Here is a 56960-nt window from a genome sequence, read left to right on the forward strand (position 1 = left end):
CTGCTCAGGTCGGCGCGCCTGCGGCGCGACGACTGCCCTGCGATGCTCGCCGGCGACGGGCGGGTCGGAAACTCGCCCGCTGCGCGGGCTCAAACAGCCGACCCGCTGATCCGTCGCCGGCTGCGCGTCTCGGCTGAGCACAGGCACGAACAACCCCGTGATCCGGCGTGAGGTGAACTCGACCCCGTGTTACGTGGCTAATCGAAGAAAACCAGCTGCTTGCGAACACAGATCAGTCAGCGACCAGGGCACTCATCGGTCGCGAAGAATGCATCCACCACTATGGAGGAAAAACTCGCCGGAGACGTTTCACAAGGCCGGATCGATCGCTGGCCGGCTCACGCCAGTTGACCCCACTGACACCCCACCACTCCCACCCCGGATGTTGCAGTGCGACACCCGCAGGATTACCGTGACCGCCAATTTTCACGTGACTGGAGATCTCCATGTCTGAGCTTCCACGCAAGGTCGCCATTGTTGGCAGCGCGCGCATTCCGTTCTGCCGCTCCAATACGGCGTATTCGAAAGAATCCAACCACTCGATGCTGACCGCGACGCTCAATGCGCTGGTCAATAAGTACAACCTGGCTGGCGAGCGCTTGGGCGAAGTTGCATCCGGCACGGTGATGCACCTGCGTCCGACCACCTGCATGACCCGCGAAGCCGTGCTGGCGTCACAGCTGGCCAATGAAACCCCGGCCTACGATGTGCAGCAGTACTGCGGCACCAGCCTGGAAACCGTCCTGACGGTCGGCTCCAAGATCGCGCTGGGTCAGATCGACTGCGGCATCGCCGCAGGCACGGACACGACCTCTGACGCCGCTGTGGGTGTCAACGAGGGCCTCCGCAAGATTCTGATGGAGGTCAATCGCGCCAAGACCGGTGGCGATCGCCTCAAGGCGCTGATGAAGATCCGCCCGGGCCATGTGGTTCCGAACATCCCGTCCAACGCTGAAGCGGCCACCGGCAAGTCCATGGGTCAGCATTGCGAAGACATGGCCCAGGCCTGGGGCATCAAGCGCGAGGACCAGGATCTGCTGGCCTTCACCAGCCATAAGCAGGCGGCTCAGGCCTACGAGGATGGCTTCTACGACGATCTCGTCTACGAGTTCGCCGGCGTCAAGCGTGACAACAACATGCGCGCCAACAGCACGCTGGAGAAGCTTGCCTCGCTGAACCCCGTGTTCAGCAAGAGTGACGCGGCCACGCTGACGGCGGCCAACTCCACCCCGTTGACCGACGGCGCCGCCGGCGTTCTGCTGGCCAGCGAGGAATGGGCCAAGGCCAAGGGCCTGCCGATTCTGGCCTATCTGGTCACCGGCGAGACCGCAGCCGTGGATTTCATCAAGGCCGACAAGAGCGCCGACAACTTCGTCCGCGGTGCCGAAGGCCTGCTGATGGCACCGGCCCAGGCCGTACCGCGCATGCTCGGCCGCCTGGGCCTGGGCCTGGGTGATTTCGACTTCTACGAAATCCACGAAGCCTTTGCCGCCCAGGTGCTGTGCACCCTGGCCGCCTGGGAAGACGAGCGCTTTGCCAAGGAATACCTTGGCCTGGACAAGCCGTTTGGCTCCATCGACCGCAGCAAGCTCAACGTCAAGGGCAGCAGCCTGGCACTGGGCCATCCCTTCGCCGCCACGGGCGCGCGAATCGTCGGGACGCTCGCCAAGATCATCGAGGAGAACAAAGGCGGCCGCGGCCTGATCTCGATTTGTGCCGCCAGCGGCATGGGGGTCACGGCAGTGCTGGAAGGCTAAACCCCGTCCAACACGGCAAGACCAGACAAAGGCCCGGGCAACCGGGCCTTTGTCGTCTCTGCCCCCTGGCAGTCGCACGCACGCAGGTGATTGCCTAAGATGCAACGCTACCTGCCCAAACCCAGATCTCGCGTGCACTGCCGCTTTACTGCAATGAAGCCCGCCGTATCGAGCGGGCGCACCTGATGCCAGGTGCCGACGCCAGCACACGCGTACGCGCCGGACGCGGCGCGCTGCAGACGATCGACAATGCGCTGGGCTTTCTGGCGCAGCACCCACCCTACGATCAAATCGATCCGGGGCTGCTACGCGAAGCCCTGCAACACGCCGAGTTGGCCTACTACGCGGAAGGTCGCGCGATCATCGGGCCGGACGCCGGCGTCCCCGGTTTCTTCTGCATCGTCCAGCAAGGCCTGATCCGGGGCACCCGGCAGGATGACGTGCGCGGCGCAGCCCCGCTGTTTGAAGCCGGCCCCGGTGAAACCTTCCTCGCGGCCGCCCTGTATCAGCAACGCCCGACCCGCACCGTACATATCGCCGCGGAAGACAGCTTTGTCATCCAGCTCCCGCGCAGCGAGTTCCATACGCTGCTGGAGAGCAGCGAACGCTTTCGCCAGTATTGCGAGCGTCGCGCCAGCGTGCTGGTGGACCGGGCGCGCGAGCAGCTACGCACCGAAATTTCCGCCGAGATGCAGCGGGCCGCCACGCTCGACACCCCGTTGGGTCGCATGTCGCTGCGCGCACCGGTGAGCTGCGAAGGTGACACGACCGTCCGCGCGGCCGTACGGAAAATGCACGAAGCCGGTGTCGGCAGCATTGTGATCAGCGACGGCGGGCAGCCGCCATCGGGCATCTTCACGCTACGGGATCTACGAGCACTCATCGCCGACGAAGCCTGTGATCTCGATGCGCCCGTCCGGGCCGCCATGACCGCCAACCCGCGTGGTGCCCAGGCCAGCGATACGGTCTTTGACGCGGCGGCAATGATGCTCGAACACCGGATCGGGCATCTGCTCGTCACCGATCAGAACCGCTTGCTGGGGGTGGTCTCGCAGCGGGACCTGTTCGCACAGCAACACGTCGACATGGTGAGCCTGGCGAGGAGTCTGTCCGGCTGTGACTCGGTGGCGGCAATTGCGGAGGTTCGGCAACACACGCAGCGAGTGATCAATGCCATGCTTGCGCATGGAGCGTCGGGACGGCAGCTCACACGCCTGCTGTCGCAACTCAACGATGTGGCGGTGCGCCGCGTGCTCGAGCTTGTTGAAGCCGGCCATCCCGACGCCCTGCCCCGCTACACCTGGCTCGCATTCGGTAGCGAAGCCCGGGGCGAACAAGCGCTGCTCACGGATCAGGACAACGGCCTGCTCTTCGAGCCCGTGCCTGGCGAACCCGTGGACGCCACGCGGCAGCGCCTGCTCTCGTTCGCTCAATCCGCCAATGAACAGCTCGCGGCCATCGGGTTTCCGCTGTGTGCGGGCAACATCATGGCCAGCAACCCCGCGCTCTGTCTGAGCCGGCAGGAATGGACCCGGCATTACGAAACCCTGATCGATGTGCAATCCCCCGAGGCGCTGCTGCAAGGCTCCATCCACTTTGACGTCCGCCCCTTGCATGGACACCGCCCGGCCCTGGATCCGGTGCTAAGCCGCGCGCTCGCCGCCGTCGAAACCAACACCCAGTTCCAGCACGCGCTGGCCCAGATTGCCCTGGGGTTCCGGCCAGCGCTGGGCCTGATCCGCTCATTTGCGACCCGACGGGTCGGTTCGGGCCGTCGGCTGGACCTGAAGAAAAACGGCTTGCAGTCGTTTGTTGCGGCCACCCGCACCCTGGCGCTGGCACACGGCCTGGGCATGGCCAATACCGATGATCGGCTCGAAGCCCTCGCCGAGGCCGGTGCAATCGATGCTCGCGATGCGGCAGCCTGGTCGGAAGCCTTTTCGTTCATCCAGGTCCTGCGAATGCGCGCCCATCAACAGCAGTTGGAAGCCGGCGAAGCGCTGAGCAACGAGATCGATCCGGACAGCCTCAACCCGCTGGATCGGCGCATTCTGAAAGAGGCGCTGCGGCAGGCCCAGCGTCTGCATGATCGCCTGAAGCTCAACTATCCATGACCGGGCTAATCGACCGTGTCGGCCATGTCGCCGAACGTCTGCTCCATCCGACCACACACGATGTGCTGGATGCCGCTATGGATCAGCGCATGGTGATCGTGGATGTGGAAACAACAGGCCTGGATGTACGCCGCGATGACCTGCTGGCCATTGGCGCCGTATCGATACAGGCTGGGCGGTTGCAGCTGGGCGATGCATTCAGCGTGCTCATGGATGCAGACACCACGCCCAGCCCGCATAACATGTTGGTGCATCGGCTCACGCCGCGGCTGCTGCGCGGTGGGGCGCCCCCTCGCGAGGCACTGGATGCGTTTCTGGATTTTGCCGGGCATGCGCCGCTGCTGGCCTACCACGCCCCCTTCGACGCTGCGGTGCTACGTCGGGCCGTACTCAAGGCCGAACACCGACTAATCCGACCCGTGTGGTTGGACGTCGCGGAATGGGCCTTGATGCTCGCCCCCGAGTTGGGACCGCACATGCCCTCGCTGGATGACGCCCTCAACCACTTCGACATTCCCTTGAGCGATCGTCACGACGCCCTGGCTGATGCCACTGCCACGGCCTGGCTGGCACTCAAGCTGTTATCGCTCACGGAAGCCGAAGAGCCCCTGACGCTGCACGAACTGCGTCGCCGGCTGCGACGACATCGCGTCCTACGCCGCTGGCGTAGTTAGGCCGTTTGCTCCCGAACGCTGAGATCGATCCCCCAACCAGGAGCGCGGCCTTCAGGCCGAAACATCGTGGCGATCCGTTGTGTGCCTGCGATGTCCTGCAATCAGAGTCGTTCACGCCTGCCGTCAATACAACAGCGTCGGATCCTCATCGCGAGCAGTCGGGTTTCGCCCTGCCGGGCGAGCCGATTTTCTTTGTTCGCCCAAAGAAAACCGGCGAAAAGAAAAGGCGCCCGAACACGTGGCCCGCCACCTATTCGGCGGCGGGTGCCCTGTGCTTCTCGCAGTCGGTGGGCGTTGCAGACGGGCCATCGTGGCCCGACTGCAACGGCTTCGGCATCCTTGCCTCGCTCGGCGCTGCGCGCCGACTTATCCACCGCCTGCTGCGATGCTCGGCCACGTGACACGGGTTCAAACGCACATCACGCCGGATAACGAGCTTTTCCATGTCTGTGCTCAGCCGAGACGCGCAGCCGGCGACGGATTAAGCGGGCCGGCTGTTTGAGCCCGAAGGGCGAGTTTCCGGCCCGCCCGTCGACGGTGAGCATCGCAGGGGAGTCGCCCTTTTCCGCCCCTTATGGGCGCGCAAAAAAAAACGGGGCGGCCCCTTCCGGCCGCCCCGCTCGTCCAAGCACCCGCGTCAGACGCTAGAAGCCGGCCGGGTCGAGGTACATCAGCAAATTCGGCGAACCGCTGCCCGGGTTGGAAATCAGCCCCGAGCTGGCGGCACCCACCAGCGCTGCAGCGGCATCGGCCGGCGTGGCCGATGGCGAGTCGGACAAGAACCGCGCAACGCCGCCCGCAACATGCGGGCTGGCCATGGACGTTCCGCTGAGTGTCGCGGAGCCCGTGTCACTGCTGGAGCTGGCCGAGACGATATTCGAGCCCGGCGCGAACAAATCCACGCAACTGCCAAAGTTCGAGAACGAGGACCGCGCATCCGAGCTGGTGGTCGAACCCACCGTAATGGCTGCCGGCAGACGCGCTGGCGACTGGCTGCAGGCATCGGTGTTGTCGTTGCCCGCGGCGACTACGGCCGTCACACCGGCGTCGATCATCCCCTGAACCGCGTCATCCAAGGTCTGCGACGCGCCGCCACCCAGTGACAGGTTCGCGACCGCAGGTGCGATGGCATTGGCCGCTACCCAATCAACACCGGCAATAATGGTGGAGGTCGCGGTCGTCCCCGCACAGCTGAACACACGAACGGTGTGGATAATCGACGACTTGGCAATCCCGAACTCCGTTCCGGCAGCCGTGCCGGCCACATGGGTGCCATGGCCGTTGCAGTCTTCCACGTTATCGGGTTCAGGCGCAGGGCATCCGATGCCCAGCAGCGTGCAGAGCAATCCGCCCCCATTGGACGCGAAGTTACGACTCTCGCCCAGACGGCCGGCGAAATCCACGTGGCTGGAATTAATCCCGGTGTCGATGATGTACACATGGGCACCCGCACCGGCCGCATCGGGGTAGTCGTAATGGCCGTCCAGACCCGTGATCTGATCGACCCGGTCCAGACCGTAGGACGGCACGTTGAACTGGGTGGCATTGAGCTGCATGACCGTGTCCTGCTCAACACGGGCCACCAGCGGATGACGCGCTAGCGCACGAGCCGCAATGGCCGGCAGCTTCACGGCGAATCCATTCAGCGCGCTGTCGTAAACGTGCAGTCGTTCGCCGCCACCGACCGTCGCGATCAGCCCATCGGCGAGTTGCGCGATGGGACCTGTTGCGGCCTCATCCAGCACCACAATGTACTGGCCGCGAATCGGCTCGAATGCCTGGGCAGCGGGCGCCATCAGCACCGGCCATACCGCCAGTGCAATCCAGCGGACCAACTTATTCATGTCAACCTCCGGGGATAAGGTTCAATGCCACCGTTTCGGTGGCGTCCCGGAAGGTTGACCCAGCCACTCAAGCCGGCGCGATAGCGCCTGGCCGAGTTCGCTGTAGGAGAATTCCGACCCTTGGCGACAGCGCCGCAGATCGCCGTCGGGCGTTAGCCCAACTCAAGGAAACACTGGTCTATTGGCGGCGCGAATAGAGCTGCGTTTCCTTAATCGTCATTCGCAGACCCGTTGGCAATCACCATCTGCAGATTGGCCCAGCGATCGAGCTGCAGCGACGGCTGCTCGGTCTTTGCAGGTAGCGACGAGCGCGCGCTCTGCAGGCTAAGCAAACGCAGTAGCTGGGAGTGGCTGTGCGGGAGGTGTTCCATGGTCCTGACTCCAGACATACGGGGCTTCGAGTGGTGTATCGGCCGTGATTGGTGAGGCTTGAGGATTTTTTTCTGGGTTTTTGATGTGGTGTTGATCGGCGGGGATGTGGGGGACTTGATCGGTGGTCGTATCCGTCGCGCGACCTCTAAGTATCGGAACGTCCTGCCTATCGCGACCAAGCCTCAGGATGGACCCCAACCCGTGTCACGTGGCCGAGCATCGCAGCAGGCGGTGGATTAGTCGGCGCGCAGCGCCGAGCGAGGCAGGGATGCCGAAGCCGTTGCAGTCGGGCCAGGACGGCCCGTCTGCAACGCCCACCGGCTGCGAGAAGCGCAGGGCACCCGCCGCCGACAGGCGGCGGGCCACGTGATCGGGCGCCGTTTCTTTTCGCCGGTTTTCTTTGGGCGCGCAAAGAAAATCGGCTCGCCCGACAGGGCGAAATCTGCTTGCGATGAGGACCCGATGTTGGCGTGTTCCGTGGCGGACTGAACCGCTCTGGTTGCAGGTCTCCGCGTGCAGACAGCGAATCGCAATGTTGTTTCGGCCTGACGGCCGAGCCCCTTTTGCGCGCCCAAAAGGGGCGGAAAAGGGCGGGTGCCACTGCTCAGGTCGGCGCGCCTACGGCGCGACGACTGCCCTGCGATGCTCGCCGGCGACGGGCGGGTCGGAAACTCGCCCGCTGCGCGGGCTCAAACAGCCGACCCGCTGACCCGTCGCCGGCTGCGCGTCTCGGCTGAGCACAGGCACGGAACCCCCCGCAACCCAAACCCGCTTGAGCGCACACCTGCGTCCTGCAGGCGCGCGTCTGCGTCGCTCACATTCGCCACCCTCAAGCCCCCTGCCCCTCTGCCGATACCCGACCACGATGTCCCGAAACGTGGTGCGCTATGCCTAGCCCGACTCTACAAGTGGTGTGTGGTGACAGCCTGCAACTGCAGTTTGTCGCTGACCAGGATGCCGCGCGGCCGCGTCTGACAGTTTCTGTGATTGGCCAGATTCCGGGGCGCAGTCTGTTGGTGACGCATCCCAGCGTCGCAGGACGCCTGTTGCTGGTGCGTGATGGCGAGCCCGTGGCCTGCCGGATGTTCAGCGAAGGCCGGATGCTGGGATTCAAGACCGCGGTTCGCAAGGTCGCCACACATCCGGATGCCTATTTGCATCTGGATTACCCCAAAGAGTTGGAGCAGCGCATTCTGCGCAGCGCACCTCGCGTCGCGGTGGATCTGGCTGGCCGCATCCGGATGAAAGACTCAGATCGCAGCCATGCGGCCCACATTGAAGATGTCAGCCTGTCCGGCTGTCGCCTGACCGCGCTACGCGCCGCCATCGATATCGGAGAGGCCGTCGTCATCACGGCCGATATCAAGATCGATGACAGCACCCAGGTGCTGGAGGCCGGCGGCATCGTGCGCAACCACCTTGAGAATGCCGACGCCGCCGCCCACCCCGAAGCCCAGACCTACGGCATCGAGTTCAATGCGCCGTCAGCGGAAGCATCGACGCTGCTGCGTGCCTTTCTTTATGACCAGCTGCATGCGTCAACGCGGATGCCGGTCGCGCCGACACCGGCGCGACCAGCTGCCAACGTGGTGGCTAGAACGCGTATCCAAGCGTCAGCATGAGCGAATCGCGGTCGCGGAGCTGATTGTCCTCGCCCCCACCGGTGTACCAGGTGTAGCGCATCTCTCCGGTGTAGCGATTCAGGTAATCAAAGCGAATGCCTGAGAACAGTCGCTTGGACCCTTCGACGAACAATCCACCCGGCCCCGGCGAGTAGCCCTGCACGTCGTGGAACAGGCCGAACAACGGCGAGACGTTGGCGCCCAGAATGGCGTTGTTGTAGGTGAACAGGCTGACCAGGCGATAGCCCCAGGAAAACTCCGACGCGAAGCCGTTGCGCTGCTGAGTGGGGTTTTGACGACGCGCGTCGGGCACCCCGCCTGACCCCGTGCCATCCGCGCCCGCGGAGAAGTGCGTATCCGTGCCGGATCCATGGAACTGGATCTCGTTTTCATCCGGCATATCCACTACATGAACCATGCCGAGTTCGTAAACGCCCAGAATCTGGTCAGCGCCAAACCAGTTTGAACCACCGAAGGTCACGGTACCGCCCAGATTCAGCTGCCCGACCTTGAGCCGCTCATACCCACGGATGTAGTCGCCGGGTTGGATATTGGTATTGCCTCGGTACCGCGTCTCGACATAGTCGGGTACGGCGTTGCGGGCACCCGGCACCGTGGCCAGCCCCAACAAATCCACGTCGTTTTCGGGAAACGCCGGTTGCAGATGTGCGTACACCAAATCGACCTGATGCACCTGCACGGGCAGATTTTCGCGGAAGGCGTACTCGCCTTGCAGCGCGACATCGCCGATCAGGGTATTGAAGCTAAAGCCCCAGAGCTTGATGTCTTCCGGATATTCCAGGAACAGCGCACCGGTATCCACCGGCAAGGCATTGCCCGGGAAGGCGGCCTGACCGGCCAGCGCACCACCAATGGTCGATGCAATGGCCGCTGGGTCCGCGCCGAGCAGGCCCAGGCAGGCTAGCTGCTCCGGCCCCACGGTTCCGATTCCGGGTAGCGGTAAACCGGGTGCGGTGATGCCATCTGCCGCGCGGCAGGAAGAGGCATCCGCAGCGGTGAAGCTCGCGATGGGAAACCGGCTGTGGTAGTTCGCATGGTAGAACGCCAGTTCGGTACCAGGCCCGAGCCAGTCGGCAAAATAGCGCAGCGCGATGCCGTACTGGCCATCATCCGAGGCGCGGCGATCCTCGACCCGCAGGGTGGTCCGGCTGCTGTCCGACAGCAGCGCGGTCAGACCGGCCGGTGTCGAGATCTGCTCAGGGTCCTCCGGCGCCTTGCCGAAGGACAGCATGGCGTAGTCGCCTCCGCCGGCAATATCACTAGTGCTGAAGAATGACCCGGCCGGGTCGGCCACCACGGCCTGCCAGTCCAGGTGGTAGTTCAGTTCCATGGACAGGTTGTCGGTCAGGTTGGTCGACGCCACAACCAGCGCAATGGGATCGAAAATCTCAGCCGTATCCGAACCCGGCATGTTCAGCCGGGCCAGGTTCGGCGGGCTGATGTGGTTGAGGCTGTTCGGCACCAGGAAGGTGCTTTCGCCCCAGTTCAGCACCTGGCGTCCGACCCGCAGGGTCAGTTCGCGATCGCCAATCGGCAGGGGGAGGTAGGCCGTCAGATAGGCGTCGAGCAGTTCGAGATTGGTCCCGATGTCTTCCTGCGCTGCCGCGCTGCGAGGCGTGTGCCTAGGCTGAAAACCCTCGTAGCCGTTGGCTTGACCATCCTCGACGTTGTGCGGGTGGTACTCGTCGAAATCGACGTTGATCGGATCATAAAATGCACTGGTCCGAACAAAACCATAAAGCCAGTCGGTAAAGGAGAGGTTGAACTCGCTGCGCAGGCGCACCACCGCAGCCGTGAGGTCGTACTTGTCGTAGTTCAGGTTACCGTCGTCGCCATTCACCGAGTAAAAGCCCGGTGCATCGACAAAGCGCTGGTTGGGCGCCGGATCACCGCTGGACGACACGCAGTCATCGGCTTCGCAAAGCCCTTGCTGCCCTGGAATATTCGTCTTGCCGATGATGCTGTGGTCGCGATCCTGCATTCGCATGTTCGCGCCCAGCGTGAACTGATGCGTGCTATCCATGCTGATGCCAAGCAGGTCGAAATCCTGCGCATTGGCAGCCGTCGCCGCGAGCAGCACCAGCGATCCGATCAGCCAGCGCCCCTCTTGTATCGTTGTCATGATGATGTGTTCCTCCTGAACCCCAGTGCCGCCTTCGTCTTGCGCGATGGCGTGTTGTCGGTTGGTCACCATTCGTTTAATAGGCATTAAACGTCTAGTGTGATCAACGGACGCAACGATAAGCGGCATTGCCGCGTCAATGCGACTCGTGGGACGATACGAACACGGGAAGGAGGGTTTGCCCGTTTCACTGTCATGTGAGCCGGGTGCCCTGGGTGCACAACAACAAGAGGTTGGCCAATGGGCAATTCAATCCAAGATCCATTAGACCGTTTTGTCGAACAGTTTGGAATCACCGCCAAGCAGGAAGGATTACCTCGGATCGCCGGCCGCTTGATGGGGTGGTTTGTTGTCCATGGTGGCCCGGCATCGCTGTCGGAACTGGCGGAGACGCTGAATGTCAGCCGTGCCAGCATCAGCACCAACGCGCGCCTGTTGGAGCAGCTGGGCGTATTGGAGCGCGTGGCCATGCCCGGCGAACGGCAGGACTTTTACCGCTACGCGGAAAACCCCTACTCGCGCCTGCTGGAAACCCATGTCGAACGCCTGCAGACGCGGCTGGACCATCTCACCCAGCTCGTCCCGCATCTGGAACAGACCAGTCCGGATGCCGTGCCGCGGGTCGAGGCGATGCGTCGCTTCTACGATCAAGCCATCAGCTCGAACGAAGAGCTGATTGACGAATTCGAGCGCATGGCCGAAAGCATGCCGGCCGCCAACGAAGATTCCCGCGACGACTGAATGGACAAAGCCCGGCCGCCCGAGATCATTCGGGGCGGCCGCGGCTTACCAGATCAAATCGTCTGGCACCTTGTAATCGGCGTACGGGTCATCCGGATCCGGTTCATCGCTCTCGGGCTCAGCTCTCCAAACCCATTCCGGCACCTTTTCCGCAATGCGGTCACCAATCGGGTGCGGCACGACGTGATGGATGCCGGCCCGACTGACAATGGACAGGCGACCGGCCGCCAGATCCCGGCGCTGTTCACCGGTCACCTGCAATGAATGAATGCGGCCGTCGAGCATGAAATTGTAGGTTTCGCCCTCATCTGGCCGCTTCAGGCCATGACGTTCAACCAGCTGGCGCACCGTATTGTCCATGTCCAGCAGCTCTTCCCGCTGCTTGCGCTTGGCTTCCAGGGCCTTATCACGCGCGGCCTTTTTGCGGGCTGCCTCCTTGGCCGCCTGCTGCTCGGGCGTCAGTGTTTTCTGCGCCCGCGCTTTTTTGCTCGCCTTGTTGCCGGACTTTTTGCCCGATTTCTTGGAGGTTCGCCGGGCCTGCTCAGGCGTGGCCAAACCCGCCTTGAGTAGCTGATCGCGAAGTGAGTCGCTCATGGGATTCCGGTCACGGTGACCCGGGCTGCAAGCACCCGGTGCTGGATGGCCGCATAGTTTAATCGCCTCCGGCACGACGACCCAAGCACGCCGGGTCAGATGTCGCGTTCTTGACCGCCGTCGCGCCCCGCCGCCAGTCGGCGGCGAAGAATGTGGGCCAGCGTCAGCACCACTGCGGTGCCCAGGCCCCAGGGGCCTGAATGACCGCCGGCTGGCATGTCGACGGGCTCATCGGGTGCCTCTGGGACCGGCTCCGCGGCAACCGGCTCAATGGCCGGCGCAGGCGCCGGTGGGTCGACACGGCTCCCCACCATGGCCGCCGGCAGCAACACCGGTTGCAAATGCGGGTTACCACGGGGCGTCCGGTGCTGAGCGACCAGCTCCGCCGTGTCGCTCAACTCGCGTTGTGGCGAAACCCAGTTTTCGATGATGGCCTCGGACTCGCGCAGGTGAACCATGGCGTGTCCGTATTCGGCCTTCCAGTTGAAGTAGATCAGGTTCGGGTTGGCGGCCTTGGCCGCTGTTTCGATGGCGATGGCCGCTGCCAACCCGGCCGGCCGGTAGTTCTGATCATAGTTGGCGGCATCATCAAATGGCGCTGCCTGTCGCCCACCGTTGGCCGCCCAGTACAACTCGTCGGCGACCACATCCTGTGCCCCGGGCCGCCCCATCGACGTGCCGACCATCTCCACCCCCACGGGCGGCAGCAGGCTGGCGCCCGTGAGCGGAACGTAGTTCGGCAGCTGTGGGTCTTCGGTGAGGTCGCTGCCAAACCAGCCGTGGGAGTCCCCGGACAGCACGATGTTGTCGACAATGCCCTGCTCCCGCAGCCAGCGGTACAGTCGACGCCGGTCAGCCGGGTATCCGCCCCAGCCGGTGGTATAGATCTCCGGTCCGCGAGGATCGATGCCCAGCCCCGCCTGCAGGGCCTCGCCGTACTGGTCGTAAAGCGGCGTGTTAATGGTGCCGACCTGCGACAGATTGATCTGGTTGACGATGATGTTGTGTCGCACTCCACGCGCCTGCGCCCCGAGCAGCGTTGTCTGCAGCCACTGCCATTGGCGGTCGCCGAGAATCTTCATCTCGGTCGCCTCGTCGTCACGGTGGCGACGGATGTCGATGAGCACGATCTCGGCAACATCCCCATACGGCAACGAGCGGTAGCTGTAGAACGCATCGTCCCCGCGCGGGATAGGCACATTGGTATTCGGACCCGTTGGCGCCGGAAACTGCCCGGAGCCATCCGGAATCGGTGAACGTAACGGGCACCACTCGTGATACACCTCGCCGGCTTGCTGGCGGGAGATCAGGACGGTGTCGCCATCGCTGGCGTCATCGTAATCATGCTGGTCGGCCATGATGGCGAACGGGGCACCCAGGTGCGCCGCCATCAGGTTGGGATCCTGGTAGTACAGCGCGTAGCGGCGACGGCATTCTCCGACGGATTGCCAGGCGCGGTTGTCGATGTCCTCATAGCCGCGCAGCTGCGGATTGCCCTCGGCATCCGGGTACTGCCGGCTGGACATGTGATTGCCCGAGACTTCATAGACGTGGTCACCGGCATGCGTGATCAGGTCGATATCGCCGCGCTCACCCATCCGGGCATAGCCATTGAAGTAGTCCTGCCACCAGGAGGTGCAGGCCACATGGCCGATGGTCAGTTCGGTGATGCCCTGCCCGACCGCCGGTGCGGTTCGCGTGCGGCCGATGGGAGACCGATAGCCCAGGGCGGTGAACGCGTACCAATACGTCGTGGCCGGCTGCAGACCATCGGCATCCACCTTGACCGTGAAGTCCCGCGACGCATCGGTCATCACCTGCCCGCTGTTCACGATCTGTGTCAGCTCCGGGTCTGTCGCGATGATCCAGCCCACGGCCACACTGGAAAAACCCTGTGGATCCGGCACCTCGGTGACATCCCAGCCTCGCGCATCAGGAATGGTGATCCGCGTCCACAGAATCACCCGGTCCGCCAGCGGGTCGCCCGAGGCCACGGCATGCCCAAACGGGATGAGGTCAGCCTGGGCCGGGTAGTGCCAATCGCCGCCGGGCAGCTGGCGGGAGAACTGGGGCTCGGATTGCGCGCTGGCCGCACCAGACACCGCGCCCGCACCCACTGCTGCGGAGGAGACGGCGACGGTTTGTAGAAACTCACGACGATTCAGAGGCGGGGCCATGCTGGGGTCCGGACAGAATTGGGCCGCCAAGCATGGCAGCTTTATATGTCAGCTTCGTGGAGTGGCGCCCGCGACCGGCCACCCGCGGGCTCAGGCAGGTGGCCGGCAGCCTGGCCACTAAAGCGTCTTGAGGTACTCGATAATCGCGGCGCGCTCGGCGGGGGTGAGCACGTCCGTAAAGTGGTGCCCCTGTTGTCCGTTGCCGAGAATGCGCGTGTCGTAGACCAGACGCTTGTCGATGGCGCCGGGCGTGGGGTCGGGAATATTCAACAATCCCGCCCAGCTGACCGTGCTGTTGAGCAGATTCTGGAGCAGCTGGGTCATCGACGGCCCTTCATCGCCGACCGGTCCACAGTTGTGCAGCAGCGACCCCGGCATGTCCGAACAACCGAGTACTGCGTGTTTCCAACCCACGGCATCGAAGTCGTAGGCACGCTCCGGCGACTGATCGAAGCCGATGACGGGTCCGCGCTGCTGAAGCTGACGCTGCCAGATCGCCGGTCGCTGCGTTGAATCGAGCACCTGCTCCAGGGTCGGAACCGACCCATTGTGGAAGTAAGGAGCCGTGGCCCAGACGCCGTACAGGGGCGGTGCCTGATAGCCGATGACGCCCTTCTCCCAACCACAGACGCCGACGGGGCGATCAGGCAATAAATCATCGCCGGCCTCGGTGAGCGGATCCTTGTCTTCGGGTGCCACGTAGCCGGGCACACCCTCCGGGTAACCCCAGAATGTCGTGTCCCAACCAACACGCAAGCTGTCGGTCAGCATGTCAGAACGCGCCGGGTCGGTACCGATGACGTCCAGGGGGGAAATATGCGCGGCCATGCCTTCCCAGTCCGGCGTTTCGAGATAGGCGGGGTCGTGCACAAAACGTGGCGAATACGCCCCATGACAAGATGCACAGGAGCCATTACCCCCCAGGGGTGCCGGCGCTTCGGCATTGCCCGGCTCGGCCCACAGGTCCTTGGCGTGGAACAGCACGGCGCCCTGCTCGGCCAGGGCGACATTGATCTCACCCGGCCAGGGCGGCGACTGACGCGACAGAAAGAATGCCTCGAGGTCCTGATCCCAGGCTTCGATGCGAGTCCGGTAGGGCTCCCCGGATTGGGAGAACAGTTCGCCGAACTCGCCCGGCCCCGCCGCCATAATGATGCGCGTGGAGTCGTTGGACACGCCGGCGTCAAAGAACTTGCGAGGCCGCACGCTCATGTTCCACCACGGGGGGGTGTCCTGCGTATGTGCCAGTGGATGCGAGGTATCGACGACGCCCTGCACGCCGTATGGCGTCACGAATTTGAGGGGGTCGGGGTTCAGGCCCAGGCTGTCGAGGTCCAGCACCGTATTCAGAAACTCGAACGCCCCGACGGCATTGTTCTGCCCCCGTTGCTTGATGCCGATATTGAACAACGTGTTCACATCCAGCGGCGGTAGCACATCCGCCACATACTCGGCCTGCGCCCAAGGCATGCCGTCACGGCCAATCATGATGGGGTCGTAGTTGTTGTTGCCCAGCCCCAGACTGGCGAGGCCCAGTGAGGCGCCCTCGGCATCGGGCGAGCCCAACTCACCCCCGTGGCAGAGGAAACAGGCCGCCGTACCGATCTCGCCAGTCCAATTGCCGGTGTCATCTTTCAATTGCCGCAAGCCCAATGGCAGTTGACCCGAGCCGCCGCCCGTCGCGTTGGGGTCCTCGCCTGGCAGTGGGTAAGGGTTATCGAATGGGGCCGGGTTGAGACCGTAGCGCAGTGCGTAAAGCGCATCGAAATCATCGGGGCGAGCATCCAGCCCCCAGGCCTGCCAGCTGTTGTTGAACTCGGCGGCGGACATCGCCGGCATGGGGAGTTCTTCCGTCAGGAAGTGATACCCGCGGTCGCGCCGGCTGCGGTACTGGCCGCAGGTGGTTGGGGCTTGCTCAGAGGCCGGCGCATTGACGTGGCAGTCCTCCCAGTAAGCATTGAAGAACACGGCACGGCCAGCATTGGCGCCGGCCACAATTTGCGATCGTGGATCCGGTGGAAGGACGGCGTCGTCCGGCTGATCCGCACAGAACTCTTCCCACACGTGGGCCGCCCGCTTGCTCCCCAGCAGCGGCAGGGATTCATGCGGCGTTGGCTCGCCCGTGCTGATGCAATCGGTGCCCGCCTCAAAGCAATCCAGCAGGGTTCGCATGGCCACATGGCCGGCACTGCCGGCCGGCCAGGGTTTGCCGCCGCTGTGGGGCTCGGCCGGGTCGCCAGGCTCGGTGAGCAGCGGATGCCCCTCCACCCCTTCGCCCATGGCCACCCAGGCCGCATGGATGCGATCCCGGTCTCCGGCACCGCCGGGCGCCAATAGCAGTCGTCGGCCTTCATCGGTATCTGCCACACCGCCCGGGACATGGCAGGTTCGGCAATAGTCGAGTCTGGGCTGGACCTGCGCGGCGAAATGGTCACCGCCGGACTCCCCACCCCCGGCAGCCGGTGGCATGGGCTCGGTCTCGCCCGAGTAGTCGCCGGCACAGGCGGCCAGCCCGCAAGCCAGGGCCACGGTCGTACACCACGCAGCCAGACGTTCGCATCGGATCGTCATCGGTCTCCTCCTGGTTCGGTGCGCAAGAAGCGTCACGTCACCGCATGTCACCCGTCTATGCGGGATTGATCACCAGCAGGATACGCCGGGGTCAGCCCGGCCGAAATGCCCGATCCGGCCAAGTCATGGACTGCAGCGGCCAGGCAGGCCCGCGGAGGGGGCTAGGCGACAGGCACACCCTCGTGCCGGAGCAGCCAGCGCTTGCGGTCCAGGCCACCGGCGTAGCCCGTCAGACGGCCATCAGCACCGATCACACGATGACAGGGCACGATAATCGCAATCGGATTGCGACCATTGGCCATCCCGACCGCGCGCGAGGCGGTGGGCCGGCCGAGCTGGGCGGCCAGCCTGCCGTAGCTACAGGTTTGCCCGTAGTCGATCTGCTGCAAAGCTGTCCAGACGCGTCGCTGAAAGTCCGTCCCTGGCGCCGCCACGGGCACCGTAAAGCCCTCCCCGACCCCAGCAAAGTACGCATCGAGCTGTTGCACGGCCTGATCGAGCACGGCGTCGCTTCGTCGGGTAGCAACAGGCGGCAGGCCCTCGGCATCCATCCGAAGCTCGATCAGCGCGCGGCCATTGCTCACCAGGCGCAGGCGGCCCAAAGGGCTGTCGTAGTCGCATTGTGCGGACTGAATCATGGTGTCCTCGTCAGTGATTGCCACAAGTGCATGGCGGCGTAGCTGCGCCAGGGCCGCCAGACCTCGGCCTGCTGCTCCAACGCCTTGGGTGTGGAACATCCAGCCGCTTTCATCAGACCCAGATCAGACGCCGGCCATGCGTCCGGCTGACCGAGCACGCGCATCGCCAGATACTGCACGGTCCAGGGACCGATACCGGGTATGGCTTGCAGGGCGTCCATCGTCTCCTGGGCGGCCGCGCTGGGATCCAATCGCAACTGACCTTGCGAGACCGCCTGCGCGACCTGCTGAATCGTCTGTGCCCGCCGGGCGGGCAGCCCCAGGTCAATTAGCGACTGCAAAGAAGCTTCGGCAACTGTCTCTGCCGCAGGCGGCGTTCGCTCCAGGGTCGGCCAGGGGGTCTCGATAATCGTCCCGAAGCGCTCGGCGAAACGGCCGTAGAGGGTGGTCGCGGCGCGAACAGAGATTTGCTGCCCGAGGATCGCCCGCAGCGCGACCTCAAACCCGGACAGCCCGCCAGGAATTCGCAGGCCGGGCGCCGAAGCCACACAGGGGCCGAGCAGCGGGTCGTCACGCAGCTGTGCGTCAATTGGCGCCGGGTCGGCGTCCAGATCGAACAGCTGTCTGGCGCGGGCCAACAGCGGGGTTAGCGCGGGCACCAGCGACTCGGACACACGCAGCAGCAGTTCAGGCCGCTGCCCCTTGGCCGGTCTTGCCGCCAGCCATCCCACGCGCTCATCCAACCGCACCGTGCGGCGGTACTCGCCGTCGGCCACTTGCTCCACGGCCGGTGCCCCTCGGCTGGCCAGAAAACCGGACAGCCCTGCCCAGTCCAACGGTGGGCGATAGCCCAATCGGAGTTCGAGGCCCTGCTGATCCGACTGGCGCCGTCCGCGCCGCATGGCGCTGGGCTGCAAGCCATAACGGTCGCGAAACAGGTGGTTGAATCGCCGCACGCTGGAAAATCCGGCCGCGAACGCGATATCCGCCATCGATAGCTGCGTGTCGGCTATCAACTGCTTGGCCAACAGCAAGCGGCGCGTTTGTGCGAGCTGTACCGGCGTGACCCCATAGGTTTGCTCCACCACACGACGCAGCTGACGGGCACTCACGCCCAGATCTGCCGCCAGATCGCTGAGACTGCGGTCCGTCAACTCGCCGGCTTCGATGCGATCGAAAGCCATACGGGCGACGCGCGATACCGCATCCACGCGCGCTGTCCCAGGCGCCAACTCAGGCCGACAACGCAGACAGGGTCGAAAGCCCGCGGCTTCGGCCGCCGCCGCGTTCGAGTAAAACGTACAGCGGTCCTGTCGCGGCAGCCGCGCCGTGCAAACCGGCCGGCAGAAGATGCCGGTGGTCGATACCCCCACATAAAACACCCCATCGAAGCGCCGGTCCCGGGCGCTTAGCGCGGCATAGCAAATGTCGGGGTGCAGCTCCATGACGGCAGTCTAGCGCCGGGCTCAGACCGCTTCTCGCCGTTTTCGGCCATCGAGTCTCGACTCTCGACTCTCGGCTGACAACAGTAGACGGCCCGATGCTTGCAGCGCAGGCTGAGCACTGGCACCGCAGGACCTCAGCATGTCCGGACCCCAAACGCCGCCGAGGGCATTTCGCTATTACGACTTCTGCCTGGTGGGCATGGTCGCCGTGCTGCTCTGCTCCAATCTCATCGGCCCCGCCAAGGTCTGCGCCGTGACGCTGCCCGTCATTGGCCTGGTGAGCTTTGGCGCCGGCAATCTGTTCTTCCCGATTAGCTACATCTTTGGCGACATCCTGACCGAAGTCTACGGCTATGCTCGGGCACGGCGTGCCATCTGGGCCGGGTTCGCGGCGCTGATCTTCGCCAGCGTCATGGCCTGGGTGGTCATCCACATGCCCACGGCTGACACCGCGTACAACCAGACCCTGCAGCCCGCGCTGGAAGTCGCCTTCGGCACCACCGGACGCATCGTGCTGGCGAGCATCATCGCCTACTGGGTCGGGGATTTCGTCAACTCCTACGTCCTGGCTCGAATGAAAATCTGGACGGGTGGACGCTGGCTGTGGACGCGCACCATCGGGTCGACCGTGCTGGGCCAGGGCATTGATTCGCTGATTTTCTATCCGCTGGCGTTCTACGGCCTGTGGGCTTCGGACACCTTGTTGCTGGTCATGCTGTTCAACTTTCTGTTCAAGGTCGGCGTTGAGGTGCTGCTCACCCCGGTGACCTACGCCGTCATCGGCTGGCTGAAGCGCAAGGAAGGCATCGACACCTACGACACCAGCACGCGATTCACACCCTTCTCCCTGCGCGATGAGGGTGAGCGCCGCCAACCGCCGCCTGGCTGACCACCCGCCCGGCGATCACGCACTGACCTGATTCGCGCTAAATTGGCGCAAAAGGGTGATGAGCCAGCCCAGTCGCTCAAGGAGACAACAAACCGAATGACGGCCAGCAGTGACAGGCCCGTCGGGGACACCGCGGTCGGCGATGCGGCCGCCAGCCGCAGCATTGTCAGCGTGCAGCTGCTGGTGCGACTGGCCCAGGATTACGGAGTCGATGGCCGCACCTGCCTGCAACACACCGGTCTGAGCAGCGACGATCTGGCCGATGCCCACCGACTCATTGACCCAGCACAGGAACTCCAGGTGGCCACCAATCTGGTCGAGGCCCTACCCGACCACCCGACCCTGGGGCTCGAAGCGGGCAAGCGCTACCACCTCGGCATCTACGGCGTTTGGGGATTTGCCCTGGCCACCGCCCCGACGCCCCGAGCGCTGGCGGACATCGCCCTGCGCTACCTGGACCTCAGCTTTGCCTTCGTCCGCTTCAAGCTGGCGCTGGACCAGGGCACGGCCAGCGTCACCCTGGATGATCAGGCCATTCCGGCACCCGTGCGCCCATTCATGCTGCAGCGGGATTTCGCGGCGATGGTCAATGCGCTCACCGAAGTCATGCCAGGCGCTCGACCGTTTCAGCGCATCGACCTCGCACTGGCGAGTCCGCAGGACACCACGGCCTACGAGGCGCTTTGCGGGCAGCGTCCCCGATTCGGACAGCCCCGACATCGCATTACCTTCATGGATGGGTTTCTGGATCAGGCCCTGCCGCGTGGCGATGCGCTCATCGCCCGGGCGTGCGAAGACCACTGCCGACGACTGCTCGACCGCCAGCGACAGCGCAACGGCTTGGCAGCCCAGGTCCGCGACCGCCTGCTGCGTACGCCGCACCGCATGCCCAGCCTTGTAAGGGTCGCCGAGGAGCTACACCTGTCGGAGCGCAGCCTGCGCCGACATCTGCAGGCCGAGGACACCTGCTTTCGCGCCCTGGCCGACGAGGTCCGCAAGGCGCTGGCCATCGAGCTGCTGACCAAGGCCGGCCTGAAGCTGGACGAGATTGCCGGCCGCCTGGGCTATGCCGATGCCGGGAGTTTCATCCACGCGTTTAAACGCTGGACGGGGGAATCACCGACCCAGTTCCGACGCCAGTTCTGGAAGGACTAACCAACGCAACAGGCCGCCCGAAGGCGGCCTGTTGCAGTTCAACGAAGCGACCTCAGACTCAGGCCGCTGCAGCCTGGTTGGGCTGGTCCGCGGACGCCGCCTCGAACTGCAGCACACCGTCTTCCAGCGGCTCCTTCAGCAACATCCGCTGATCGCGTTCGAAGTTATGCAAGACGCGCCACGGTAGCTTGCGGCCCTGACGCGGCAGGTTCGGCGCACCGCGCCGCACATAGCCGGAGGCCAACTCGTCCATGATGGATTCGTCCTCGACCTTCACGCCCTCATCGTCGTGCGGGATGAAGACGTCATAGCCCTTGCGGTCCATATGATTGAGCAGCCGGCACATGTACTCCGAGGCCAGATCCGCCTTGAGCGTCCATGGGGCGTTGATGTAGCCGAACACGTAACCGAAGTTCGGTACATCCTCGAGCAGCACGCCCTTGTAGGTCATGCGACTGCTGGCCTGTTGCGGCTCGCCGTCGATGCTCAGATCCATGCCCCCGAGCATCTGCAGCTGCAGACCGGTGGCGGAGATGATGATGTCGGCCTCCAGCTCGCGGCCGGACTTCAGCTTGATGCCCGTCTCGGTGAAGTGATCGATATGGTCGGTGACGATGGAGGCATCGCCCTTGCGAATCGCCGCGAACAAATCGCCATCCGGCACGGCGCATAGGCGCTCGTCCCAGGGGTTATAGCTGGGCTCGAAGTGCGACATGTCGGCGTTCTCACCCAGCTGACGCTTGACGCCCGACAACAGGAGCTTGCGCGTGGCATTCGGCCAGCGCTTGGCCGCCTTGTACATCCAGCGCTGGACCACGATGTTGCGCTTGCGCGCCATGCCATAGACCAGCGAGTCGGGCAGTAGCTTGCCCAGACGCTCGGAGAGCGCATCAAACCCTGGCACGCTGAAAATGTAGCTGGGCGAGCGCTGCAGCATGGTCACATGCGCCGCCTTCCCGGCCATCGACGGCACCAGCGTCACCGACGTGGCACCGCTGCCGATCACCACCACCCGCTTGCCGCTGTAGTCCAGGTCCTCGGGCCAGTGCTGCGGGTGGAACAACTCACCCTTGAACTGATCGGCGCCGGGGAAGTCCGGCATGTAACCCTGGTCGTAGCTGTAGTAACCGGTGCAGGGCAACAACACGCGGCAGACGAAGGTTTGCGTCTCGCCGGTGGCCTCGTTCACCGATTCCACCGTCCAGCGACGCGCAGCACTATCCCAGTTGGCCGAACGGGTTTGCAGCCCGTAGTGGATGTGATCATCCACCCCATATTCCCGCGCAGTCTCACCGATGTACTGGCGAATGGACGGGCCATCGGCCAACACCTTGAGCGCATGCCAGGGGCGGAACTTGTACCCGAAGCTGAACATGTCGGAATCCGAACGGATGCCTGGGTACCGGAACAAGTCCCAGGTGCCGCCCAGGCGCTCGCGCCGCTCGACCAATGCATAGCTCAGCCCGGAACATTGCCGGGCGATATGGCAGGCCATGCCAACACCGGACAGACCGGCGCCGATGACGAGCACATCAACGTGGGTGGTACTCATGCTGTGTCTTGCCTCCATCCATGCGAATGCATGCGACTGTTACTAATCCTGAATGAAACTTACATGATCTGATGTCATGTTTCATTGACGCTTGTTACCGCCCCTTTGCGGGCAGTACGGTCACTGGCCTTCAAAGATGGCATTGCGCACCTGCCAAAGCTCCGGATAGAGAAAATCCTCCATGCCTTCGATGGCGGTTTGCTGCAGATAACGCAGGCCGGCCGAGCCACCGGTGCCGGTGGACCGACCGATGACCCGGGCCACGGTTGTCAGATGCCGGAAGCGCCAGCGACGGAAGGCATCCTCCAGATCGATCAGCCGCTCGCCCAGCTGAAACAGCGACATATGCGCGTCCTGGTCATCATAAATGCGTTTCCAAACCGCAAAGACCCGGGGATCGTCTGCCATGGAATCCGTGTAGTCCCGCCCCTGTGCCGGCCTCGGCTCGATGCCGGCGTCCGGAAAGCGCTGTGCCAGCAAATTGAGTGTCGCATCGTAGATGCTGGGTTCGGCGCAACGACGGGTTAACCGCTCCTGCACGACCGGGTCCTTATGCATGGCGATGACATCGACCTGCCGCACGGACTCTCCGGTATCAAAACTGCGAATTCGGCGCTTCTCACCAAGCAGGAATTCGATCTCACGATTCTGGATGGACTGGAAGCCCGAGGCCCCGTCGCGCCCGACGCTCTCGCGGAAGACCTGAAACTCGGTTGGCGACAGTGTGGACAGGACATCCCAGGTACGAATCTGGACCAGCTGGATCTGGTGCACACGCGACAGAATCTTGTAGGCGCGCAGCTCATCCCCGGCGTATAGGGCCCGTCGCGCCCCTTCCAGCTCGTGGATCATCAACTTGAACCACAGTTCCTTGGCCTGGTGAATGGTCAGGAACAGCAGCTCGCTGTCGGCATCGGTGGCGCAGTCCTGCGCGGACAGCAGCGTGTCCAGGTGCAGGTAACTGCTGTAGGTGTTCTCGCTCATCGCATCTCCCCCGCTGAGTCGGTCTTGTTATTCGAAGTCTTCGCCCAGGTAGACCACGCCACCGTCGACATAAACGGTCACGGATGTGAGCCGGTCGCCCCGGCAAGGCCCGGCCACACAGCGGCCGCTTTCGATCTCGAACAGCGCGCCATGCAGGGCGCACTGGATATGCCGGCCGTCGCCCGCCAGGAACTGCCCCGGCGACCAGTCCATCGGCGAATCGGTATGCGGGCAGCTATTAAGATACCCGTAGACCTGCCCATCACGCCGCACCAGGCACAGCGAGTAGCCGTAGGGATGGTCGGGCAGCTCGAACCGGGCACTACCCGGATCCGGCAGTTCTGCCAGTCGGCACAAACGTCTCATGATGTGACCGGCTCGCTAGGCGGCAGCCGGCGGCTGCGCCACCACATGTAAATGGACAGCAGAATGGCCGGCAGCCCGATGGCCGCCGCATACAGGAAGAACGGGGCATAGCCCGAGGCATCCACGACAATGCCCGAAAAGCCACCGACCACCTTGCCCGGCAGCGTCATCAGCGACGAAAACAGCGCGTACTGCGTGGCGGTATAGGCCTGACTGGTCAGGCTGGATAACCAGGCGATGAAGACCACATTCGACAGCCCACCCGCCAGATTGTCCGCCGAGATCACCAGCGTCAGCCACTGCAGGTCTGGCCCGATGCCGGCCAGCAGCGCAAACAGCAGATTCGTCGCTGCCACCAGGGCGGCGCCGGCCACCAGCGGCCCACCGAGGCCGTAGCGCGCCACCAACACACCTCCGATAAAGGAGCCGGCAATGGTCATGAAAAAGCCGAACACCTTGGTCACGCTGGCGATTTCTGACTTGCTAAAGCCCAGGTCCAGGTAAAACGGATTGGCCATCACACCCATGGTGATGTCGGAGACACGGTAGATCGCAACCAGCAGCAAAATGGTCAGCGCCACCCAGCCGTTGCGTCGGAAAAAGTCCACGAACGGCCCGACCACGGCGCCGGCGAACCAGGCCGTGGCATGGCGTAGCCGCGACGGTGCGCGGTCGCCCAACATCGCGCCGGCCATGCGGTCTTCGAGAATCTCCGTCACCCGGTCCACCCGGCGAATGGGCTCTGCAATGCAAAGCGTGGTGACCATGCCTATGCCCACGCAGGCCGCCATGACCTGGTAGGCCAGCGTCCAGGAGCCGAAATCGGCGACGTAGAAAGCGCCCGCGCCGGCCACCAACAAGGCCACGCGGTAACCGAAGATGTAGGTCGCTGCCATCGCGGCCTGCAGCGTTTGCTGGACGGCCTCGATCCGGTAGGCATCGATGGAGATGTCCTGGGTTGCCGAAGAGAATGCCACCAGCAAGGCCAGCCAGGCCACGGCGACCAGCGAGGTTTGCGGGTCGATCAGCGACATGCCTACCAGGCCCGTGGCAATTCCGAGCTGCGCCAACAGCATCCAGCCGCGGCGCTGCCCCAGGCGGCGGGTCAACAGCGGCAATGGCAGACGATCAACAATCGGCGCCCAGAACACCTTGATGGAATAGGTGATGCCGACCCAGGAGAAAAAACCGATGGCCGTCCGGCTCACGCCCTCGTCGCGCAACCAAGCCGAGAGGGTCGAGAACACCAATAAAAATGGCAGGCCCGCGGAAAACCCCAGAAAGGCCATGCCGATCACCCGCGGGTGCCGGTAAACGGTCAGCGCAGCCAGCCAGCCCCGCCGGGTGTCGGTGTTGTCATTCACCCCAGAGGACCGTCGTAGTCGATGGTCAGCGGTGCGTGGTCAGAAAACCGCTCGTCACGGTAAATCGCTGTCGACTGGATCCGATGCTTCAGGCTGGGCGTGACCATTTGGTAGTCGATCCGCCAGCCCACGTTCTTGGCCCAGGCCTGCCCCCGATTAGACCACCAGGTGTACTGGTCCGGCTCCTGATTCACGACACGGAATGCATCGACCCAGCCTACCTCGTCGAACAGCGTGTCTAGCCAGGCCCGCTCCTCCGGCAGGAAACCGGAGTTTTTCTGATTCGATTTCCAGTTCTTCAGGTCGATGTTCTTGTGCGCGATATTCCAGTCACCGCACAACACGTAGTCGCGACCATCGGTCATCATTTCGCGCAGTCGCGGCAGGTACAAATCGAGAAAGCGCCACTTGGATGCCTGGCGATGGTCGCCCGAAGAGCCGCTGGGCAGATACAGCGAGACGACAGACAGGTTGCCGAAGCGAGCCTCAATCGCGCGACCCTCGGCATCGAATTCCTCGAAGCCAAAACCCCAGTGCACCGTGTCTGGCTGCTGGCGCGCGTAGATCGCCACACCGCTGTACCCAGGCTTGTTGGCATCGCAGTAATACGCATGCCAGCCCGGTGGAAAGAAGCTTTCATCCAGCTGGTTGATCTTGGCCTTGGTTTCCTGGATGCACAGCACGTCGGCATCCTGTTTCGGCAACCAGTCAAAGAATCCCTTGCGGGCCGCGGCACGGATGCCGTTGGCATTCAACGAAATAATGCGCATGCAATCGATCGGTTGGGATGCTACCGGCCAGAGAAGCGATCGATTCCTGGCGGCGGCATGGAATCAGGGCCGGTATCATAGAAGCTCGAACCCGCTCCGGCCACGACATCCGCATGACCCCTGCTGCCGAAACCCTGATCCAGACCGCGCTGGAGCGCGGCGCCCTACGCCTGGGCGACTTTACGCTCAAGTCCGGTCGCCCCAGCCCGTATTTCTTCAATTTCGGTGCGCTGGATGACGGCGACGCCCTGCTTCAGGCGGCAGAGGCCTACGCCGACCTGCTGATGCCCGCTGAGTTCGACGTGTTGTTCGGCCCAGCCTACAAGGGCATCCCACTGGTTGCGGCCATCGCCGTGGTCATGGCCCGGCGCGGCCGCTCCGTGGCCTATGCGTATAACCGCAAGGAAGCCAAGACACACGGTGAGGGCGGAAATCTGGTCGGTGCACCGGTCGACGGGCGCGTGGCTTTGGTCGATGACGTGGTAACCGCCGGCACGGCGATCCGCCAGGCCATCGACATGGTTCGGGCCGCAGGCGGCACGCCGACGCTGGCCGTGGTTGCGCTGGACCGGCAGGAAGCCGGGCCGGATGGGCTGTCCCCCCTGGCCAGCCTGGCGGACCAGGAACAGATTGATGTCCGCTCGCTGTTTACCGCCGGTGATGTGGCCGACAGCGTAGAAGCCAGTCAACCCGATGCCGCGAGCGCCATCCGTCGGCATCTGGGCGAGTATGGCGCCGGCTAGCGCTGACGGGTTGGCGTGATGACGCACCGGTGCACCGAGGCCGATCTCCGCTTTCGTGAAGCGTTCGAATCCGGGCGCTGGCCCACCAATGCCTTTGATCACGCGGCACATTTGCGGCTGGCTTACGTGTATCTGTGTACCTCGGACACCGACACCGCCGGCCAGCGCATGGCGGGCGCGCTGCAGCAATATCTGGCGCATCACGGTCTGCCGCAGGAGAAGTTCCACGCCACGCTGACACGCGCCTGGATACTGGCGGTCGCGCACTTCATGGCCGTGACCCCACCCTGCCCGTCTGCCCAGGCGTTTCTGGCCGCCCAGCCACGCCTGCATGATGGCAAGCTGATGCTCACCCATTATTCCCGGGAGCGGCTGTTCTCGGCATCGGCGCGCAATGGCTTCATGTCGCCGGACATCCAGCCGATACCCAGGCATGCATCGTCATCGTCCAGACCGGAGACACTGGCATGATTCGACCTCTCATCCTGATCACCCTGCTGTCCGTCACCTCGCTCGGGCTGGCCCAGAACAAGCTTTATCGCTGGGTCGACGACAATGGCCAGGTGCACTATGGCGACCGCATCCCGCCGAAGTACGCAAAAAAAGAGCGGGCCGAGATCAACGAGCGTGGCGTGGTGGTGGACGTCAAAGCCCGCGAGAAAACCGCCGACGAGCTCGCCGCACAGCAGGCTGCTGAGGCCGCGGCGGCCGCGGAAGCCGAGCGGGCGGCCGAACAGGCCCGCTATGACCGCTACCTCATTTCCTCTTTCAATAGCGTGGCCGACCTCATGGCCTTGCGTGATGACCGGCTTAGCCTGCTGGAATCGCGCCTGACGCTGGCGCGTAAGAGCGTGGCCGACACGGAAAAATCGCTGACCGGACTCATCGAGCGCCGAGACAAACTGCAAGCAGCCGGCAAGCCGGTTCCTGACAGGCTCAACCGCCAGATCGGCGAGTTCGAGAGCAGCCTGGTCGCCGGGCTGCGCAGCGTGAGCGGGCTGGAGGAAGAACAGGTCGAAACCCGCCGTAAGTTCACCAACGACATCGAGCGCTACATCGAATTGCGCAATAACTAGTCGCGCCCCACCGGCTGTTGCGGATCGGCGGCTGCACAGGTGTATAGCCAGCAGCGCCCCGAGCGTTCACCATGGGCGTCCCGTTTCCGGGAACACATTCGACTGTAGGACATCCCGTTGAGCTACTCGCGCATTGCAGGCACTGGCAGCGACCTGCCCGAACGCATTGTCACCAACACCGAACTCGAATCGCGGATTGACACCAGTGACGCCTGGATCGTCTCTCGCACCGGAATCGAGGCCCGGCATGTCGCCGCCGAAGACGAGACCACCAGCGACCTGGCCCGGCGCGCGGCGGAACGCGCCATGGAATCGGCTGGCGTCACGGCCGACGACATCGACCTGATCATCGTCGCGACGACCACGCCAGACATGGTGTTTCCGTCCACGGCCTGCATCCTCCAGGCCAAATTGGGGGTCAAGCAGGGTGCGGCGTTCGACATCCAGGCGGTCTGCACGGGCTTTATCTACGCGCTGGCCACGGCGGACAAGCTGGTCGCCAGCGGAGCGCATCGCTGCGCGCTGGTCGTGGGCGCCGAGGTGTTCTCACGCCTATTGGACTGGAACGATCGCCGCACCTGCGTGCTGTTCGGTGACGGCGCCGGCGCGGTGGTCATCCAGCAAAGCGACGAGCCCGGCATTTACTCCAGCCATCTCCATGCTGACGGTAGCCACGGGCACATCCTGCAGGTCACCGGTGGTATCGCCGAAGGCAAGGTCCGCGGCAATCCTTATCTGGAGATGGATGGCCAGGCGGTGTTCAAGCTGGCCGTGCGGGTGCTCGGCGAGTGCGCAAAGGAGGCGCTGGCCCACAACGGCTTTGATGCCAGCGTGCTCGACTGGCTTATCCCCCATCAGGCCAACATGCGCATCATCAAAGCCACGGCCGATCGCGTCGGGCTACCCATGGACAAGGTCGTCACCACCGTCGCCCGGCACGGCAACACCTCGGCCGCCTCGGTGCCGCTGGCCCTGGACACCGCCGTACGCGATGGCCGGATCGCCGCCGGTCAGCACGTCATGTTGCAGGGTGTCGGGGGCGGGATGACCTGGGGCTCAATCCTGCTGCGCTGGTCGCGCTAATCGCTAGGACTTCGTGTCCTTGAGCGCCTGTTCACGCTGGTCCTGGTACTCGTCGTACGAGCGACGCGCATCAGCCTCGCAGGCGTCACGCTCGTGCGCGTCCAGTGTTCGGCAATCTTCCAGACGCCAGGCGGTGGTGCCCTCGTAAATCCCTCGCTGAGAACAACCCGATACCACCACGAGCGGTATGGCCAACGCCACGATTAACTGCCTTCGCATCACCCACCCATTCTGGTCTGAACGCCGAAGGGAAACGCTAACGTAATTCACGCCACGAACACATCAGCGCTTCCCTGCTACGCCCCACAGGCGGCTAGATCGCGTTAACGACCTCGGAGGTCGTTGCCTTGGTCACGCCTAGTCAGCACGCTGCTCACTCTCTCGACCGGACCGCAACGTGATGAACCGCCTCGATTGGATCAGCCTGTGCAACCTCACGGTGCTCTGCACCCACCAGATCGACGCCGCGTACTGGCACGAATGGGAGCTATTCCATTTGCCTGGCGGCAATCAGTTGAATCTGATGCTCAACCTGCCGCTGATTGGCAGCGCCCTGCTTGCCCTTTGCGCCATTGTCACCCGCTCGCCCCGCGCCGGCTTGGCGCATGCGTACCTCATCGGGCTCGGCCTGCTGACCGTAGTGCTGCACGGCGGTTTTTACGCCACGGGCCACAGCCAGTTCATGCAGCCGATGTCCTACCTGCTCATGGTTGCAATCGGCGTGTTGTCAATCGGGCAATGCCTGGCCCTCCGTTCTGACAACCCGGCTAAGCCCCTCGCTTGATGCATGCCCCGGTCACGCCACGACGGATGAATCGCTAAAAGGAAATCACCATGGACATTCACTCGGGCGGCTGCGGCTGTGGTTCCGTGCGCTTCACGCTCTCGGCCCCTCCCATCCTGCGCACCCTTTGCCACTGCAGCATCTGCCAGGCATTCAATGACGCGCCCTACGCCGACATCACCCTGATCGCCCGGCGGCATGTGACCGTCAACGACCTGACCCTCATCGATTTCCAGGCCTATCGCCCCCCGCCGAACGTACAACGCGGCCGCTGCCGCCGCTGTGGTCAGCCCGCTATTGAACAACTGCACCTGCCCGGCCCCATGGCGCTGACGATCATCCCCAGCCGCAACTTTGACGATGCCGAAGCGTTGCCACCGCCGCGGATGCACGGCTTCTACGACAGTCGTGTCGCCGACATCGCGGACCGGCTACCGAAGTACCACGGCTACTGGGGGTCGCAGCTCGGGGCGATGCGGCATCTGCTGGGCGCGCTGATCAGGCCATCGCGCTGACCAGGCATCGTCGATTGCTCGAGCGCGGACGGCTTGAGGGCCGATCAGCCCAGATCATGGCACCAGCGGCCGGCGGCGCTACACTCGTGACAGCCCCCTTCTGGTGACTGCAATGACGCAAGACGACATCAACGCACAGGAGTGGCACAACCCGGACAACTGGACCGGGCGCCTCTTCCCCGGCCTGTACTTCAGCAAACGGGATTCGCGCATCTGGGTGCCCAAACGGGTTCGCGCACTGGGCTGGACCCTCAACCTGGCCCATACCGCCGGCGCCATCTGGGCGCTGATTCTGCTGCTCATGCCCAGCGTGCTACTGGCCGGCTTGTTGCTGACACGTTGAGGCCGAGCCGGCTATGCCGACACCCAACACAGCGGTGTCAATGCAGTGGTAACCGGCTCTCAGCTGTCGCGAGGCTTATGCATCCAGCGCCGTCTCGATAGCAGCCAGCACCCGGGCATCGGCGGGTGGTATATCCGGGGCGAATCGTGCAAGCACGTCGCCGTTGCGACCAACCAGGAATTTTTCGAAGTTCCACATCACGTCGGTTGCACGCTCTGGACCGAGTCCATGTTCGTCGAGCTTGGCTTTCAGCGCGCTCGGTTCATTGGCTGTGGCGTTGGGCTGCGCATCGATCAAGGCGGCGTACAGCGGGTGGATGTCGGCACCTTTGACGGAGACCTTCTGCGCCAGCGGGAACTCGACACCAAACTGGGTGCTGCAAAAGTCCCTGATCTCGTCGTTGGAGCCGGGCTCCTGCCCACCGAAATTGTTGGCCGGAAACGCCAACACGATCAGGCCCTGATCCCGTTTGTCCTGGTAGAGCGTCTGCAAGGCCTCGTACTGCGGCGTAAGCCCGCACTTGGATGCGACATTGACGATCATCACGACCGAGCCGGCGTAATCCGCCAGCCTGGCCTCACGGCCGTCCATGCGGGTGAACGGAATCTGATCGAGGGTCTGGGGCATTTGCATGGTCCTTGTCAGCGCCGAATCAGGCGTTCTTCAGTGATTGCATGTCGATGACAAAGCGGTACTTCACATCGCCCTTTTTCATCCGCGCGTAGGCCTCGTTGATGTTCTGGATATCCAGCATTTCGACGTCGCACTCAATGTCATGTTCAGCGCAGAAATCCAGCACTTCCTGGGTTTCGGGAATGCCGCCGATCAGCGAGCCAGCCAGCACCCGCCGCTTGCGCACCAGTGCACCGATTTGCAGCGGGGGATCCACGGGCTCCAGCAACCCGACCATGATCTGCACGCCATCGACTTTCAGGCAGTTCAGGTACGGATTGAGGTCATGCTGAACCGGAATCGTGTCCAGCAGGTAGTTGAAGCGATTGCGGGCCGCCTTCATCTGCGCGCGATCGGTGGAGATCACCACGTGGTCGGCACCCTGGCGCTTGGCCTCGGCCACCTTGCTTTCCGAGCGGGTGAAGATCGTCACCTCGGCGCCCATGGCCTTAGCGAACTTCACGCCCATGTGGCCCAGCCCGCCCATACCGATGACGCCGACCTGATCTCCTGGCTTGACGCCAAAGTGACGCAGCGGTGAGTAGGTCGTAATGCCGGCGCAAAGAATGGGCGCGGCGGTCGCCATGTCCAACTTGTCCGGAATCCGCAGCACGAAATCTTGATGCACGACCACGGCTTCCGAGTAGCCCCCGTAGGTCACGGATTCGTCGTGGCGGTCGATCCCGTTGTAGGTGCTGACCATGCCCTGGTCGCAGTACTGCTCCTGACCCTGCTGGCATGGATCGCAGGTGCGACAGGAATCGACGATGCAGCCAACGCCAACCTTGTCACCGACCTGGTACTTGCTGACCTGCTCGCCAACCGCCGTGACCCGGCCAACGATTTCATGCCCCGGCACCACCGGGTAGATCGTGCCTCCCCAGTCGTTCTCGGCAAAATGGATATCGGTGTGGCAGACGCCGCAGTAGTCAATCTCGATGGCCACGTCATCCGGGCGCAGGGCCCGACGCTCGATGGTATGGGGTCCGACGCCCGAGGTTTCCGACTGGGCGGCATAGGCTTTAACTGCGCTCACACGATGTCCTTGCTGGGTGAATCTGCCCGCTATTGTGCGCGCCCGAGCCTCCTGATGCCGAATCCTGTCCTGCCGGGTACATAATTCGTGCCCGAGCCTGCGCCGCGCAGGCCGCGTCAGCGCTAGCGTTCGGGGGACTCACGCAGCCGCTGACCTCGCGATGGACGCGCGCCGGTGATGGGCTGCCGATGCGCAAATGCCGTTGCTACACTGCCGACCCACCCTGCCTCCGGTGCCGATTATGGCCTCCAGAACCTCCCCCCTCACCGCTCTGCGACGACTGTCGCTGGTCGCCCCACTGTTGCTGCTGGGCTGCGACACCGGTGACGACGAGGGTGTGGCGGGCGCCTGTGTCAACCTGCCCAACGACGAGGTGCTGCAGATCGACCAAGCGACCGGCGCGAACACGGGCAGCGTCATCGGCGAGATCACCCTCTCCGGATTTGCCATCGATGGCCAGACCGTCACCGCGGCCAGCATTGCCGACCAGCGCAACCGGAACATCACGCTCGACGACAACGCCCTGACCTGCGTGCTGCCCTGTGCCTTCGGCACCCAGGAAGGCACCTGGACCTTTGGCGCCTCGGCCGACGGCTACGACCTGACCCCGCAGGAAGTCGTGGCGGTCTACAACCGCTTTGTCGGCGGCTGCCCCTCGTATGTCGAGGACGGCACGCACACGGACATCACCCTGCAGGAATCCGGCAGCTAGAGAAGTACGCATCGATTCGCGCCGCCCAGTTGCTGCCCGCGAACAGGCCAGGCAAGGCGCGATCTCCGTACGCATTCGTGTCGTTCGCTGACTTGGAATGACCAAGCGGCACTTGCTCCGTCTGGGCTCGCGCGGCAACCGGCGCGCTCTGGGTGCTGCGCATCAATCCGTGCTCGCCTGGGGAACACTTCGGCGCGCGCGTGGTCGCTTGAACAGGCCGGGCGGATTGGCGGGCTCGCAGGGCCCGACTGTTTGCGCAGCGGTCACCGCAAGGATGCGGGGGGACGACCGATGGAGCTGACATGGAGCGTTTTCTCACCCTCTGGGCCGAGGCGGCCCTGACCAGCACGGGATTTTTCTGGATGGCCCTGTGGGCCTTCGCGCTGGGCTATCTGATCAGCAGCCTGATCCAGGTGCTGGTCACCCGATCCCGAATGCAGCGACTCATGGGCCATGATGGCCCCCGCAGCATGGCTTTGGGCACGGCCTTTGGCTTCGTATCGAGTTCCTGCAGCTTTGCCGCGTTGTCCACCACCCGCGCGCTATTTCAGAAAGGCGCCGGCCTGGCGCCGTCCATGGCGTTCCTGCTGGCCTCGACCAACCTGGTGATCGAGCTGGGCATCGTCATCGCCCTGTTCCTCAGCTGGCACTTTGTGGTGGGCGAATATGTCGGCGGGCTGCTGCTCATCGGCTTCGCCTGGCTATTCATCCGCATGACCCGACCCGATCGGCTGCTGAGCCGCGTACGCGAACGGCTCGGCGACGACGGGGATCACACCCACGATCAGCCACCCAGCCCCTTGCAGCGCCTGCGTTCGCGGGACGGCTGGCAGGCCATTGGTCGGTCCTATGTCATGGAATGGCAGATGGTTTGGAAGGACGTACTCATCGGCTTCACCGTCGCTGGCATCATCGCCGCGTTCGTCCCGGATGCCGCGTTCAAGACGCTGTTCATCGGTGCGGGCAGCCAGACCGACCCGGGGTTCTGGGCCGTGCTGGCCCAGACACTGATCGGCCCGATCGCCGCCTTTGCGACGTTTATTGGCTCGATGGGCAATATTCCGCTAGCGGCCCTGCTACACGAGCACGGCGTCAGCTTTGCCGGGGTCATAGCCTTTATCTTCTCGGACCTGGTGGTGCTGCCGGTCCTGCGTATCAACGCGCAGTACTACGGATGGAAGATGGCCTTGTACATCCTGGCCATGCTGCTCTGCGGTCTGGTCGTGGTGTCGCTGGCGCTGCACTACGGTCTGGCGGCGCTGGACTGGCTACCTGACAGCCAGGGCGGAGGCCGGCAACAACGCGAGCTGTTCAAGCTCAACAACGGCTTTGTGCTGAATCTCGTCTTTCTTGCAATCAGCGCCGTACTCGGCTGGCTTTGGTGGTCGGGCCGGTCAGCCGGGGCTAGCCATGAACACCATGACCACGGCGGCGCATCGCGCAGCGAGCAGGTGCTCACCGGAATAGCCGTGATCGCGATGACCTGGCTGGCTGGGGGGCTGCTCGCTGCAGCGCGACCCGGCATCCAGGCGAGCGGCGGCGGTTAGCTTGCCGGCGCAGGGCCTAGCCTGTCGCCGATTCCTCAGCTTGGCGGGCCTCCCAGGCCTTGAGCGCACGCTCATACGCCCGGACCTGATCGGAGTACATGTCCCAGACACAGGGATCACAGCCGGTTTCGCAGCAATCGGAATCCAGCGGCTTGTCGGGTGGGCTGGGTCGCGAGTTGGATCGCGAGTTGTCGGGACGGGGGTCGGACACGACGGCAGAGACGTTCGGGGAAGCCCGACAGTTTAGTCCAGCCACGTCAATCGGCGCGAACGCGCGCGACTTACTGCTTGGCCGTTTGGGGGCAAGCGACCAGCAGAGGTTCCTCGATGGCGTCGGTGGCGAGCAGATTACGTAAGGCCATGATCGCGGTGACCGTCAGCTCGCGCCCCTCGCCCAGCACCAGCCCGCCCTGCCGGGTCTTGATGTCTTCGGCGACGACCCAGCCCGGCAGCAAATCACTCACCCGGGCGCTGCGGGTGGAATTCCCGCTGTGGAGCTTCACAGTCCGCAGCGCCTGACTCACCGCATAGCGAACCGGTGGATCCAGCTTGGCGACAGCCTCCTGGGCGCGGGACATGGGCTGCTGATTGGCCAATTCTCGGGCCAGGGTACCCGCCGCACGCAGCAGCTCGGCACCCAGCACCACATCCGGATCAGCATCCTCAGGCGCCGGTCGATGCTGGTAACGCACGACCTGGGCAACGGAATCCAGGCGCGGAATCGCCTGCAGCAGCTTGAAAGCCGTTTCGGGATGCGAATCCAGGATGTCGCGTTCTTCCTGATCCAGCGGCCGTCCGGCCATCTCGCGCTGCACGATGTCCGAGGGCACGCTGACACAACCGATGTGGCTGAGCGCGGCCGCCATATTGCCAATCCAGGCATTCGGCCAGTCCAGGGTTCTGGCCGCCTGCTTAACGCAGGTCTGAATGGTCGCTGCCCGCATGGAGGCCCAGGGTGCAATCAGGCTCAGCACCTGGGTCATTGAATCCACCACGCCGGCTAGGGTGGTTTCCATCATGTCTTGCTCGATCACGGCAGACCGATGGCGCTCCACCGCCTCGTGAAGGGTCGGGATCAGCACATCGGAGGGACATGGCTTGCAGAGATAGCGAAAAATGGCGCCATGATTAATTGCCGCGATGGCCGATTCCGTATCCGCCTGGCCGGTCAGCAGTATGCGGGTGCTGTTCGGGCTGCGCTCACGCACCCGCGCGAGGAACTCGGCGCCATCCATGCCTGGCATGCGCATGTCGGAGACGATCACGGCGAACGGCGGCTCTTCTTCGACGATGGCCAGACCCTGCGCCCCGCCGGGGGCGGTGGTGACGTCGAACTCACCGAACAGGGTGCGCTCCAACCCGGCGAGCAGATTGGGCTCATCATCGACGCAGAGAATGCGGGGCAGATCCTCATCGTCAGGATCCGTGGGCAGCACGGCATCCATGCCGAGTGTTGTCGCCGGATTCATGCGGCCGCCTGTGCTTCGGTCAGGGCGCTGGCGGCGGCCCGCCAAGCCGGCAGGTGAGCCTTGACGCCGGCCGCCTGCAAGAACGCTTCGTTCACGGCCTCGCCATGGGCGAGCGCCACCGCCACATGCACCACACCCACCGCATCAAAACGCACACTGGCCAGCCGTTCGGGTGTTCGATGCTGGGCGACGGCCTCGACGACCGGCCCCGGCAGCCCCCATGCACCCAACAGGTAGGCCCCGATTTCGGCATGGGTCGGCGATGCACCGGCATCCTCACCCAGCGGGGTTCGGCCAATGCCCTTGAGCAGCGCGCCCACGTCGCTGAGCAAAGCGGCGGTCATCACGGTTTCGCGCGCCGCATAAACGCTGCAAATCTGGCCTGTAATTCTGGATGCGAGCACGGAACGTTGGCGGAGTGATTCGACCTCCCCCCCGTCGAATTGGGCGTAAACCTCGGTGGCCAAGACCAGAACCGCCAGCATGCCGAAGCCGATGCGCTTGACCGCCTCGGCGATGTCACTGACCTCACCCCCCGCATACAGCAGCGCAGAATTGGCAAACTGCAGCACCTTGGCAGCCAGCGCCGGATCGGAACCGATAACCTCCGCCACGTCCGTGACCTTGGCGTTGGAGTCTTCCAGCAAGCCGGCCAAACGGGCGTACATCTTCGGCGTCGCGGGCAGTTGCCCAACCTGTCCCAATGCCGCGCGAAGACTGTCGTCGCGTAACAGGGCTTGCAGCGACACAGCACGGTCGATGGTTTCGACCAGCACGGCACCTTCGCAAGGTTTGGACAGAAACTGCTGCGCAACGTCCAGGGCGCGCAGTGCGGCCTCCTGTTCCGTCTGGCCAGTCAGCATGATGCGAACGGCCTCCGGCCAGCGCTCACGCACCGTTCTCAGGAACTGTGCGCCATCCATCATGGGCATGCGCATATCGCTAATCACCACATCGACGGGCTCGTCCTCCAGCAGTGCCAGCGCTTCGGCCCCACTGGTCGCGAACTCGGTTTCCCAGTCTCGATCACACATGAACAACATGCGCTCGATTCCGCCCAGCACGCAGGCATCGTCATCGACAAACAGCAGTCGCATGGGCGTCATGACGCATCGCCTCCATCAATCGGCAGGCGAACGACAAACTCGGTGCCCGTGCCCACTTCAGTTTCGAAAAAGACCACCCCGCCATGTTTGTCGACCACAGTGGAGTAGACGATCGCCAGCCCCTGCCCGGTTCCGTCACCCACGCCTTTTGTGGTGAAGAACGGATCGAACACCTTCTCCCGCACGGCTTCCGGAATGCCGCCGCCATCGTCAATCACACGAATATCGACATGCGTGTCTTCATACGGAGCGAGCACGATCTCGATGCGACCCGATTCCCGGACGCCCGGCTCGAGCGTGTCCTTGATGGCATGGGCGGCATTGACGACCAGATTCAGCAGCATCTGGGCAATCTCGTCACGCAGACAACACACCGGAGGCAACTCGCCTTCGCAGCGGATGGTCAGACTGGCCACATACTTCCACTCATTCCGGGCCACCGTCACGGTGGTCTCGGCCAGTGCATGCAAATCCACCTGCTCCTTTTCACCAGCCGATGGATGTGAGAACTCCTTCATGGCGCCGACAATGCGCGATATGCGTCGCAGCCCGTCCAGCGACTGTTCCAGGGCCGCCGGCACCTGCTCCTGCAGGAACCCGAACTTGGATCGCTTTAGCTGACGGCGGAACGCCACTGCGGCCGCCTGCGTCGCCTCATGCGGTTCGGCCGCGTCGGCCAGCGTGCAGGCGGCCTCGACCAGCGTGGCAATCATGCGCTGGGCCTTGCTGACGAACTCGACGTTATCCCGCACGTACTGAGTTGGCGTGTTGATTTCATGCGCGACGCCGGCTGCCAGCTGACCGATCGACTCCATTTTCTGCGCCTGGAGCAACATGGCCTGGGTCCGGCCTAACTCGGCCAGCGCTTCCTGCAGCTCTCGACGTTCTTCGCTGAGCTGCTGCGTCTTCATCGCCACGACCTTGCCCAGGGCGATGTTCTGCTCGAGCGTCGTCATCGGCGTGGCAAGCGAGTCGTCGCGCTCCTTCACCCGTCGCTTGAGCACATGAATCGTCTTGTCACGGGCAGCCAGCTTGCGCTGCAGCACGTCGATCGCGTCCGTTGCGGGCGCCCGCGCTGTCGAGGGGTCGGGATGGGCTTGATTAAGCATGTCAGGCTCCGATGGCGATGCCTGTGAAGGTCTGGTTGATGTGCAGTCCGTTGAACTGCTCCCCGTAGGTCGAGAAACCGAACACCTTGCGGCTGGCCATGAACTGGCCGACCGGATCCAACATCGCGTTCTGTTCGAACTCCACGCGGCGCAGAATGCAGTCACAACCCAGGATCAGAGCGGGTTCCGGCACGGTCTCGCGCACGCCGTCGAAGGCCTCTTCCAGCGTCTTCATGACATCCACGGCCTTGCCAACGGAAATCACCCGCCCCTCATCCACCGCGCAGTAGCAGGTCAGCGACCCATCTTTGTTGGCCTGCTGGATGGACCGCACATAGGGGTCGCCCCCCATGGTCATCAGCAATGGGTGGGTGGAGAACACGTTGGCGTCGAGCTGGTCCGGCGACAGCCCGATGGCATCGGCATAAGCCTGGGCCGCGGGCTCGCCATCGATCTCGATGATCAGCCGCTGCTCGGGATCGGCCTCGGTAATGACGAGATCGATTTCGCTGGGGACGAAATGCTGGAACTTGAAGGACGCACAGGGTTTTTCGCACTCGAACTGCGCCAGAACGGCTGCGTTCTGCTGGAAATGCCCATCGAAATAAACATGTGTCTGGCGGAACTGCAGATTGTCTCCGGCCGACCCGCCGATCAGCGGCACGTTACCCAAGGCCTGGTAAAGCGAGGCGGCCAGTTGTTCCTCGCGCATGGATAGGCCATCGACCAGCAAGAGGCCGAAACTGAATTCCATATCCGACCGGACCACCATCGATTGCACGGTGTCGGCAACGGACGAAGCGCAGGCCGTTTCATCCGACAAGGGGGAGATTAAATGCGGGCGCATGCGTAAATCCCCGCCGCGCAGCCCGGCCGCGAGTATGCCGGTGGCCAGAAAACCGTTCGGGCCGATCTGTCCGGATGCGGTGCAGCCAATGACGGGGCAGTCGAAACCGGCCTTAATCGCCGGCCCCAACGCATCCAGGTCATGACGGGGGTCGCAGTAGAAAATGACCGCGTCCAGCGGGTCGGACCCCAGCTGTGTGCGAAGTTCCTCCACCGCGACTTGAGCAGCGGACTTGGCCGTCTGCGCGTAACTGACGTTCAGGGTCATCTCCATCCTACCGATTGTGGTCTTGTCTAACCGTTATCGGTGGATTCGGATCGCACTTGAGCGGGTGGTCCGGCGTGAGCGAACCAGTGGCTACATTCTCACGACGACTGGCGTTGCAGTCGCCGGTGCTACAGCAGCCTGAACAGCGACAGGCCCTGCACGCGGACCAGGGTTTGCTGCGCCGCTTCCAGCGCAGTGATCTGCAGGGATAGACGGCTGGCCGCCTCGGCGATGTCCACGTCCCGTAGATCCGACAGCGTCGCCATTAGCTCGACGGCCACGCCTTCGTGGGACGATTCAGCCCGATCCAGCGATTGCAGACGGTTACCCACCGAGGCGCGGGTGTCGATGACATGATCGGTGGCGGTGTCGATTTGCTCGAGACCGGCATAAAGCGTCGTTGTCAGCTGCGCACGGCTGCCGGCGCTCCCGTCGAAACCCTCCAGGGCCGTTGCGATCTGGTCGAGGCGACTGAACACGTCCTGCTGGCCGGCAGGCTGAACGGTGAACTGATCCCCGTCGGCCGGCGTATTGGCGAATTGCAGGCTCACACCGTTGACGACGAAGGCCTCATCGCTGCTGTATGGGCCGGTCCCCAGGGTTGCCCCGCTGTCGCCAGTGACCGTCCAGTTGCCTCCTGAGAACTGCACGGTCCAGGGCAGGTCGGCCGGCGCGGCGGTGGCATCGACACTGAGCCGGGTCAGAGCCGCCGTCCCCGTGTTAGCGGCGGCCGCCTGCACGGTCGGCCCGCGCGGAATATCCATGAAGACGGCCCGGCCCGTATCACCATCGGCGACCCGGTGGCCCGGACCAATGCGCACTTCGCGCGACTGTGCGTCGCCGTGATAGGTCGTGCCGGCACCTGTCGCCGAGAAGGCCTGCTCCACGGCGCGGGTGCCGACGAACAAGGCCTGGCCATCGGCACCCTGTCGGTTGGCAATACCGTACAAATCCGCGAGCTGACTGCGAATCTGACCGGCAATGGCCTGAGCCGCCGAGGCATCCACCGCCGAACCACCGGCCTGCACCGCGAGCTGCCGCACGGAGTTGAGTACCTCGGTGGCCTCGTCGAGCGCGGCTTCCTCACCGACCAGGCGTTCCCGCACCCGACTGATATTCGACTGATAGCGGGTGACTTGCTCCAGCGCCGAATCCAGCGCCACACCACGCGCCGCAGCGGCCGGATCATCGGCGCTACGCGTCAGGCGCTGGCCCGAGGCCAGCTGCTCCTGGGTGTGGGCCAGTTCCGTCTGTTTTTGCTGGATTAGATCCAGCGTCCGGTTCTGAAAACCTGCAGTGGAAATGCGCATGGCTTATCTCCGCACGGCCGAGAGCAGCGTATCGAACAGGGTGGAGGCCACCGACATCACCTGGGCGGCGGCCTGGTAGGCCTGCTCAAAACGCATCAAATTGGCGGCCTCTTCATCAAGATTGACGCCGGACTGGGCGTCGCGGTCTGCCATGTCGGCCGACTGGATGGTCAGGGCGCCGGAGTAGCCCGCCTCCGCGGTCGCCGCCGCGTTGCCCAAAGTGCTGATCAGACGGGCCGAGGCTTCGGCGGGACGTTCACTGCCATCGCCCAAAAAGCTGTTGCCGGCCAGCCCGGCCAGCGCCTGGGCCGTGCGGTTGTCGGATGAACCGGCGCCGGTGGCACGAAGCTGCACCTGGTCACCCGCCTGTGGCGTGCCGGTGAATTGCAGGCGCAGGCCATTCACCAACACCCCGGTCTGGGCGTCATAGGCCACAACCGGACCGCCGTCGATGGACACCTGATTCGCCGCCGGAAAGGACAGGGTTGCAGCGCTGCCGTAGCCCGCAGCCGTGGTGTCCTCCACCGCGTACTGCTCCAGCGCCAGCGTCCCGGTATTGCCGGTGGGTACTTCGACCACCACCGCACCCGCAGCCGCCAGGCCGCTTGGATCCCGCAGCGCCATGCCGAAGTCGTCCAGCGCATCACCCATCCCGACTCGGAATCGATCATTCGCCGCTGGCGCGCCACCGAGGACCAGCTCCAAACCATCCAGCTGGATAGGGTCGGCAACCGAGCCAGTGCCGCTCAGCGGCACGGCGTTGCCGCCATCGACCCGCAACCACTGCGTCCCGTCGTAACGCAGCTCGGGGTCGGTGCCCGGCAGGTTGCCCGGATCGGTGACCGAGACGGCAAAGGACGCCGACCCAGTATTGGCGACATGCCCGGTGACATCAATTGAGGCCGCGGTGAAGACATGGCCGCCCGCCTGCCCGGAGGGCGTGACACCCCCGGCGTGGACCGCGTTGAACTGCTCCGACACCCCCAGTGCCAACTGCGCCACCTGCCCGCGTGTTTCATCGAGCAAATCTGCGGTTGCCAGAATGCCGCCGATCTCCCCCCCGCCGACCTGGCGGCTGATGTTAACGATGCCACCCTGGGTTTCGACGCCTAGCTGCGGTACCAGCGACCCCATCGGATCATCAACGGCGGTCAGCGCATAGGCATTGGCGCCGAGCACCAGCGCCTGTCCGGACTGGGCGAACACATTGAGCTCGCCGCTGTCTGCGGCCACGGTCCGGATATCCAGCTGCGTCGCTAGATTGCGGACCAGTTCATCACGGGTATCGAGCAAATCATTCGGTGGCTGACCACCAGAGCGGCCCATCGCCAGGGTGATCTGTTCATTCAGTGTGGCGATTTCGGTCGAGAGGTCGTTGGCCGTGGCAACCGCCGTATTCATTTCCAGACCCAGATCGCGCTCCAGGGCATCGAACTGATAGGCCAGACTGCCCACACGCCGGGTCAGATCCTGGCCGGCCGCCAGCAGGCTTTGTCGGGCGGCCGTGGAACTGGGGTCGGCGGCGAGGTCTTCAGCCGCCGTGAAGAACTGATCCAAACCGCTACCCACCGACAGCGTTTCGTCGGACAGCAAGCCGTCCAGTCGATTCGCCACCTGGGTCTGCATCGAGAAATACCCCACCTGACTGGCATCGCCGATCAGGCGTTGCTGCACCAGGTCGCTGGCATTGCGCACCACGGTGTTGGCGTAGACCCCGTTGCCGTACACGCCCTGCCCGCTGGGGGTTGGGGTGCGGGTCGACAATTCCACGCGTTGCCGCGAATACCCGGGGGTATCCACGTTCGCCACGTTATGGCCCACGGTGTCCAGCGCCCGCCGATAACTCAGCAGCGCGGAGGAGCCAATACTGAATAAATCCGTCATCAGGTGTTCCTGGTCAGACGCCGGCGCTGGCCGCAGGCAGGCGGTGATCGCCCGCATGCGGACGCGAGGCGGTCGTCGGCGTATCGACAGTCCATGACTCCATCATCGGCCCGTTGGCGATTCGCTTGAGCTTTTCGGCGTATCGGGGATCGGTGGCATAGCCGGCCTGCTGCAGACCTTCGGCGTAGCGCTCACCGTCGCCCGCCTGGGCCAGCGCGTCGGCATAGCGTGGCTGCGACTGCAGGAACTGCACGTAATCCTCCACGCTAGCCTCATAGGAATCGTAGGCCCGGAAGCTATCGGTCAGATCGATGCGGTGCCCGCCGATGTACTCATGGGTGCGCACCTCGACGGTTTGTTCGGCCCCATGGGCCTTGATGCCAAACAGGTTGTGGCTGGACCGACCCTGGGCATCGACGGGAACGGACTGCCCCCACCCGGTCTCCAGTGCAGCCTGGGCCATCACAAAGCGTGGGTCCACGCCCAGCTTGCTGGCCGCCCGCTCAACCACCGGCGCCAGCTTGCTGACAAAATCCTCGGGCGATTCGAAGCCGCCAGTCAGACGCGGCCCCTGGGTCGGCAGGCTGCTCCGGGCAATGTCATCAAAACGCACGGGCGCCGACTCGTTGGTCAGCCCGGCCTGACGCTGGAACTGCTGGATCATCAGGTCTGCCAGCCCTAGTCCCCCGGCCTTGCTGATGTCCTTGGCCACGGCCTGATCCATCATGTCGCGGTACATGGCGCCACCGTTACCGGACAGATCATCACCAAACTCCGTGGCCCGCATGGACTGCAGCATCATCTGCGTGAACAAGGCCTCGAACTGCAGCGCCGCCTCGCGCAGCGCCTTGGCGTCGCCCGCCTGCTGCCCCGCCGAGGCCTGGCCCGCCATACGCTCGACGCCACCATTGGCGGTGGCGCCCAGCGGGTTCAGCGTTGGCGATTGCAGTTCCACGACCGGCCTAGATCACCACCAGCTCGGCGCGCAGGGCACCCGCTGTTTTCAAGGCTTCGAGAATCGCCACCAGATCGCCCGGTGCTGCGCCGACCCGGTTGACGGCGGCCACGATGGCCTCCAGCGTCGCGCCCGAATCAAACAGGAACATGCGGTTGCGCTCCTCGGTAATGTCGATGCCGGTATCGGGCACGATGGCGGTGTCTCCACCAGCAAAGGGGTTCGGCTGGCTGACCTGGGCGTCCTCGCGGATGGTCACGGTCAGCGAGCCATGGGTGACGGCGGCCGGATGCACACGCACATGACTGCCGATGACCACGGTGCCTGTGCGGCTGTTGACCACGACGCGGGCGGGCGCGTCTCCCGGTTCCACATCCAGATTTTCGAGCACCGACAAGAAGGCCACCCGCATGTCCGGATCGGCCGGCGCACGCACGGCCACCGTCACGGCATCCATGGCCCGGGCGGTCTGGTCACCGAGCAAATCGTTGACGCTGCCGGCCAGCCGGGTCGCCGTCGTGAAATCGGGGGTGTGTAGGTTCAGCAGCACCTCGGCCTTGGTTGCAAACCCATTGGCCACGCTACGCTCCACCATCGCGCCACCGGGAATCCGGCCGGCACTGGGAATGTTCACGGAGATCCGCGAGCCGTCGTTGCCCGATGCCCCGAAGCCGCCAACCACCAGATTGCCCTGGGCGATGGCGTAGATCTGGCCATCGGCACCCTTGAGCGGTGTCATGAGCAGCGCGCCGCCCCGCAGGCTCTTGGCATTGCCGATGGACGACACGGTGATATCCAATTTCTGGCCCGGTTTCGCAAACGGGGGCAGTTCGGCATGGATGGCCACGGCGGCCACGTTCTTGAGCTGCGGGTTGACGTTTTGCGGAATCGTCACCCCGAGCTGCGTCAACATGTTGCGCAGCGTCTGGGTGGTGAACGGCGCCTGGCTGGACTGATCGCCCGTGCCATCCAGGCCCACCACCAGGCCGTAGCCGACCAGCGGGTTGCCACGCACACCGGCCACGCTGGCCAGATCCTTGACCCGTTCGGCCTGGGCCAAGGGGATGACGCAGCACAGCGCGGTCAACGCCACGATCCAACGAGACAGAACACGGCTCATAGCGGCCACCATTTGCTGTCGAAGAAGCGGGCCAGCCAGCCCTTGGCATTGGCATCGGCCAGCGCACCCTTGCCGCTGTAGCTAATCGCGGCATTGGCCACGCGCGTGGAGGCGATGGTGTTGTCCGGCTGAATGTCCTCGGGCCGGACCAGACCGGAGATCTTCAGAATCTCGTCGCCCTGATTCAGACGCACGCGCTTTTCGCCCATGATCACCAGCAAGCCGTTGGGCAACGCCTCCGTCACGACCACGGACAGCGAGCCCGTCAGGCTATTGCTCTGGCTGGCGTTGCCGCTGCCGGCAAAGCTGCGGTCGGCATCAACCTCAGCGGCCAGAAACTCCAGCCCATTGGCCGTCACCGCCCCGCCGAACAGGCTGGGTGCGCCGATGGCGATGGAGGAGTTTTTGCCCGTGCTGGCTGTGGCCTGTTTCTGGGCGTTGGTCTGCTCGCTCAGAATCACGGTGATCACGTCGCCCACCTGGGTGGCGCGGCGGTCGGTAAACAAGGCCAACCCCTGTCCAGGGGCGAAGATCGCACCGGCCGTGGGCTGCGCAGGCGTGAGCTGCGGCACCGGTGGCACGGCATCGGCCGGGTTGGGTGTGGAGGCACAGCCAGCCAGACCCAACAAGGCGATAGCGGCGGCGAACAAGGGCAGGCGCATCATGGCGATTACAGGTTGTTGTTCACGTAGGACAGCATCTGGTCCACGGTGGAAATGGCCTTGGAGTTCATCTCGTAGGCGCGTTGGGTTTCGATCATGTTCACCAGTTCCTCCACCACATTGACGTTGGAGGCCTCCAGCGAGCCCTGTACCAGCGAACCCAGCCCATTAATGCCGGCGGTGCCGGTCTGCGGCGGGCCGCTGGCACCGGATTCGGTGAACAGGTTCTGCCCCTGTGGCTGCAAGCCAGCCGGGTTGACGAAGTCGGTGACCTGTAGCGAGCCGATCTGCTGCGGCTGGGCCTCGCCAGCGAACTGCACGGACACCGTGCCGTCCTGACCGATGGACAGGCTTTGCGCGCCATCTGGCACGTTGATGCCGGGCTGGACGGGGAAACCATTGGCGGTGACCAGATCACCGGTTGCGCTGACCTGGAAGCTGCCGTCGCGGGTATACGCGGCCGTGCCGTCCGGCAGCAGCACCTGGAAGAAGCCGCGCCCGTTGATGGCCACGTCCAGCGGGTTGCTGGTCTGCTGCAGGTTGCCTTGGCCGAATTCTTTTTCGGTGGCACCGACCTTCACCCCCGTCCCCAGCGACAGGCCGGTCGGAGAATCGGTTTGCTGCGAGGTCGGCGCACCCACCTGTTTGACGTGCTGGAACAGCAGGTCTTCGAAACTGGCCCGGCCCTTTTTGAAACCGGTGGTGTTGACGTTGGCCAGGTTGTTGGAGACTACGGACATGCGCGACTGCTGCGCATCAAGCCCGGTCTTGGCGACCCAAAGTGCTGAATTCATCTGTGTTACTCCTAACCGTTCACGCGCATGACGGCTGCCGCTGCCTGGGCATTTTCGTCAGCGCTCTGGATGGCCTTGACCTGCAATTCGAACTGGCGGGACAGCGCGATCATGTCGACCAGCGACTGGGCCAGATTCACGTTGGAAGACTCCAGGACCCCAACGGCCAGCGATTGACCGGCAGCGGGCTGGATCTCGGCATCTTCGGTGGGCCGGAACAGGCCGTCATCACCGCGACGCAAATCCTGGGGATCGATGTTGTCGACGCGGATGCGCCCGACCGTGGCCAGTACGGCTCCGCCCTGGCCCTGGGGCACGATGGCGATGGTGCCGTCCTCGGCAATGCTCACCCGCTCGTTGGGCGGAATCGCAATCGGTCCGCCGTCACCCAGCACCAGCTCGCCGCGTGCGGTCACCAGCTGACCCAGCGGATCGACCTGTAACTCGCCGTTGCGGGTGTAGGCCGGCTCGCCGTTGGCGTCCTGAATCGCAATCCAGCCGTTGCCGCGCACCGCCACGTCCAGCGGACGGTCGGTCGACATGAGCACGCCGGCCGAGGGGTCGAAGGCGTCGCCTCCAAACGTGGAACTGACCCGGGTCGGCAGACCCGGGCCATCCAGCGGCGCCGTCTTGGCCATGGCCATTTCAGCGCGAAACCCGACGGTCGAGGCGTTGGCGAGATTATTCGACACGGTCGACTGCGCCGTGAGCGTGCGCACGGCGCCAGACATCGCGGTGTAGATCGATTTATCCATGACGAACCTCGCCTCGCTCCGAATTAACGGATGTTGATGATGGTCTGGGTGATGGTGTCGGCGGCCGAGATCATCTGGGCGTTGGCCTGGAAGCTGCGCTGCGCCGTGATCATGTTGACCAGCTGCGCCGTCAGATCGACGTTGGAGGCTTCCAGCGCACCGGATTGCACCAGTCCCAGATCACCGCTGCCGGCCACGCCCAGACGGGCTTCACCCGAGGTAAAGCTCTCGGTCCAGAAGTTGTCGCCCTGTGCCTGCAGGCCCTGGGTGTTATTGAAGTTGGCGATCGCCAACTGACCCAGCTGCGTGGCCTGGCCGTTGGTGAAGCGCGCCTGCACCACCCCTTCGGAGGTCACTTCCAGGCCGCTGAGACGCCCCGTGGTGTAGCCATCCTGTGTCAGGTTGTTGACGGCAAACTGACCGCCGTACTGGGTGGTATCGCCGACATCCAGCGCCAGGTTGAGATCGGCCGCGCCGGTGGTGACCGGGTGCGCCGGCAGCGTCAGCGAGCCGTTGGCCGGTGTGACCAGGGCGCCATTGCTGTCGTAGGCCAGGGTCTGGGCGGCGCCGACCGCCGTACCGTCGACATAGGCCTGCACGTTCCAGGTATTGGCGGCGGCGTCCTTAACATAGAAGAAGCTGGCCGTATGCGCCGCACCCAGGGAGTCGTACACCGTCATTGAGGTGGTGTGGTTGTAGCTGTCCGGGTCAGCCGGATCCAACGGGGTCACCGCCGGCACACTGGCGTCGGCCGGCAGGTTCACGCCCAGCTCCAGGTTGCCACTGGCCTGCGGGGCGTTGTCCGTCGAAGACAGCTGCAACGAGGTCAGACCGCCCGTGGCGAAACCACCGGTCCCGACGGGCGGGAACACCTGCAGCTGCTGGCCGGCCGAGTTCACGACAAAGCCGTCACGGTCCACCTGGAAGGCGCCGGCACGGGTGTAGCCCATGCTCCCACCGTCCGAGACGGTGAAGAACCCCTCGCCATTAATGGCCAGGTCCAGCGGGTTTTCGGTGAAGTTCACCGTGCCCTGGCTGAACTGCTGGGTGACACCGGCCACGCGCACGCCCGAGCCCTGCTCGGTGGCAGACAGGCCCATGGCGCCAGCGGCGTAGACATCGGCAAATTCGGTGCGCGATTCCTTGAATCCGGTGGTGTTGGCGTTGGAAATATTGTGAGCAGTGGTGTTCAGGTCCGCGGAGGCGGCATTGATTCCACTGAGTGCGACGTTAAAGGGCATGGATGCCTCCTCAGGCGATGCGTGTCACGGAAGAAAACGGAACGTCACCGAGACCGGTGACTTCGAGCAGCAGGCCATTGCCATCCATACGAACGGCGTTGACCTGACCGGCGAGTTCAGGGGTGAGTGCAAGCTCGGACTGGCCCTGCCCGGCCCGTGCACGAATGGTGTAACCGGCCGCCGGCTGCTGAACGCCATCGGCGCTGATGCCATCCCAGGAGAACTCGAAGGTCTCTCCCAGGGCGCTGCCTTCGGCGACAAAGCTGCGAACGGTCTGGCCGCGGGCGTCGACAATCTCGACCGTGATCCGGTCTGCACCGGTGGGCACCGCCACGCGACCGTCCACCGATCCGTGGCCGGCGTAGTCAATGCTGTCGGTTGGCACGAGCACGTTGCGGTCGATCAGGCCGCTGGCCTGCAACGTCTGGTCGGAGGTCATCTGCGTGCGCAGGTCACCAAACGACGAATTCAGCGTGTTGATGCCATCGACCGTGCTGAACTGGGCGATCTGCCCTAGAAACTCACCGGACTCCATTGGCTTGAACGGGTCCTGGTTCTGGAACTGGGCAATCATCAGGGAGAAAAAATCTTCCTGATTGAGCATGTTCTGCTCCGCGCTGTTCACCGCAGCCGTTGCTGAGGTGGCACCGCCAAGCAGGCTGGTCAGGCTGGGGCTATCGGAGATTCCCGTCATCTCAGCGACCCAGTTCCAGCGTCTTGAGAATGAGGTCCTTGCTGGTATTCATGACCTCGGCGCTGGTCTGATACGAGCGACTGGCCGAAATCATGTTGACCATCTCCTCCACCGGGTTGACGTTGGTGGCGTAGACATAGCCATCGGGATCGGCGTCCGGATGCCCGGGCTGGTGCAGCCGCACGGGTTGTTCGGTGCTCTGGACAATGCCCGCCACCCGCACGCCCGCCTGCTCGGCGGCTGCATTGAGCTCGGTTTCGAATACCGGCATGCGCGCCTTGTAGACCGCATCCGGCGTACCCGCGACGGTGTCGGCATTGGCCAGGTTACTGGCCACGGTGTTCAGGCGAACGGACTGCGCCTGCAAGGCCGAACCGGCGATATTGAAAATGGAAAAGTCAGACATGCGTGGACTCCTGCGTCAGCGGCTACTGGCCCTTGAAGGCCGTAATCAGCGTGGAGAGACGGCCCTGCGCGAATTGCAGGGAGGCGCGATAACGCAAAGCGGCATCCGCAAAGGCTGCCTGCTCGCGGTGCAGTTCCACGGTGTTGCCATCCAGGCTGGGCTGGGCGGCCTGACGCTCGGTGGCCTGGCTGGTCGCCGGGGCCGCGACCCCAGCAATGTTCAGGTGTCGGTTATGGGTGCGCTGCAACGGCTGGGCATCAGATGCCCCTGCGGCCTGCTGCAAGGCCGTTTTGAAATCGATGTCTTTCGCCCGGTAGTTGGGCGTATCGGCGTTCGCGATGTTGGCCGCCACCTGCTGCAGTCGCTGGTGTTGCAGCGCCAGCGATTGCGAGTGAATGCCATAGAGCTTGTCGAATCCGGCTGACATGCCGAGCCTCCGGCGGAATCTGTACGCCAGAGTGGGGCAAGCCGTGTGCCACGGGCGGCCGGATCAGGCGTCCCGTGCGGCAGATAGGGCGTGTCAGGCTGGCTAGGCCATGGCGGCCTCAGACAGCGCCAACTCCTTGTCCCGCAAGCGTTCCACGACGCCTTTGGCCAGTTCATCAGAGTTGAATTTGGGCACGAACCGGTCGGCCCCGACATGCTCGACCATGCTGTGGTTGAACAGCCCCGACAGCGAGGTATGGAGCAGCACATAGTGGTGTTCCAGTCGCGGATCGCGACGAATTTCCGTCGTCAGCGTGTAGCCGTCCATATCCGGCATCTCCACATCGGAGATCACCATGAGCAGGTCATCCTCATGCCCGGTCTCGGCCTGCGACCTGAGAAACCGCAACGCTTCACGGCCATCGTTTACCAGGACGGGCTCCAGATTCAGCTGCTCCAGCGTGCGTGCAATCTGCATGCGCGCCACCTTGGAATCGTCGGCCACCAGCACCCGCCACTTGCGACGGCGGGCGTCGCTGGCGTGTTCCGGCAGTTCCTCAAGGTCGGCGGCCAGGCCGATGACATCGGCCAGCACCTTCTCCACGTCAATAATCTGGATCAGACGCTCACCCAGTCGCGTCACCGCCGTCAGATAACCGTCATCACCAGCGCTGGCTGGCGGTGGTGTCACCTGGCCGACATCCACGTTCACGATGCGTTCGACCCCGTGAACCAAGAACCCCTGCACGCGGCGGTTGAACTCCGCCACAATCAAATAGCGGGGCTCCTCAGCCGGCTGCGTGCCCTGCACCGCCGATGCCAGATCCAACACCGGAATCATGCGCCCGCGCACCGGCGCCACCCCGCGTACATGCGAATGTGCCGCCGGCACCCAGGTCAGCTCCGGTGCCTGGACCACCTCCTGCACCTTAAAGACATTGATGCCGAACAGCTCAGGGCCACCCAGGCGGAACAGCAACAAGGCCAGCCGGTTATAGCCAGCCAGCTGGGTCCGGCGATTGATGGAGTCGATCAGGCCGTTGGACACGAAGGCATTCCGCAAGAGTATCTGCGGTGGTCATCGGCCCCGACACGGGAATCTTGAGAGGACAATCAGCAGGCGATGGGAGCGGGCGCGAACCGCCCAATGCGAGAGCCGGCGGTCGTGAACCCCGGAGCGATTCGCACCGCTTACACGGAGCCGATTACACGGAGCCGACTTTCAGGCAGCACCATGGCGGCGCGAATCGATCCGTGCTTCCCTAGACCTCTCTCGGTCGGTGCTCGAACCGAAGCCGCTCTTCGGGTGGCAACACATGCTGCTTCATCGCCAACTCGCAGGCGCCGAATGCTGAGAAATTAAGACGCCCGGCTCGCAAGCTGATGCCGTGATTCGGGCCAGACATCTGATCCAGTTCGTCGATGTCCTGACCATCATCTTCCCAAAAGCACACCGGGCAGATCAGGGATTGATTGCGGGCCGGAAGCGACACGTAATCACAACAAGGGCATTGAGCCTGCGGCGCCGGGTCGTCCGGTTCATACCAAACGTAGTACCGGCGCTTGAGCCGATCAGCCCATTTTCTCCACATGGTGCTTCTATCTCTCCACAGCGATGTGCGCATTGTTGAGGGCGAGGGTGTGCCTCGGCAGGGACTGGTGTCAAAGCACCGACGCGGTCGGAATCGTGCGCGCGCGTCAAATCCACGTCGCACCCTGCCCTAGGCCGACTTTTTCTGTGGTACGCGGCTTGCCTGAGGGGTGCCATGAGACGATTTCTTGCCATGACCGGCCTGGTGACCGCAGTGCTCGCCCCCGCTCCCGCGGTGGCAGGCACCGAGGACGTGGCCCGCATTCAGGCCGCGGCCGAGCGTTACGCGCGCAGTGAGTTGCCGCGCGGCACGACCATCACTGCCAATGGGCTGGATACCCGGTTACAGCTCCCCCGCTGTGGCACCGAGCCGCAGGGCACGCGACTGATTGGCAATGCGGCCAGTGGTGCGGCAACGGTGGAGGTTCGCTGCCTGGCAACCCAGGGCTGGAAGCTGTTCGTGCCGGTACGCACGCAGCAGCGTAGTTACATGATTGTGGCGCGCGCACCGATTGCGGCAGGCACGGTGATTGCAGCCGATCAACTGGAACGGGTCGAACAGGCGGTACGCGGTGCGTCTCGCGGGTTCATGACCGATCTGTCTGCGGTGGTGGGTCAGGTGGCTCGCCGACACATCGCGGCGGGGGCGATTCTTCGGCCGCAGTGGTTTCAGGTCGCCCATGTCGTGGACCGGGGCCAGACCGTCACCTTGGTCGCGCGCAGCGCCGGGGTGGAGATTCGCAGCCGCGGCGAGGCCTTACAGGCGGCCGGGCCTTCAGGTTTGGTGAAGGTCCGCAACCTCTCGTCGGGCCGGGTGATTGAAGGGCGTGCGCAGGCCGATGGCACGGTTCTAGTCAATTGACCTTTAATATCAACAATTTATGCTCGATGACCGTTCGTCGGCGTCGAAAAACAGACGCTCAAGCTTTCGTGAAACGCGTCGATAACGTCAGTCATCTGACTTTGAATGCAGGAGAAACATCGTGACCGGAAAGATCGAATCGTCCGTTGTCGCCCAGATGACGAACAGTCCGCAGAGCGTGCAGGCGGGCAAAGCCGGTGCATCCGGACATGCCCGGGTTGGCGCGGTGAGCGAGGCCGACGTGGTCACGCTCAGTGGCCAGGGCGCAAATCTCAACGAATTGGTGAACGTGGCTCAGCAAACACCCGACATCGACGTGAAAAAGGTCACTGCCATCCGCGAAGCCATCGCGGCCGGCACCTACCAGGTCAACGCCGAATCCGTGGCCACGAAGATGGCCCATATGGAATGGCAGATGGGACGCAGCTAATGAATGATCAACAGCTCACCGACCTCGAGACCGAACTGGGCCAGCACATTCAGGCACTGGAAGCAGCGGCACTGGGTCAGGATCCCGATGCCCTGCTCACCGTGGCCCGCGACCTGGAAACGGCCGTGCAGGCCCTGGATCAGGCCGGGCTGGATGAGCTGAGTGCTGACACGGCCGGCGAGCGCGAACGCGTCGAAGCGGCCCTGCACCGTTTGCAGCGCGACATGCGCCGCACCTTTTCCGTGGTCGCGCAACGGCGCGAACAGACCGGCGCAGCCCTGCGTGCCCTGGGCACGGGCCGCGACGACAGCCCCTATGGCCAGCGAGGCGCCCGCGCGCCCATCGCCGGCCGTGCACTTGGCCAGGCCTGAGGCCCGGTAGATGGCCGACACCGACACGCAGGCTTGGCAGCGGGTTGAGCTGCGTGCCGACGTGCTCACGCTGCTCGGCAAGCTGGCGCAATCCCGCCAGCCTGTCACGCTGACCCAGGCGTCGCGGCACTATCTCAGTCTGTTGCTGACACTGGACGCCCAGCGGGACGAACTGCTGTTCGATGCACCCGCCGGAGGCTTTGCCAAACTGAAACCACGCAGCCTGCTCGACGCCCAGGCGCGTGTTGCGGGCTACGGCCTGCGATTTGCGACACACGTCGATTCGCTGGTTGACGACGGCAGCCTCATCACCGCTCTCCCGCAATGGGTGGAACATGCCCAACGCCGCCGAGCGCACCGCGTGAACGTGCCCCGTTCGATGCCGATACGAGCGACGCTGTTCCCGCTGGGCGGCGCCCCGGTTCGAGTGCGTGTAACCGACATTTCCACGCAGGGTTTCGGCGCGCATGTCCGGGGCGAGATGGCCGATGAGTTTCACCCGGGCCGGGTGCTCGACGGGGCGTTTGGCCTGCACGGCTCGGCATTTTATGCCCCGATCACGGTGCGCGGTGTGCGTCGGCGTGGCGGCGAAATGGCCATGGGCGGCGAGTTTGCCCGGCTCGACCCCGAAGACCGACGCACGGTCGAACGCGAGGTTGTGGAGCTGGAGCGCTACTGGCGCCCGCGCCACGCGGCGGTCGGCTAGGCGCCATCGCCGCGACGACCGCGATGCGGTCACATCGCCTGCCCGCCGGCTGATGTACCCCGAAGTACCGACCAGCGGAGCTCAAGAGGCGCGGTGGTCGGCCGATATCCACTCCATCTAGTACGGATCGATTGCGATCCCGTTGGAGTTTCCACCAAATGGCAACCGTGTTTTCTATGAGTGGCTCGACACTCAAGGCTTCGGCACCTGACAAGGAACGTCTGCGGACCGTGACCAGTATCGAAAAAGCGCCGACCTATAGCCCGGCGGTACTCAGCAGCGAGCGCTTCCACCACACCCTGGCCTACGAGTCTGCCGAGACCTGGTTGGATGCGGCGATTGAGGCGTTCCGAACCGAGGTTGCCTGCGACCGGGTCAGCATCTGGCAGCGCATTGGCATGTCCGCGCAGTTTGAGATGCTGCATGGGCAGGCCAGCGACACGGCCAGCCCCCCGGTTTCACGCGCCATCGACACGCTCTGCGAGGGCGAGCCCACGCTGATCCGGCAGCAGCAAGTCGATGAAGACGGCACACGGTATGACACCGGCGACGCCTGGCTGATCGTGCCCGTGCTGGCCCGTGGTGAACTGCGTGGCGCGGTGTGTGTGGAACGCAGTGCCGATGCGCGTTACCAACCGGGTGATGTCGAATCGGCCCGGGCCCTGGCGGGCGCGATCGGCGAGATCTGGAGCCGCAAGCGCATCAACGAACTCGAAGAAGGGCTGATGCTGAGCCTGGCGCGTTACCGCCTGCTGCACGAGCACTTTCCCGGCATGGTGTTTTTGCTCGACTCGGAAGGCCGCATCGTCTCGATGAGCCTGTTCGCGGCGCGCCGGTTGGGCGTGAGCTTCGCCGAGGTTGCCGGTTATACGTTTGACCAGCTGTGCGACTGCGAATCGGCCGAGGATCTGCGCACGGCCCTGCGTTCGTCGCAGGGGTCGCAAACCAACGAAACGATTCAGTACGAGGCCTACCTGCGAGGCAAGAAAGGCACTCCCTTGCCGGTGGTGTTGTCGATCCGCACGCATGAGATGCCGCAAAGCGACCCGGTGACGTTAATCGCTGCCGAGGATTTGTCCCGGCTGCGCAAGGCCGAGCGACAGCTGCATCGACGCGATCGCATCGACCCGGTCACCGGTCTGCTCAACCGCTGGGAGTTCGAGCGTCAAATCGCCGACACCTTGCTGGAACTGGGCGACGACGAAACCTGCTCGGTGATCTACGTGAACCTGGATCACTTCAAGGTCATTAACGAGTCCACGCGCCACGAGGCGGGTGATCGCTATCTCAAGCAAATCGGTAGCGTGCTGCGCGACACGTTGGATGAGACGGCGCTGATCAGCCGGATCGGCGCCGACCATTTCGCCTGCTACCTGCGTGACCGCTCTGATGCCGAGATCAAGGCCAGCATGTCCAAGATCGCCCGGACCATCCGGAGCTATCGGTTTTCGGTCGACCACCACATCTTCCGCTGTGGCGCGAGTGTGGGTGCGGTCACCGGCTTCGGGCCAGACCTGACGGCCAATGATCTGCTGGCCCGCGCAGAGCGTGCCTGCGAGCGCACGCGTGAATCCGGCGACCCGTTCCTGGATTACTGGTCGCCGCACACACAAAACGCTGGCGAGGATGGCGACAGTGAGGTCGACTGGGTTGCACGCCTACACGACGCGCTGCGCTACGGCCGTTTTCGCCTGTATGCCCAACCCATCGAATCGGTGGGCCCCGATCGGCTGCGACATTACGAGATCCTGGTGCGTATGTTGGCCGGTGACGGCACGGTGATTCCGCCAGGCAAGTTCCTGCCTGCCGCTGAACGCTTCGGCTTGTCGGACGAGCTGGATCGCTGGGTTTTTCATGAAACCCTGGCGTTTCTCAAGTCGCAGCAAGCCGATGCCAGCCAGTGCCAGTACTCGGTGAACCTGTCGGGCAAATCGCTGGCCAACCGGGAGTTTCTGGACGAGGTCGTCGCCACCCTGCAGCGCAATCCATTGCTGGCACGCAGACTGTGTTTCGAGATCACCGAATCCTCGGCCATCGGTCGCTTTGATGTCGCCTCGGCCTTCATCGGCGAGGTACATGCCTGCGGTGCCCGCGTGGCACTGGACGATTTCGGCAGCGGCATGTCCTCCTTCGGCTATCTCAAAAAGCTGACCATCGATTACCTCAAAATCGATGGCATGTTCATCCGCGATCTGCTGGGCGACGCCAGCAACCAAGCCATCGTCAAAACCATTGTGTCCATGGCCCAGGCCTTCAACGTCGAGACGGTGGCGGAGTTTGTCGAAGACCGAAACGTTGCCGAGCACCTGGCCAGCATGGGCGTGGACTATGTGCAGGGTTTTGGCATCGGCAAGCCGCAGCCGCTGAGCGCAAACGAAGATCGGTTCTAAGCAAAACCGCCAAGCCCTGCTTGGCATGCATTGTGCGCCGTTTGGGGGCGCCGGCCTTGCGCCGGGCCTTCCCGCTCTACACGGATCACCTGCATGCTCGCTCTTGCCCGTTTCCGCTGCAAAGCCCTGCGCCGCAGCACGCTGCCCATCCCACTCGTCGCCGCACTGCTCGCCGCCTGCGGCGGTCAATCGGAGTACGGCGCGCCCGTCACCCCTGCACCCGATGGCGTCACGCGGCCCGAGTTGCCCGCCGTAGCCGATGTCGCCGCCGATCCGGCTGAATCCGGCCCGCTGACACTGACGTCAACCGACTACGACTTCGGCCGCATCACGGTGACCGACGAGCAAACCGGCGACAGTTATGAAACCGACGTCCACGGCTACGTCACCTACCCCACCGATGCCACCGGTCCATTTCCGGTCTTGCTGTTTCAACACGGTCGCCACCAGACCTGCGAAACCACGGTGGGCCAGCTCCCATTCCCGGTCGGAGATGACAACTGCCCTGACCTGGCGGGGGTGATCACGCCCGCCAACAGCTACCGGGGGTACGACTATCTGGTGCAAAGCCTGGCCAGCCACGGCTATGCCGTGATCTCGATCGACACCAACGACATCAACGATAACGATGGCAGCCCCAATGCCGGAGACGCCGGCGCGCTGGCCCGTGCCGAGCTAATCCTCACGCATCTCGATGCATTTCGAGAGATTCACCGCAACGGCGGCCAAGGGTTTGACGCCCTGATGGGCCGGCTGGATTTCGACCGCGTGGGCCTGATGGGCCATTCACGCGGTGGTGAAGGCGTGAACAAGACCGTCACCGTCAATGCTGCACAGGATGAACCCCACAACCTGGCGGCCGTGTTCTCGCTGGCACCAACGGACTACAACGCCCTGGACGTGACGGGTGTGACCTGGGCCACGCTGCTGCCCTACTGCGACGGTGACGTGGAAAACCTGATGGGGGCCTTCGCCTATGACGCCGCCCGGCTGCTCTCACCCGATGACACGCACCCGCGCTTCCAGATCATGGCCATGGGCGCCAACCATAACTACTTCAACACAGTCTGGACCTCAGACGACTGGACGATTCACGGCACGTCGACGGACAGCCACTGCGGCACCGATTCCGCCACACACCAACGTGACACACCGGAGGCGCAACGCGCGCTGGGCAGCTTCTTCATGGCCTCGTTCTTCCGGACATTCGTGGGTGGGGAAACAGCGCATGCGGACTACTGGACCGGGCTCGCCGCCGTACCGAACACCCTCTGCCCCGGTG

Annotated in this window: 56 protein-coding genes (1 of these 56 running past the window's edge); 22 read left to right on the plus strand and 34 right to left on the minus strand. The window is 64.0% G+C overall.

All coding sequences use genetic code 11. The features are described 5' to 3' along the window. Window positions 1-446: 446 nt before the first annotated feature. From DEH80_RS15525 to DEH80_RS15535, 3 genes are all read left to right on the plus strand, one after another. Window positions 447-1757, plus strand: a complete 1311-nt coding sequence (locus DEH80_RS15525) for an acetyl-CoA C-acetyltransferase (RefSeq protein ID WP_109721436.1) — start codon at window positions 447-449, stop codon at window positions 1755-1757. A gap of 185 nt (window positions 1758-1942) precedes the next feature. After that, window positions 1943-3871, plus strand: a complete 1929-nt coding sequence (locus DEH80_RS15530) for a putative nucleotidyltransferase substrate binding domain-containing protein (protein ID WP_109721437.1) — start codon at window positions 1943-1945, stop codon at window positions 3869-3871. Further along, a complete protein-coding gene (locus DEH80_RS15535; protein WP_109721438.1) occupies window positions 3868-4545 on the plus strand; it encodes a 3'-5' exonuclease in 678 nt (225 codons plus the stop codon). The genes DEH80_RS15530 and DEH80_RS15535 overlap by 4 nt, the downstream gene beginning before the upstream one ends. A gap of 644 nt (window positions 4546-5189) precedes the next feature. On the opposite strand, the gene DEH80_RS15540 is transcribed toward DEH80_RS15535, so the two are convergent. Both DEH80_RS15540 and DEH80_RS17400 read right to left on the minus strand, forming a co-directional pair. Continuing rightward, window positions 5190-6389 carry a S8 family peptidase gene (locus DEH80_RS15540; protein ID WP_109721439.1) on the minus strand — a complete coding sequence of 400 codons (1200 nt, stop codon included), beginning with the start codon at window positions 6387-6389 and terminating at the stop codon, window positions 5190-5192. Between the two features lie 209 nt (window positions 6390-6598). Next, a complete protein-coding gene (locus tag DEH80_RS17400) occupies window positions 6599-6760 on the minus strand; it encodes a hypothetical protein (RefSeq protein WP_165831511.1) in 162 nt (53 codons plus the stop codon). A gap of 888 nt (window positions 6761-7648) precedes the next feature. Between DEH80_RS17400 and DEH80_RS15545 the strand changes: the two genes are divergently transcribed. Next, entirely contained in the window at window positions 7649-8383 is a 735-nt protein-coding gene (locus tag DEH80_RS15545; protein WP_109721440.1) for a flagellar brake protein, read from the plus strand. On the opposite strand, the gene DEH80_RS15550 is transcribed toward DEH80_RS15545, so the two are convergent. Beyond that, window positions 8355-10526, minus strand: coding sequence for a DUF1302 domain-containing protein (locus DEH80_RS15550; protein ID WP_165831512.1), 2172 nt, complete (start codon window positions 10524-10526; stop codon window positions 8355-8357). The genes DEH80_RS15545 and DEH80_RS15550 overlap by 29 nt on opposite strands. A gap of 240 nt (window positions 10527-10766) precedes the next feature. Here DEH80_RS15550 and DEH80_RS15555 point away from each other — a divergent pair, with 240 nt between their 5' ends. Next, window positions 10767-11267 carry a GbsR/MarR family transcriptional regulator gene (locus DEH80_RS15555; protein WP_109721442.1) on the plus strand — a complete coding sequence of 167 codons (501 nt, stop codon included), beginning with the start codon at window positions 10767-10769 and terminating at the stop codon, window positions 11265-11267. Between the two features lie 45 nt (window positions 11268-11312). Here the strand turns inward: DEH80_RS15555 and DEH80_RS15560 are convergent, their stop codons facing one another. The 5 genes from DEH80_RS15560 to DEH80_RS15580 all read right to left on the minus strand — a co-directional run bounded on the left by DEH80_RS15560 (window position 11313) and on the right by DEH80_RS15580 (window position 18692). Continuing rightward, a complete protein-coding gene (locus DEH80_RS15560; RefSeq protein ID WP_109721443.1) occupies window positions 11313-11861 on the minus strand; it encodes a DUF2058 domain-containing protein in 549 nt (182 codons plus the stop codon). Between the two features lie 95 nt (window positions 11862-11956). Continuing rightward, entirely contained in the window at window positions 11957-14038 is a 2082-nt protein-coding gene (locus DEH80_RS15565) for an alkaline phosphatase D family protein (RefSeq protein WP_109721444.1), read from the minus strand. Window positions 14039-14155: 117 nt separating this feature from the next. After that, window positions 14156-16609: a putative rubber dioxygenase RoxC gene (gene roxC / locus DEH80_RS15570; protein ID WP_133249282.1), complete on the minus strand. Its 2454-nt coding sequence runs from the start codon at window positions 16607-16609 to the stop codon at window positions 14156-14158. A gap of 161 nt (window positions 16610-16770) precedes the next feature. Beyond that, entirely contained in the window at window positions 16771-17247 is a 477-nt protein-coding gene (locus tag DEH80_RS15575; RefSeq protein WP_109721446.1) for a methylated-DNA--[protein]-cysteine S-methyltransferase, read from the minus strand. Next, window positions 17244-18692 (minus strand): DNA-3-methyladenine glycosylase 2, encoded by a 1449-nt coding sequence (locus DEH80_RS15580; protein WP_109721447.1) that lies wholly within the window; start codon window positions 18690-18692, stop codon window positions 17244-17246. The genes DEH80_RS15575 and DEH80_RS15580 overlap by 4 nt, the downstream gene beginning before the upstream one ends. A gap of 139 nt (window positions 18693-18831) precedes the next feature. Between DEH80_RS15580 and DEH80_RS15585 the strand changes: the two genes are divergently transcribed. Together DEH80_RS15585 and DEH80_RS15590 are read left to right on the plus strand one after the other, a co-directional pair. Beyond that, window positions 18832-19581: a queuosine precursor transporter gene (locus tag DEH80_RS15585; protein ID WP_109721448.1), complete on the plus strand. Its 750-nt coding sequence runs from the start codon at window positions 18832-18834 to the stop codon at window positions 19579-19581. 96 nt (window positions 19582-19677) lie between these two features. Continuing rightward, on the plus strand, window positions 19678-20736 hold the full coding sequence (locus DEH80_RS15590; RefSeq protein ID WP_109721449.1) for an AraC family transcriptional regulator: 1059 nt from the start codon (window positions 19678-19680) through the stop codon (window positions 20734-20736). A 58-nt stretch (window positions 20737-20794) separates the two neighbouring features. Here the strand turns inward: DEH80_RS15590 and DEH80_RS15595 are convergent, their stop codons facing one another. The 5 genes from DEH80_RS15595 to DEH80_RS15615 all read right to left on the minus strand — a co-directional run bounded on the left by DEH80_RS15595 (window position 20795) and on the right by DEH80_RS15615 (window position 25772). Continuing rightward, entirely contained in the window at window positions 20795-22288 is a 1494-nt protein-coding gene (locus DEH80_RS15595; protein ID WP_109721450.1) for a flavin-containing monooxygenase, read from the minus strand. A gap of 120 nt (window positions 22289-22408) precedes the next feature. Beyond that, window positions 22409-23272, minus strand: a complete 864-nt coding sequence (locus DEH80_RS15600; protein WP_109721451.1) for a tryptophan 2,3-dioxygenase — start codon at window positions 23270-23272, stop codon at window positions 22409-22411. Window positions 23273-23299: 27 nt separating this feature from the next. Further along, window positions 23300-23638 (minus strand): Rieske (2Fe-2S) protein, encoded by a 339-nt coding sequence (locus DEH80_RS15605; RefSeq protein ID WP_109721452.1) that lies wholly within the window; start codon window positions 23636-23638, stop codon window positions 23300-23302. After that, window positions 23635-25002, minus strand: a complete 1368-nt coding sequence (locus DEH80_RS15610) for an AmpG family muropeptide MFS transporter (protein ID WP_243412831.1) — start codon at window positions 25000-25002, stop codon at window positions 23635-23637. The genes DEH80_RS15605 and DEH80_RS15610 overlap by 4 nt, the downstream gene beginning before the upstream one ends. After that, window positions 24999-25772: an exodeoxyribonuclease III gene (locus DEH80_RS15615; RefSeq protein WP_109721453.1), complete on the minus strand. Its 774-nt coding sequence runs from the start codon at window positions 25770-25772 to the stop codon at window positions 24999-25001. The genes DEH80_RS15610 and DEH80_RS15615 overlap by 4 nt, the downstream gene beginning before the upstream one ends. A gap of 113 nt (window positions 25773-25885) precedes the next feature. Between DEH80_RS15615 and pyrE the strand changes: the two genes are divergently transcribed. The 4 genes from pyrE (at window position 25886) to DEH80_RS15635 (ending at window position 28674) form a co-directional block, all read left to right on the plus strand. Further along, window positions 25886-26515, plus strand: coding sequence for an orotate phosphoribosyltransferase (gene pyrE, locus DEH80_RS15620; RefSeq protein ID WP_109721454.1), 630 nt, complete (start codon window positions 25886-25888; stop codon window positions 26513-26515). 18 nt (window positions 26516-26533) lie between these two features. Further along, window positions 26534-26986: a hypothetical protein gene (locus DEH80_RS15625; protein WP_207774647.1), complete on the plus strand. Its 453-nt coding sequence runs from the start codon at window positions 26534-26536 to the stop codon at window positions 26984-26986. Next, a complete protein-coding gene (locus DEH80_RS15630; RefSeq protein WP_109721455.1) occupies window positions 26983-27591 on the plus strand; it encodes a DUF4124 domain-containing protein in 609 nt (202 codons plus the stop codon). The genes DEH80_RS15625 and DEH80_RS15630 overlap by 4 nt, the downstream gene beginning before the upstream one ends. A gap of 117 nt (window positions 27592-27708) precedes the next feature. Then, window positions 27709-28674 carry a beta-ketoacyl-ACP synthase III gene (locus DEH80_RS15635; protein WP_109721456.1) on the plus strand — a complete coding sequence of 322 codons (966 nt, stop codon included), beginning with the start codon at window positions 27709-27711 and terminating at the stop codon, window positions 28672-28674. A gap of 3 nt (window positions 28675-28677) precedes the next feature. On the opposite strand, the gene DEH80_RS15640 is transcribed toward DEH80_RS15635, so the two are convergent. Continuing rightward, window positions 28678-28893 (minus strand): hypothetical protein, encoded by a 216-nt coding sequence (locus DEH80_RS15640; RefSeq protein ID WP_109721457.1) that lies wholly within the window; start codon window positions 28891-28893, stop codon window positions 28678-28680. Window positions 28894-29074: 181 nt separating this feature from the next. Between DEH80_RS15640 and DEH80_RS15645 the strand changes: the two genes are divergently transcribed. The 3 genes from DEH80_RS15645 to DEH80_RS15655 all read left to right on the plus strand — a co-directional run bounded on the left by DEH80_RS15645 (window position 29075) and on the right by DEH80_RS15655 (window position 30316). Continuing rightward, window positions 29075-29458, plus strand: coding sequence for a DUF6713 family protein (locus tag DEH80_RS15645; RefSeq protein ID WP_109721458.1), 384 nt, complete (start codon window positions 29075-29077; stop codon window positions 29456-29458). A gap of 50 nt (window positions 29459-29508) precedes the next feature. Then, window positions 29509-29973, plus strand: coding sequence for a GFA family protein (locus tag DEH80_RS15650; RefSeq protein ID WP_109721459.1), 465 nt, complete (start codon window positions 29509-29511; stop codon window positions 29971-29973). 112 nt (window positions 29974-30085) lie between these two features. Further along, the gene (locus tag DEH80_RS15655; protein WP_109721460.1) at window positions 30086-30316 is read left to right on the plus strand and encodes a DUF5808 domain-containing protein; all 231 of its coding nucleotides are present in this window, start codon (window positions 30086-30088) and stop codon (window positions 30314-30316) included. 75 nt (window positions 30317-30391) lie between these two features. On the opposite strand, the gene DEH80_RS15660 is transcribed toward DEH80_RS15655, so the two are convergent. After that, on the minus strand, window positions 30392-30943 hold the full coding sequence (locus tag DEH80_RS15660; RefSeq protein ID WP_109721498.1) for a glutathione peroxidase: 552 nt from the start codon (window positions 30941-30943) through the stop codon (window positions 30392-30394). Window positions 30944-30968: 25 nt separating this feature from the next. Beyond that, the gene (locus tag DEH80_RS15665; RefSeq protein WP_109721461.1) at window positions 30969-32024 is read right to left on the minus strand and encodes an NAD(P)-dependent alcohol dehydrogenase; all 1056 of its coding nucleotides are present in this window, start codon (window positions 32022-32024) and stop codon (window positions 30969-30971) included. A gap of 196 nt (window positions 32025-32220) precedes the next feature. On the opposite strand from DEH80_RS15665, the gene DEH80_RS15670 reads away from it, so the two are divergent. Continuing rightward, a complete protein-coding gene (locus DEH80_RS15670) occupies window positions 32221-32736 on the plus strand; it encodes a hypothetical protein (RefSeq protein ID WP_133249283.1) in 516 nt (171 codons plus the stop codon). Between the two features lie 302 nt (window positions 32737-33038). Continuing rightward, complete coding sequence (locus tag DEH80_RS15675; RefSeq protein ID WP_109721463.1) at window positions 33039-34283, plus strand: permease; 1245 nt, start codon at window positions 33039-33041, stop codon at window positions 34281-34283. A 16-nt stretch (window positions 34284-34299) separates the two neighbouring features. Here the strand turns inward: DEH80_RS15675 and DEH80_RS15680 are convergent, their stop codons facing one another. The 18 genes from DEH80_RS15680 to DEH80_RS15765 form a co-directional block, all read right to left on the minus strand. After that, complete coding sequence (locus DEH80_RS15680) at window positions 34300-34494, minus strand: oxidoreductase-like domain-containing protein (RefSeq protein ID WP_109721464.1); 195 nt, start codon at window positions 34492-34494, stop codon at window positions 34300-34302. Window positions 34495-34564: 70 nt separating this feature from the next. Next, a complete protein-coding gene (locus DEH80_RS15685; RefSeq protein ID WP_207774648.1) occupies window positions 34565-35752 on the minus strand; it encodes a response regulator in 1188 nt (395 codons plus the stop codon). After that, entirely contained in the window at window positions 35749-36858 is a 1110-nt protein-coding gene (locus DEH80_RS15690; protein WP_109721466.1) for an HDOD domain-containing protein, read from the minus strand. Before DEH80_RS15690 ends, DEH80_RS15685 begins: the two co-directional genes overlap by 4 nt. Next, window positions 36855-37967: a sensor histidine kinase gene (locus DEH80_RS15695; protein ID WP_109721467.1), complete on the minus strand. Its 1113-nt coding sequence runs from the start codon at window positions 37965-37967 to the stop codon at window positions 36855-36857. Before DEH80_RS15695 ends, DEH80_RS15690 begins: the two co-directional genes overlap by 4 nt. A gap of 1 nt (window position 37968) precedes the next feature. Beyond that, window positions 37969-39081 (minus strand): FIST N-terminal domain-containing protein, encoded by a 1113-nt coding sequence (locus DEH80_RS15700; RefSeq protein WP_109721499.1) that lies wholly within the window; start codon window positions 39079-39081, stop codon window positions 37969-37971. A gap of 128 nt (window positions 39082-39209) precedes the next feature. Further along, entirely contained in the window at window positions 39210-40391 is a 1182-nt protein-coding gene (flgL, locus tag DEH80_RS15705) for a flagellar hook-associated protein FlgL (protein ID WP_109721468.1), read from the minus strand. 3 nt (window positions 40392-40394) lie between these two features. After that, window positions 40395-42275: a flagellar hook-associated protein FlgK gene (flgK, locus tag DEH80_RS15710; RefSeq protein WP_165831514.1), complete on the minus strand. Its 1881-nt coding sequence runs from the start codon at window positions 42273-42275 to the stop codon at window positions 40395-40397. A gap of 13 nt (window positions 42276-42288) precedes the next feature. Further along, window positions 42289-43230, minus strand: a complete 942-nt coding sequence (locus DEH80_RS15715) for a glucosaminidase domain-containing protein (RefSeq protein ID WP_109721470.1) — start codon at window positions 43228-43230, stop codon at window positions 42289-42291. A gap of 7 nt (window positions 43231-43237) precedes the next feature. Further along, a complete protein-coding gene (locus tag DEH80_RS15720) occupies window positions 43238-44350 on the minus strand; it encodes a flagellar basal body P-ring protein FlgI (protein ID WP_207774649.1) in 1113 nt (370 codons plus the stop codon). Beyond that, window positions 44347-45015, minus strand: coding sequence for a flagellar basal body L-ring protein FlgH (gene flgH / locus DEH80_RS15725; RefSeq protein WP_109721472.1), 669 nt, complete (start codon window positions 45013-45015; stop codon window positions 44347-44349). The genes DEH80_RS15720 and flgH overlap by 4 nt, the downstream gene beginning before the upstream one ends. A 5-nt stretch (window positions 45016-45020) precedes the next feature. After that, window positions 45021-45806, minus strand: coding sequence for a flagellar basal-body rod protein FlgG (gene flgG, locus DEH80_RS15730; protein ID WP_109721473.1), 786 nt, complete (start codon window positions 45804-45806; stop codon window positions 45021-45023). 11 nt (window positions 45807-45817) lie between these two features. Further along, on the minus strand, window positions 45818-46561 hold the full coding sequence (flgF, locus tag DEH80_RS15735; RefSeq protein ID WP_109721474.1) for a flagellar basal-body rod protein FlgF: 744 nt from the start codon (window positions 46559-46561) through the stop codon (window positions 45818-45820). 23 nt (window positions 46562-46584) lie between these two features. Next, entirely contained in the window at window positions 46585-47802 is a 1218-nt protein-coding gene (gene flgE / locus DEH80_RS15740) for a flagellar hook protein FlgE (protein ID WP_109721475.1), read from the minus strand. 10 nt (window positions 47803-47812) lie between these two features. After that, complete coding sequence (locus tag DEH80_RS15745; protein ID WP_109721476.1) at window positions 47813-48496, minus strand: flagellar hook assembly protein FlgD; 684 nt, start codon at window positions 48494-48496, stop codon at window positions 47813-47815. A 1-nt stretch (window position 48497) separates the two neighbouring features. Continuing rightward, window positions 48498-48902 carry a flagellar basal body rod protein FlgC gene (gene flgC, locus DEH80_RS15750; RefSeq protein ID WP_109721477.1) on the minus strand — a complete coding sequence of 135 codons (405 nt, stop codon included), beginning with the start codon at window positions 48900-48902 and terminating at the stop codon, window positions 48498-48500. Window positions 48903-48924: 22 nt separating this feature from the next. Continuing rightward, window positions 48925-49329 carry a flagellar basal body rod protein FlgB gene (flgB, locus tag DEH80_RS15755; protein ID WP_109721478.1) on the minus strand — a complete coding sequence of 135 codons (405 nt, stop codon included), beginning with the start codon at window positions 49327-49329 and terminating at the stop codon, window positions 48925-48927. Window positions 49330-49431: 102 nt separating this feature from the next. Continuing rightward, on the minus strand, window positions 49432-50376 hold the full coding sequence (locus DEH80_RS15760) for a chemotaxis protein (protein WP_109721500.1): 945 nt from the start codon (window positions 50374-50376) through the stop codon (window positions 49432-49434). 214 nt (window positions 50377-50590) lie between these two features. Then, window positions 50591-50920, minus strand: a complete 330-nt coding sequence (locus tag DEH80_RS15765) for a CPCC family cysteine-rich protein (protein WP_109721479.1) — start codon at window positions 50918-50920, stop codon at window positions 50591-50593. A 174-nt stretch (window positions 50921-51094) separates the two neighbouring features. Between DEH80_RS15765 and flgA the strand changes: the two genes are divergently transcribed. From flgA to DEH80_RS15795, 6 genes are all read left to right on the plus strand, one after another. Next, on the plus strand, window positions 51095-51781 hold the full coding sequence (gene flgA / locus DEH80_RS15770; RefSeq protein WP_109721480.1) for a flagellar basal body P-ring formation chaperone FlgA: 687 nt from the start codon (window positions 51095-51097) through the stop codon (window positions 51779-51781). A 121-nt stretch (window positions 51782-51902) separates the two neighbouring features. Then, entirely contained in the window at window positions 51903-52211 is a 309-nt protein-coding gene (gene flgM / locus DEH80_RS15775; protein ID WP_109721481.1) for a flagellar biosynthesis anti-sigma factor FlgM, read from the plus strand. Continuing rightward, entirely contained in the window at window positions 52211-52582 is a 372-nt protein-coding gene (locus DEH80_RS15780; RefSeq protein ID WP_109721482.1) for a hypothetical protein, read from the plus strand. The genes flgM and DEH80_RS15780 overlap by 1 nt, the downstream gene beginning before the upstream one ends. Before the next feature lie 10 nt (window positions 52583-52592). Next, on the plus strand, window positions 52593-53288 hold the full coding sequence (locus DEH80_RS15785) for a flagellar brake protein (protein WP_109721483.1): 696 nt from the start codon (window positions 52593-52595) through the stop codon (window positions 53286-53288). A 158-nt stretch (window positions 53289-53446) separates the two neighbouring features. Beyond that, complete coding sequence (locus DEH80_RS15790) at window positions 53447-55678, plus strand: putative bifunctional diguanylate cyclase/phosphodiesterase (protein WP_109721484.1); 2232 nt, start codon at window positions 53447-53449, stop codon at window positions 55676-55678. A gap of 93 nt (window positions 55679-55771) precedes the next feature. Then, window positions 55772-56960, plus strand: partial view of a poly(ethylene terephthalate) hydrolase family protein gene (locus tag DEH80_RS15795; protein WP_207774650.1) — the 5' portion only. 620 nt of this gene lie beyond the right edge of the window; only the first 1189 of its 1809 coding nucleotides appear in the window; its start codon is at window positions 55772-55774; its stop codon lies off the right edge, out of view.

The sequence above is a fragment of the Abyssibacter profundi genome, assembly GCF_003151135.1.
GTDB lineage: Bacteria > Pseudomonadota > Gammaproteobacteria > Nevskiales > OUC007 > Abyssibacter > Abyssibacter profundi.

Excerpts from the sequence above, each read along its gene's own strand:
- DEH80_RS15565 (WP_109721444.1), bottom strand. The coding sequence starts at position 14,038 with ATGGCCCCGCCTCTGAATCGTCGTGAGTTTCTACAAACCGTCGCCGTC.
- DEH80_RS15780 (WP_109721482.1), top strand. The coding sequence starts at position 52,211 with ATGAATGATCAACAGCTCACCGACCTCGAGACCGAACTGGGCCAGCAC.
- DEH80_RS15550 (WP_165831512.1), bottom strand. The coding sequence starts at position 10,526 with ATGACAACGATACAAGAGGGGCGCTGGCTGATCGGATCGCTGGTGCTG.
- DEH80_RS15615 (WP_109721453.1), bottom strand. The coding sequence starts at position 25,772 with ATGCGCATTATTTCGTTGAATGCCAACGGCATCCGTGCCGCGGCCCGC.
- pyrE (WP_109721454.1), top strand. The coding sequence starts at position 25,886 with ATGACCCCTGCTGCCGAAACCCTGATCCAGACCGCGCTGGAGCGCGGC.
- flgC (WP_109721477.1), bottom strand. The coding sequence starts at position 48,902 with ATGTCTGACTTTTCCATTTTCAATATCGCCGGTTCGGCCTTGCAGGCG.
- DEH80_RS15660 (WP_109721498.1), bottom strand. The coding sequence starts at position 30,943 with ATGCCCCAGACCCTCGATCAGATTCCGTTCACCCGCATGGACGGCCGT.
- DEH80_RS15690 (WP_109721466.1), bottom strand. The coding sequence starts at position 36,858 with ATGACGCCCATGCGACTGCTGTTTGTCGATGACGATGCCTGCGTGCTG.
- DEH80_RS15545 (WP_109721440.1), top strand. The coding sequence starts at position 7,649 with ATGCCTAGCCCGACTCTACAAGTGGTGTGTGGTGACAGCCTGCAACTG.
- flgL (WP_109721468.1), bottom strand. The coding sequence starts at position 40,391 with ATGCGCATTTCCACTGCAGGTTTTCAGAACCGGACGCTGGATCTAATC.
- DEH80_RS15670 (WP_133249283.1), top strand. The coding sequence starts at position 32,221 with ATGCCGTTGCTACACTGCCGACCCACCCTGCCTCCGGTGCCGATTATG.
- DEH80_RS15745 (WP_109721476.1), bottom strand. The coding sequence starts at position 48,496 with ATGACGGGAATCTCCGATAGCCCCAGCCTGACCAGCCTGCTTGGCGGT.
- DEH80_RS15630 (WP_109721455.1), top strand. The coding sequence starts at position 26,983 with ATGATTCGACCTCTCATCCTGATCACCCTGCTGTCCGTCACCTCGCTC.
- DEH80_RS15530 (WP_109721437.1), top strand. The coding sequence starts at position 1,943 with ATGCCAGGTGCCGACGCCAGCACACGCGTACGCGCCGGACGCGGCGCG.
- DEH80_RS15720 (WP_207774649.1), bottom strand. The coding sequence starts at position 44,350 with ATGAGCCGTGTTCTGTCTCGTTGGATCGTGGCGTTGACCGCGCTGTGC.
- DEH80_RS15575 (WP_109721446.1), bottom strand. The coding sequence starts at position 17,247 with ATGATTCAGTCCGCACAATGCGACTACGACAGCCCTTTGGGCCGCCTG.
- flgE (WP_109721475.1), bottom strand. The coding sequence starts at position 47,802 with ATGCCCTTTAACGTCGCACTCAGTGGAATCAATGCCGCCTCCGCGGAC.
- DEH80_RS15675 (WP_109721463.1), top strand. The coding sequence starts at position 33,039 with ATGGAGCGTTTTCTCACCCTCTGGGCCGAGGCGGCCCTGACCAGCACG.
- DEH80_RS15580 (WP_109721447.1), bottom strand. The coding sequence starts at position 18,692 with ATGGAGCTGCACCCCGACATTTGCTATGCCGCGCTAAGCGCCCGGGAC.
- DEH80_RS15645 (WP_109721458.1), top strand. The coding sequence starts at position 29,075 with ATGAACCGCCTCGATTGGATCAGCCTGTGCAACCTCACGGTGCTCTGC.
- DEH80_RS15585 (WP_109721448.1), top strand. The coding sequence starts at position 18,832 with ATGTCCGGACCCCAAACGCCGCCGAGGGCATTTCGCTATTACGACTTC.
- DEH80_RS15700 (WP_109721499.1), bottom strand. The coding sequence starts at position 39,081 with ATGACCCTGAACGTCAGTTACGCGCAGACGGCCAAGTCCGCTGCTCAA.
- flgK (WP_165831514.1), bottom strand. The coding sequence starts at position 42,275 with ATGACGGATTTATTCAGTATTGGCTCCTCCGCGCTGCTGAGTTATCGG.
- DEH80_RS15540 (WP_109721439.1), bottom strand. The coding sequence starts at position 6,389 with ATGAATAAGTTGGTCCGCTGGATTGCACTGGCGGTATGGCCGGTGCTG.
- DEH80_RS15595 (WP_109721450.1), bottom strand. The coding sequence starts at position 22,288 with ATGAGTACCACCCACGTTGATGTGCTCGTCATCGGCGCCGGTCTGTCC.
- DEH80_RS15560 (WP_109721443.1), bottom strand. The coding sequence starts at position 11,861 with ATGAGCGACTCACTTCGCGATCAGCTACTCAAGGCGGGTTTGGCCACG.
- DEH80_RS15655 (WP_109721460.1), top strand. The coding sequence starts at position 30,086 with ATGACGCAAGACGACATCAACGCACAGGAGTGGCACAACCCGGACAAC.
- flgH (WP_109721472.1), bottom strand. The coding sequence starts at position 45,015 with ATGATGCGCCTGCCCTTGTTCGCCGCCGCTATCGCCTTGTTGGGTCTG.
- DEH80_RS15790 (WP_109721484.1), top strand. The coding sequence starts at position 53,447 with ATGGCAACCGTGTTTTCTATGAGTGGCTCGACACTCAAGGCTTCGGCA.
- DEH80_RS15535 (WP_109721438.1), top strand. The coding sequence starts at position 3,868 with ATGACCGGGCTAATCGACCGTGTCGGCCATGTCGCCGAACGTCTGCTC.
- DEH80_RS15765 (WP_109721479.1), bottom strand. The coding sequence starts at position 50,920 with ATGTGGAGAAAATGGGCTGATCGGCTCAAGCGCCGGTACTACGTTTGG.
- DEH80_RS15555 (WP_109721442.1), top strand. The coding sequence starts at position 10,767 with ATGGGCAATTCAATCCAAGATCCATTAGACCGTTTTGTCGAACAGTTT.
- DEH80_RS15605 (WP_109721452.1), bottom strand. The coding sequence starts at position 23,638 with ATGAGACGTTTGTGCCGACTGGCAGAACTGCCGGATCCGGGTAGTGCC.
- DEH80_RS15695 (WP_109721467.1), bottom strand. The coding sequence starts at position 37,967 with ATGCTTAATCAAGCCCATCCCGACCCCTCGACAGCGCGGGCGCCCGCA.
- DEH80_RS15590 (WP_109721449.1), top strand. The coding sequence starts at position 19,678 with ATGACGGCCAGCAGTGACAGGCCCGTCGGGGACACCGCGGTCGGCGAT.
- roxC (WP_133249282.1), bottom strand. The coding sequence starts at position 16,609 with ATGACGATCCGATGCGAACGTCTGGCTGCGTGGTGTACGACCGTGGCC.
- DEH80_RS15650 (WP_109721459.1), top strand. The coding sequence starts at position 29,509 with ATGGACATTCACTCGGGCGGCTGCGGCTGTGGTTCCGTGCGCTTCACG.
- DEH80_RS17400 (WP_165831511.1), bottom strand. The coding sequence starts at position 6,760 with ATGGAACACCTCCCGCACAGCCACTCCCAGCTACTGCGTTTGCTTAGC.
- DEH80_RS15600 (WP_109721451.1), bottom strand. The coding sequence starts at position 23,272 with ATGAGCGAGAACACCTACAGCAGTTACCTGCACCTGGACACGCTGCTG.
- flgB (WP_109721478.1), bottom strand. The coding sequence starts at position 49,329 with ATGTCAGCCGGATTCGACAAGCTCTATGGCATTCACTCGCAATCGCTG.
- DEH80_RS15625 (WP_207774647.1), top strand. The coding sequence starts at position 26,534 with ATGACGCACCGGTGCACCGAGGCCGATCTCCGCTTTCGTGAAGCGTTC.
- flgF (WP_109721474.1), bottom strand. The coding sequence starts at position 46,561 with ATGGATAAATCGATCTACACCGCGATGTCTGGCGCCGTGCGCACGCTC.
- DEH80_RS15640 (WP_109721457.1), bottom strand. The coding sequence starts at position 28,893 with ATGCGAAGGCAGTTAATCGTGGCGTTGGCCATACCGCTCGTGGTGGTA.
- flgA (WP_109721480.1), top strand. The coding sequence starts at position 51,095 with ATGAGACGATTTCTTGCCATGACCGGCCTGGTGACCGCAGTGCTCGCC.
- DEH80_RS15685 (WP_207774648.1), bottom strand. The coding sequence starts at position 35,752 with ATGAATCCGGCGACAACACTCGGCATGGATGCCGTGCTGCCCACGGAT.
- flgG (WP_109721473.1), bottom strand. The coding sequence starts at position 45,806 with ATGAATTCAGCACTTTGGGTCGCCAAGACCGGGCTTGATGCGCAGCAG.
- DEH80_RS15785 (WP_109721483.1), top strand. The coding sequence starts at position 52,593 with ATGGCCGACACCGACACGCAGGCTTGGCAGCGGGTTGAGCTGCGTGCC.
- DEH80_RS15525 (WP_109721436.1), top strand. The coding sequence starts at position 447 with ATGTCTGAGCTTCCACGCAAGGTCGCCATTGTTGGCAGCGCGCGCATT.